At 62.8% G+C, this 57,671-nt stretch carries 48 protein-coding genes, 2 tRNA genes and 1 pseudogene (1 of these 51 running past the window's edge); 18 read left to right on the forward strand and 33 right to left on the reverse strand.

The window, feature by feature from the left end; translation table 11 throughout:
• Positions 1 to 543 (reverse strand): annotated as a pseudogene (locus FJ978_RS23135) (phosphomannomutase/phosphoglucomutase); the annotation flags it as partial.
• Positions 544 to 719: 176 nt separating this feature from the next.
• Positions 720 to 796: transfer RNA gene (locus FJ978_RS23140), tRNA-Pro, on the reverse strand.
• A 272-nt stretch (positions 797 to 1,068) separates the two neighbouring features.
• Between FJ978_RS23140 and FJ978_RS23145 the strand changes: the two genes are divergently transcribed.
• The 4 genes from FJ978_RS23145 to FJ978_RS23160 all read left to right on the forward strand — a co-directional run bounded on the left by FJ978_RS23145 (position 1,069) and on the right by FJ978_RS23160 (position 3,123).
• Positions 1,069 to 1,356 carry a hypothetical protein gene (locus FJ978_RS23145; protein ID WP_013896490.1) on the forward strand — a complete coding sequence of 96 codons (288 nt, stop codon included), beginning with the start codon at positions 1,069 to 1,071 and terminating at the stop codon, positions 1,354 to 1,356.
• 637 nt (positions 1,357 to 1,993) lie between these two features.
• Positions 1,994 to 2,209, forward strand: coding sequence for a hypothetical protein (locus tag FJ978_RS23150; protein ID WP_140574310.1), 216 nt, complete (start codon positions 1,994 to 1,996; stop codon positions 2,207 to 2,209).
• Between the two features lie 135 nt (positions 2,210 to 2,344).
• Positions 2,345 to 2,656 (forward strand): hypothetical protein, encoded by a 312-nt coding sequence (locus tag FJ978_RS23155; RefSeq protein ID WP_246678188.1) that lies wholly within the window; start codon positions 2,345 to 2,347, stop codon positions 2,654 to 2,656.
• Positions 2,657 to 2,763: 107 nt separating this feature from the next.
• The gene (locus tag FJ978_RS23160; protein WP_140574489.1) at positions 2,764 to 3,123 is read left to right on the forward strand and encodes a hypothetical protein; all 360 of its coding nucleotides are present in this window, start codon (positions 2,764 to 2,766) and stop codon (positions 3,121 to 3,123) included.
• A 46-nt stretch (positions 3,124 to 3,169) separates the two neighbouring features.
• Here FJ978_RS23160 and FJ978_RS23165 read toward each other — a convergent pair whose 3' ends face one another.
• From FJ978_RS23165 to FJ978_RS23180, 4 genes are all read right to left on the reverse strand, one after another.
• A complete protein-coding gene (locus FJ978_RS23165; RefSeq protein ID WP_140574312.1) occupies positions 3,170 to 4,789 on the reverse strand; it encodes an ABC transporter ATP-binding protein in 1,620 nt (539 codons plus the stop codon).
• 15 nt (positions 4,790 to 4,804) lie between these two features.
• Positions 4,805 to 5,926, reverse strand: coding sequence for an ABC transporter permease subunit (locus FJ978_RS23170; protein ID WP_140574314.1), 1,122 nt, complete (start codon positions 5,924 to 5,926; stop codon positions 4,805 to 4,807).
• The gene (locus FJ978_RS23175) at positions 5,919 to 6,842 is read right to left on the reverse strand and encodes an ABC transporter permease subunit (protein WP_013896497.1); all 924 of its coding nucleotides are present in this window, start codon (positions 6,840 to 6,842) and stop codon (positions 5,919 to 5,921) included. Before FJ978_RS23175 ends, FJ978_RS23170 begins: the two co-directional genes overlap by 8 nt.
• Before the next feature lie 163 nt (positions 6,843 to 7,005).
• Complete coding sequence (locus tag FJ978_RS23180) at positions 7,006 to 8,598, reverse strand: peptide ABC transporter substrate-binding protein (RefSeq protein ID WP_013896498.1); 1,593 nt, start codon at positions 8,596 to 8,598, stop codon at positions 7,006 to 7,008.
• A gap of 284 nt (positions 8,599 to 8,882) precedes the next feature.
• Between FJ978_RS23180 and FJ978_RS23185 the strand changes: the two genes are divergently transcribed.
• Positions 8,883 to 9,329, forward strand: a complete 447-nt coding sequence (locus FJ978_RS23185; protein WP_140574316.1) for a TadE/TadG family type IV pilus assembly protein — start codon at positions 8,883 to 8,885, stop codon at positions 9,327 to 9,329.
• Positions 9,330 to 9,331: 2 nt separating this feature from the next.
• Entirely contained in the window at positions 9,332 to 11,101 is a 1,770-nt protein-coding gene (locus FJ978_RS23190) for a TadG family pilus assembly protein (RefSeq protein WP_140574318.1), read from the forward strand.
• 31 nt (positions 11,102 to 11,132) lie between these two features.
• Here the strand turns inward: FJ978_RS23190 and FJ978_RS23195 are convergent, their stop codons facing one another.
• The 10 genes from FJ978_RS23195 to FJ978_RS23240 all read right to left on the reverse strand — a co-directional run bounded on the left by FJ978_RS23195 (position 11,133) and on the right by FJ978_RS23240 (position 27,218).
• The gene (locus FJ978_RS23195) at positions 11,133 to 12,767 is read right to left on the reverse strand and encodes an alpha-glucosidase family protein (protein WP_140574320.1); all 1,635 of its coding nucleotides are present in this window, start codon (positions 12,765 to 12,767) and stop codon (positions 11,133 to 11,135) included.
• A complete protein-coding gene (glgX, locus tag FJ978_RS23200) occupies positions 12,767 to 14,827 on the reverse strand; it encodes a glycogen debranching protein GlgX (protein ID WP_140574322.1) in 2,061 nt (686 codons plus the stop codon). Before glgX ends, FJ978_RS23195 begins: the two co-directional genes overlap by 1 nt.
• Positions 14,828 to 14,879: 52 nt before the next feature.
• Positions 14,880 to 16,508, reverse strand: coding sequence for an alpha-D-glucose phosphate-specific phosphoglucomutase (locus tag FJ978_RS23205; RefSeq protein ID WP_013896503.1), 1,629 nt, complete (start codon positions 16,506 to 16,508; stop codon positions 14,880 to 14,882).
• A 3-nt stretch (positions 16,509 to 16,511) separates the two neighbouring features.
• Positions 16,512 to 17,957, reverse strand: coding sequence for a glycogen synthase GlgA (gene glgA / locus FJ978_RS23210; protein WP_013896504.1), 1,446 nt, complete (start codon positions 17,955 to 17,957; stop codon positions 16,512 to 16,514).
• 23 nt (positions 17,958 to 17,980) lie between these two features.
• Entirely contained in the window at positions 17,981 to 19,246 is a 1,266-nt protein-coding gene (gene glgC / locus FJ978_RS23215) for a glucose-1-phosphate adenylyltransferase (RefSeq protein WP_013896505.1), read from the reverse strand.
• A 52-nt stretch (positions 19,247 to 19,298) separates the two neighbouring features.
• Positions 19,299 to 21,512: a 1,4-alpha-glucan branching protein GlgB gene (gene glgB / locus FJ978_RS23220; protein ID WP_013896506.1), complete on the reverse strand. Its 2,214-nt coding sequence runs from the start codon at positions 21,510 to 21,512 to the stop codon at positions 19,299 to 19,301.
• A 107-nt stretch (positions 21,513 to 21,619) separates the two neighbouring features.
• A complete protein-coding gene (locus tag FJ978_RS23225; protein WP_013896507.1) occupies positions 21,620 to 24,088 on the reverse strand; it encodes a glycogen/starch/alpha-glucan phosphorylase in 2,469 nt (822 codons plus the stop codon).
• 131 nt (positions 24,089 to 24,219) lie between these two features.
• Positions 24,220 to 25,017 carry an ATP-binding cassette domain-containing protein gene (locus tag FJ978_RS23230; RefSeq protein WP_013896508.1) on the reverse strand — a complete coding sequence of 266 codons (798 nt, stop codon included), beginning with the start codon at positions 25,015 to 25,017 and terminating at the stop codon, positions 24,220 to 24,222.
• Entirely contained in the window at positions 25,014 to 26,090 is a 1,077-nt protein-coding gene (locus tag FJ978_RS23235) for an ABC transporter permease (protein WP_013896509.1), read from the reverse strand. Before FJ978_RS23235 ends, FJ978_RS23230 begins: the two co-directional genes overlap by 4 nt.
• Before the next feature lie 99 nt (positions 26,091 to 26,189).
• Positions 26,190 to 27,218 (reverse strand): sugar ABC transporter substrate-binding protein, encoded by a 1,029-nt coding sequence (locus FJ978_RS23240; RefSeq protein ID WP_041165029.1) that lies wholly within the window; start codon positions 27,216 to 27,218, stop codon positions 26,190 to 26,192.
• Between the two features lie 211 nt (positions 27,219 to 27,429).
• Between FJ978_RS23240 and FJ978_RS23245 the strand changes: the two genes are divergently transcribed.
• The 4 genes from FJ978_RS23245 to FJ978_RS23260 all read left to right on the forward strand — a co-directional run bounded on the left by FJ978_RS23245 (position 27,430) and on the right by FJ978_RS23260 (position 31,421).
• The gene (locus FJ978_RS23245; protein ID WP_013896511.1) at positions 27,430 to 28,656 is read left to right on the forward strand and encodes an ROK family transcriptional regulator; all 1,227 of its coding nucleotides are present in this window, start codon (positions 27,430 to 27,432) and stop codon (positions 28,654 to 28,656) included.
• Positions 28,657 to 29,103 carry an RbsD/FucU domain-containing protein gene (locus FJ978_RS23250; RefSeq protein WP_013896512.1) on the forward strand — a complete coding sequence of 149 codons (447 nt, stop codon included), beginning with the start codon at positions 28,657 to 28,659 and terminating at the stop codon, positions 29,101 to 29,103. It abuts the gene before it with no gap.
• Positions 29,100 to 30,023: a carbohydrate kinase gene (locus FJ978_RS23255; protein WP_013896513.1), complete on the forward strand. Its 924-nt coding sequence runs from the start codon at positions 29,100 to 29,102 to the stop codon at positions 30,021 to 30,023. The genes FJ978_RS23250 and FJ978_RS23255 overlap by 4 nt, the downstream gene beginning before the upstream one ends.
• A gap of 255 nt (positions 30,024 to 30,278) precedes the next feature.
• Positions 30,279 to 31,421, forward strand: coding sequence for a DegT/DnrJ/EryC1/StrS aminotransferase family protein (locus FJ978_RS23260; protein ID WP_013896514.1), 1,143 nt, complete (start codon positions 30,279 to 30,281; stop codon positions 31,419 to 31,421).
• Between the two features lie 28 nt (positions 31,422 to 31,449).
• Here FJ978_RS23260 and cysQ read toward each other — a convergent pair whose 3' ends face one another.
• Genes cysQ through cysD form a run of 3 tightly spaced genes read right to left on the reverse strand, consistent with a single transcriptional unit; the run spans position 31,450 to position 35,097 of the window.
• On the reverse strand, positions 31,450 to 32,241 hold the full coding sequence (gene cysQ / locus FJ978_RS23265) for a 3'(2'),5'-bisphosphate nucleotidase CysQ (protein WP_041165030.1): 792 nt from the start codon (positions 32,239 to 32,241) through the stop codon (positions 31,450 to 31,452).
• 10 nt (positions 32,242 to 32,251) lie between these two features.
• A complete protein-coding gene (gene cysN / locus FJ978_RS23270) occupies positions 32,252 to 34,189 on the reverse strand; it encodes a sulfate adenylyltransferase subunit CysN (protein WP_013896516.1) in 1,938 nt (645 codons plus the stop codon).
• A gap of 2 nt (positions 34,190 to 34,191) precedes the next feature.
• Positions 34,192 to 35,097, reverse strand: a complete 906-nt coding sequence (gene cysD, locus FJ978_RS23275) for a sulfate adenylyltransferase subunit CysD (RefSeq protein ID WP_013896517.1) — start codon at positions 35,095 to 35,097, stop codon at positions 34,192 to 34,194.
• 584 nt (positions 35,098 to 35,681) lie between these two features.
• Here cysD and FJ978_RS23280 point away from each other — a divergent pair.
• Positions 35,682 to 36,962 (forward strand): O-antigen ligase, encoded by a 1,281-nt coding sequence (locus tag FJ978_RS23280; protein ID WP_245264985.1) that lies wholly within the window; start codon positions 35,682 to 35,684, stop codon positions 36,960 to 36,962.
• 18 nt (positions 36,963 to 36,980) lie between these two features.
• Entirely contained in the window at positions 36,981 to 37,934 is a 954-nt protein-coding gene (locus tag FJ978_RS23285) for an NAD-dependent epimerase/dehydratase family protein (protein ID WP_013896519.1), read from the forward strand.
• Here the strand turns inward: FJ978_RS23285 and FJ978_RS23290 are convergent.
• The 8 genes from FJ978_RS23290 to FJ978_RS23330 all read right to left on the reverse strand — a co-directional run bounded on the left by FJ978_RS23290 (position 37,913) and on the right by FJ978_RS23330 (position 46,481).
• Complete coding sequence (locus FJ978_RS23290; protein ID WP_013896520.1) at positions 37,913 to 38,461, reverse strand: sugar transferase; 549 nt, start codon at positions 38,459 to 38,461, stop codon at positions 37,913 to 37,915. The genes FJ978_RS23285 and FJ978_RS23290 overlap by 22 nt on opposite strands.
• A 256-nt stretch (positions 38,462 to 38,717) precedes the next feature.
• A complete protein-coding gene (locus FJ978_RS23300; RefSeq protein ID WP_049802398.1) occupies positions 38,718 to 40,700 on the reverse strand; it encodes a nucleoside-diphosphate sugar epimerase/dehydratase in 1,983 nt (660 codons plus the stop codon).
• A gap of 553 nt (positions 40,701 to 41,253) precedes the next feature.
• On the reverse strand, positions 41,254 to 42,177 hold the full coding sequence (gene rfbD, locus FJ978_RS23305; RefSeq protein WP_013896522.1) for a dTDP-4-dehydrorhamnose reductase: 924 nt from the start codon (positions 42,175 to 42,177) through the stop codon (positions 41,254 to 41,256).
• Complete coding sequence (gene rfbB, locus FJ978_RS23310; RefSeq protein ID WP_041165032.1) at positions 42,174 to 43,244, reverse strand: dTDP-glucose 4,6-dehydratase; 1,071 nt, start codon at positions 43,242 to 43,244, stop codon at positions 42,174 to 42,176. Before rfbB ends, rfbD begins: the two co-directional genes overlap by 4 nt.
• 29 nt (positions 43,245 to 43,273) lie before the next feature.
• Positions 43,274 to 43,828, reverse strand: coding sequence for a dTDP-4-dehydrorhamnose 3,5-epimerase (rfbC, locus tag FJ978_RS23315; protein ID WP_140574324.1), 555 nt, complete (start codon positions 43,826 to 43,828; stop codon positions 43,274 to 43,276).
• Positions 43,829 to 44,710 (reverse strand): glucose-1-phosphate thymidylyltransferase RfbA, encoded by an 882-nt coding sequence (gene rfbA, locus FJ978_RS23320; RefSeq protein WP_013896525.1) that lies wholly within the window; start codon positions 44,708 to 44,710, stop codon positions 43,829 to 43,831.
• A gap of 82 nt (positions 44,711 to 44,792) precedes the next feature.
• Positions 44,793 to 45,827 (reverse strand): NAD-dependent epimerase, encoded by a 1,035-nt coding sequence (locus tag FJ978_RS23325; RefSeq protein ID WP_013896526.1) that lies wholly within the window; start codon positions 45,825 to 45,827, stop codon positions 44,793 to 44,795.
• A gap of 63 nt (positions 45,828 to 45,890) precedes the next feature.
• Positions 45,891 to 46,481, reverse strand: coding sequence for a biotin transporter BioY (locus tag FJ978_RS23330; RefSeq protein WP_013896527.1), 591 nt, complete (start codon positions 46,479 to 46,481; stop codon positions 45,891 to 45,893).
• A 186-nt stretch (positions 46,482 to 46,667) separates the two neighbouring features.
• Here FJ978_RS23330 and FJ978_RS23335 point away from each other — a divergent pair, with 186 nt between their 5' ends.
• On the forward strand, positions 46,668 to 47,573 hold the full coding sequence (locus FJ978_RS23335; protein WP_013896528.1) for an MBL fold metallo-hydrolase: 906 nt from the start codon (positions 46,668 to 46,670) through the stop codon (positions 47,571 to 47,573).
• Between the two features lie 42 nt (positions 47,574 to 47,615).
• On the opposite strand, the gene FJ978_RS23340 is transcribed toward FJ978_RS23335, so the two are convergent.
• Complete coding sequence (locus FJ978_RS23340) at positions 47,616 to 48,401, reverse strand: DUF1499 domain-containing protein (protein ID WP_140574327.1); 786 nt, start codon at positions 48,399 to 48,401, stop codon at positions 47,616 to 47,618.
• A gap of 81 nt (positions 48,402 to 48,482) precedes the next feature.
• Positions 48,483 to 50,111, reverse strand: a complete 1,629-nt coding sequence (locus FJ978_RS23345) for a fatty-acid--CoA ligase (protein ID WP_013896530.1) — start codon at positions 50,109 to 50,111, stop codon at positions 48,483 to 48,485.
• Between the two features lie 322 nt (positions 50,112 to 50,433).
• On the opposite strand from FJ978_RS23345, the gene FJ978_RS23350 reads away from it, so the two are divergent.
• Together FJ978_RS23350 and FJ978_RS23355 are read left to right on the forward strand one after the other, a co-directional pair.
• Positions 50,434 to 50,790: a hypothetical protein gene (locus FJ978_RS23350; protein WP_013896531.1), complete on the forward strand. Its 357-nt coding sequence runs from the start codon at positions 50,434 to 50,436 to the stop codon at positions 50,788 to 50,790.
• Positions 50,791 to 50,921: 131 nt separating this feature from the next.
• Positions 50,922 to 51,311, forward strand: a complete 390-nt coding sequence (locus FJ978_RS23355; protein WP_013896532.1) for a DUF427 domain-containing protein — start codon at positions 50,922 to 50,924, stop codon at positions 51,309 to 51,311.
• Between the two features lie 76 nt (positions 51,312 to 51,387).
• On the opposite strand, the gene FJ978_RS23360 is transcribed toward FJ978_RS23355, so the two are convergent.
• The 4 genes from FJ978_RS23360 to ppdK all read right to left on the reverse strand — a co-directional run bounded on the left by FJ978_RS23360 (position 51,388) and on the right by ppdK (position 56,214).
• A complete protein-coding gene (locus tag FJ978_RS23360) occupies positions 51,388 to 52,128 on the reverse strand; it encodes a polysaccharide deacetylase family protein (RefSeq protein WP_013896533.1) in 741 nt (246 codons plus the stop codon).
• A gap of 32 nt (positions 52,129 to 52,160) precedes the next feature.
• Positions 52,161 to 52,304: a hypothetical protein gene (locus tag FJ978_RS32865; protein WP_013896534.1), complete on the reverse strand. Its 144-nt coding sequence runs from the start codon at positions 52,302 to 52,304 to the stop codon at positions 52,161 to 52,163.
• Complete coding sequence (locus FJ978_RS23365) at positions 52,304 to 53,407, reverse strand: glycosyltransferase family 9 protein (RefSeq protein WP_013896535.1); 1,104 nt, start codon at positions 53,405 to 53,407, stop codon at positions 52,304 to 52,306. The genes FJ978_RS32865 and FJ978_RS23365 overlap by 1 nt, the downstream gene beginning before the upstream one ends.
• A 128-nt stretch (positions 53,408 to 53,535) precedes the next feature.
• A complete protein-coding gene (gene ppdK, locus FJ978_RS23370; RefSeq protein ID WP_013896536.1) occupies positions 53,536 to 56,214 on the reverse strand; it encodes a pyruvate, phosphate dikinase in 2,679 nt (892 codons plus the stop codon).
• A gap of 225 nt (positions 56,215 to 56,439) precedes the next feature.
• On the opposite strand from ppdK, the gene FJ978_RS23375 reads away from it, so the two are divergent.
• The 3 genes from FJ978_RS23375 to FJ978_RS23385 all read left to right on the forward strand — a co-directional run.
• Positions 56,440 to 56,784: a VOC family protein gene (locus FJ978_RS23375; RefSeq protein ID WP_013896537.1), complete on the forward strand. Its 345-nt coding sequence runs from the start codon at positions 56,440 to 56,442 to the stop codon at positions 56,782 to 56,784.
• Between the two features lie 117 nt (positions 56,785 to 56,901).
• Positions 56,902 to 56,976: transfer RNA gene (locus FJ978_RS23380), tRNA-Gln, on the forward strand.
• 320 nt (positions 56,977 to 57,296) lie between these two features.
• Positions 57,297 to 57,671, forward strand: the 5' end (the start) of a protein-coding gene (locus FJ978_RS23385) for an O-antigen ligase family protein (RefSeq protein WP_013896629.1). The gene runs 1,716 nt beyond the window's last position; 375 of the gene's 2,091 nt are visible here — the first part of the coding sequence; it begins with the start codon at positions 57,297 to 57,299; its stop codon lies off the right edge, out of view.

Here is a 57,671-nt window from a genome sequence, read left to right on the forward strand (position 1 = left end):
GGCGCGAAAATCGCGGATGAAATCATAGGAACCACCGCCGACAAGGTCGAAATCTCCGGCCTGCACGATCGCCTTCAGCGCGCTCATCTCCTCGGGTCCGAAGGTCAGTGGCCGCGCCGCTCCCATCTTGACGCCGGTCCAGCCATTTTCGTTGTGCGAGGCGGTGACCATGGCCACCGATTGGGTTTCCAGCGCGAACTGGGCGAAATAGGCCATCGGCGACAGCGCCAGGCCGATATCCCTCACCCGTGCGCCAGCGGCCATCAATCCGGACACCAGCGCCAGCTTGATCGACAGCGAATAGGAACGGAAATCATGCCCGGTGACGATGTCGGGGCCGGCTCCGAGACGGCGGATCAGCGTGCCAAGCCCCATGCCGAGCGCCTGGACACCGATCAAGTTGAGCTCCGGCGGCACAGCCGAACCGGGGTGGCCAAACCACCAGCGCGCGTCATATTCGCGGAAGCCGGACGGCTTTATCAGCGCCGCGGTTTCGAATTCGAAGCTGTTGGGCAAGGCCTCGCCGACGATCCTGGGGGTCAAGACTGGAAAACTCCAAATGGCTGGAACACAAATTATCGAGGGTCGTGGCTACCATAGGCTTCAAGCCGTGTTTACCCCTAAAACGCGTGGCGTTTGAGGTGATACGTCTTGCCTTGTTTTCAGGTGGGGTATCAGGAGGGCGCCGAAATCGGGATGCGCCAATACGTTGTTTTTTCTGGTCGGAGTGGCAGGATTTGAACCTGCGACCCCCTCGTCCCGAACGAGGTGCGCTACCAGGCTGCGCTACACTCCGTGACCAGACCGCGGGCTTATAGCCGCCACGCCTCGTTCCTGCAAGCGGCAATGGCAGCACTTCTGTCGCATTTCATCTGCTTTGGCCGCGGACGGCGCGGACACCAGGGTTTCCCAAGTATCGTGGCCGAGACGCAGCCTCGTCCAGGCCATTGACGATGTGATCGCCCGTCCATCAACCCAGCCGTCCTCATCCAGCCCTGAAACCGGAACCAAAGCGGACCACCAGCGGTTATCCAAGGAAGGGCTAATCAAGGCAATGGAGAAATTGCAATGAAAACAATGGCCATGTGCGCTTTGGCGCTTTGCATCGGATTGCCGGCGGTGGCTTCGGCAGCCGAGGCCGACGTCGTTATCAGGACCCACCATCGACACCACAACAACGTCAAGATCATCAACGAGTACGGCCAGCGCCTGCATCATCGCCGCCACGGTACAGTTGCGTTCTACGACCACGGCCGCCGGCATCATCGTCGGGACACCGTGATTGTCACGGGCTCCGTCTCGACCTACCGTCACCATCACCGTCACCCCGTAGTGATCGACAACGGCGGATACTGATCACCGTCCGCCTGACCCGGCTCGCCGATCGAGCCGGGCCAGCCAGACGCCCTACAGCGACGTCCCGCGCACAAAGCTCGACCGACGGCTCTCATGCGGCGCCACGCCGCAAAAGCCGTCATTCAACTTTGAAACCTGCAGAATCCGACTTGCTGCCCCCAATGTACCGCGGGTTGCGGCGCCCACCAGAAATCGAGGGTTCGCTCGCCACATCACTCATCACATGAGAGCGGCGAGCGAACCCTATCGGCGCAGGAAGGGACGTGGCTGCGCCAATTGCAAAATCTGGCCGGTTCTCACCCGTGGCCGATTCTCCCCCTTGGCCGGTTCTCCTGGGTGTTCAGCCGAGGGCTATTCCGATAGCCATCAAGGTAATGGCCGCGGCGAAGACCGGTGCGAGCAACCAACGCGCCTGGCCAACACTCTTTTCCATCAGCTTCCTCCCACGATCTTGCAGCGGACAACGGCGGCAAACAGCTGCTGTTCCGCGCGGCGTCCCCGGCAAGACCATTGCCCTTTGCGATCAGACCTAGGTCCGGCACCCCATCCGACCGAAGCCCAACTTGGAACGGTTGTACACGATCCTAATTTGGTTGATTGGGCGGGAAGACAGTCGAATAAAGCGGAAATGAAGAGCATGTCGAATCGTGAGACCGCAAGATCCCATGCCTTAAGCACACGCGTGCATGACCTCAGGACCAAGATGCAGAAGGCTCGGATCACCGAGGACGAAATGAAGACCTTCCAAAGGGTCGCGGCCGTGATGGAGGACGGCCAGGGCCAAATCGATGGCGACGATCTGATCGCCGCATCCTTCGTTGCCGACACGGTGCTGGACAAAAACGCGCCCTGAGTGACCATGCCGACAATTAGCAGACTTTTTGATTCCCATGCCGAAGCAGCCAGGGTCACAGGCGCCTTGGTGGCAGCCGGAGTTCCCCGCGTACAGATTGCCGTCATCGGGCCTTACCATGACGAAGTCGGAGTCTTGAAGACACCCTCGGTCCTGCTTGGCGCCGTCGCTGGGGCGGCGGCCTGCCTGGGCGCTGTCGCAGTCCTAGGCATCAATCCTCTGCCTGCCGGACTGCCGGCAGCGGCGTTGATCGGCGCGACCTGCGGCGGCGGTGCCGGCGCACTGCTCAGGACGTTCGTTACGACCACCGTCGAGCCGGATGATCGGAGCGTCGCCGAGGGGATCGTTCTGGTGACGGCCCATGTCGATGAAAACGAGACCGACGTCGCCCAGGCAGTGCTCGGCGGTGGAGCCTCCGGAACCGGATACGTCGCCAAAGCAGCATGAACACGGACTGCGTGCTCGACAGCAGGCGCAAAACTTTGACGAAATGGGCATCGACCCTAGGTAGCCGATGGTATGAGGGGCCGGTAGACGGCGAGCCGGATGCGGACATGAATTTGATTTCAAAGGAAAAGCCGGCACCGGTTGTTTTGATTGCACTGCTTCTCGTGGCCGGCTTCCTCTTGGCCGGTTGCTCATCGATCGGCAGGACGGTGGACGCGGCGAAATACGACAAAATGAGCTGCCCCGAACTCAACAGCGCACTTGGCGAAAACGCCCGCGAAATCTCGCAGATCGCGATCACGCGCGGCAAGGTCGCCAACACCAGCGTGCCGCGCTGGCTGCTGGGTGGTTCGCGAGTGAAGACGGCGGTCGCAAACCGCGAGACGGCGAGGATCGACCAATTGAAGCAACGGCACGATGCCATTGTCGCCGCGCGGGCGCGCAGGTGCCAGAGGTCGGCGAGCTGAGCAAACAGGCGCCGCCCCGACGACTGTCTTCACCTGAAGCGACGTTTCAGGCGCTCAACCGGAACCGCGTGACATCGATTGCCGCATTCATCAGCGTTTGCGTGTAGGCAGCCTGCGGATTGCTGAAGATCGCCTCGGTCGGCCCTTCCTCGACGATCTTGCCCTGCTTCATGACGATGATGTAGTCGGCCATGGCGCGCACCACGGCAAGGTCGTGGCTGATGAACAGGTAGGACAGTTCGTGGTCGGCCTGCAGCTTGCGCAACAGTTCGACGATTTGTTTTTGCACCGAGCGGTCGAGCGCCGAGGTCGGCTCGTCGAGCACGACCATCTTGGGTTTCAGGATCATGGCGCGGGCAATGGCGATGCGCTGCCGTTGCCCACCGGAGAATTCATGCGGGTAGCGATTGCGCGCGTTTGGATCGAGGCCGACTTCGCGCAGGGCTTCGACCGCGCGCTGGTCGCGCTGCTTGCCCGAAAGATCAGGCTCATGCACCAGCAGCCCTTCGGTGATGACCTGGCCGACGGTCATGCGCGGCGACAGCGAGCCGAACGGATCCTGGAAGACCAGTTGCATCTGGCGTCGCAGCGGCCGCATCGCCTGCCGGTCGGCGGTGGAGATGTCGCGATCGCCGAAACGAATGAGCCCGTCGCTCGGCAACAGCCGCAGCAAAGCGCGGCCGAGTGTGGATTTTCCCGAGCCGGATTCGCCGACAATGCCGATTGTCTGGTTGCGCTGCAGCCGTATCGAAATGTCGTCGACGGCGCGCAGCATCAACGGTTCGCCGGCGAGGAAGCCGCCGCCGATCCTGAACGTGACTTCGACATTCCTGCCTTCGAGCACCACGGGCGCCTTGGCGGGCGGTGGCGCCTTGGTTCCGGTCGGCTCGGCCGCCAGCAGCATCTTGGTATAGGCATGCTGCGGGTCGACAAAGATCGCTTCCGCCTCCCCCTCTTCGACGACCTCGCCCCGGCGCATGACATAGACCCGGTCGGCGAAGCGCCGGACGATGCCGAGATCGTGAGTGATGAAGACGATCGCCATGCTGAGCTTGCGCTGCAATTCGGCCAGAAGCATCAGGATCTGCGCCTGGATGGTCACGTCGAGCGCCGTCGTCGGCTCGTCGGCGATCAGGATGTCGGGGTCGTTGGCGAGCGCCATGGCGATCATCACGCGCTGGCGCTGGCCGCCGGACATTTCGTGCGGATAGGATTTCATCCGCCGCTCCGGATCCGGAATATGCACCAGCCGCAGCAGCTTGAGCGCCTCCTCATGCGCCTCGGCGGCATTCAATCCGCGATGCCGGCGGATCGGTTCGATCAGCTGGTTGCCGATCGAATAAAGCGGATCGAGCGAGGTCATCGGCTCCTGGAAGATCATGCTGATCTTGCGGCCGCGGACCTTGTTCAGCTCGGACTTGCTCAGTGCCAGGAGGTTGCGGCCGCGATAGTCGACACTGCCCGATGCTTCGCCGTTGGAGGCCAGCAGGCTCATCGCCGCCATCATCGTCTGGCTCTTGCCGGAGCCGGATTCGCCGACCACGGCAACGGTTTCGCCCGCATTGACGTGGATGTTGATGCCCTTCACCGCTTCGACGGCGCCGTCGAGCGTGCGGAAGCGGACGCGCAGGTCCTTGACGCTGAGGATGGTTTCGGCAGCAGCCATGTCAACGGTCCCCATCTATCGATCTCTTGGGTCGAGCGCGTCGCGCAGGCCGTCGCCGACGAAATTCAGGGCGAACAGCGTCGAGACGAGGAAGAAGGCGGGAAACAAGAGCAGCCAGTTGGCCGTGCCGATGTTCTTGGCGCCGACCGAGATCAGCACGCCCCAGCTGGTCATCGGCTCCTGGATGCCAAGCCCCAGGAACGACAGGAAGCTCTCCAGGATGATGACCTGCGGCACCAGCAGCGTCATATAGATCACAACGGGGCCAAGCAGGTTGGGGATGACATGGCGCAGCAGGATGCCGCGCTGGCCGACGCCCATGGCTTCGGCCGCCTGGACATATTCCTGGCGACGGATCGACAGCGCCTGGCCACGCACGATGCGCGCCATGTCGAGCCACAGCACCGCGCCGACCGCCAGGAACATCAGCACGAAGTTGCGGCCGAAGAACACCACCAGCATGATGACGAAGAAGATGAACGGCAAGGAATAGAGCACGTCGACGATGCGCATCATCACTTCGTCCACCTTGCCGCCGGCGAAGCCGGCCGTGGCCCCGTAGATCACCCCGATCACCACCGCCACGACACCGGCAAGCAGGCCGATGGCTAGCGATATCCGCCCGGCCATCAGTGTGCGCGAGAGAAGATCGCGCCCGGTGTTGTCGGTGCCGAACAGGAAATACTGCTGCTTGACCGACGTGCTCATCGTCACTTCGAGGCCGTCGGGCGACTTGCTCTCGATCTTGGTGTTGTCGAAGGCGTCGGACCGGTCGAGGTAGCGGATGTTGCGATCGTCGATCGGCTTCGTCGAGGTGACGGTGACCGTGACCCGCTCGCCCTCCTGCTTCCATTCCTTGATGTCGACCCGCATGCGCTTGATCGCGTCATCGAGGGCCGTCTCGATCATATCGGCCTTGGGATAGGCGGTGAAGCTCGGCGGCGTGCGCACATAGTCGGCATAGATGGTCGTGTACTGGTGCGGCACGAACCAAGGGCCGAACACGCTGATGATCGCGACAAAGGCCAGGTAATAAAGGCTGAACATGGCGGCGCGATTGGCCTTGAGACGCGCCCAGGCGTCGCCCCAGAGCGAGCGGCCGACGATGACGGGGGCCGTGGCTGCGATATCAGTCATAGCGCACCCTCGGGTCGACGACCGCGTACATGACGTCGACGATCAGGTTGAAGACGATGGTGAAGATGGCAATCACCACCACCGTTCCCATCACCAGCGTGTAGTCGCGGTTGAGGGCGGCATCGACGAAATAGCGGCCGACGCCTGGAATGGAAAAGATCGTCTCGACGATGACCGAACCGGTCAACAGCGCCGCCGCCGCCGGGCCGGTGAACGAGACGATCGGCAAGATGGCGCCGCGCAGCGCGTGCTTGACCACCACCGACCAGTCGGAGAGGCCGAGGGCACGTGCGGTGCGGATATGATGGGAGCGCAGCGATTCGATCATCGAGCCGCGCATCAGGCGGGCAACGATGGCGATCTGCGGCAAGGCGAGGGTGAGCACCGGGCCGATCTTGTTGATGAAGGCGCCATCGCCCCACCCGCCGATCGGCAACAGCTTCCAGGTCAGCCCGAACAGAAGCTGGATCACTGGCGCGATGACGAAGGTCGGGATGGTGCTGCCGGCGGTCGCCAGCGCAATCACCGCGTAATCGCCAAGCTTGTTCTGGTTGAGCGCGGCGACGGTGCCGAGAACACTGCCGAGCAGCAGCGCCAGGATCAGCGCCGAGGCGCCGAGCTGGATGGAAATGGGCAGGCCCTTGGCAAACAGTTCGGTGACGGTAAAATCCGGCATGTTGTAGCTCGGGCCGAAATTGCCGCGCAGGAGATTGCCGAGATAGTGGACATATTGCAGCCAGAGCGGGTCGTTGAGGCCGAATTGGGCTTCAAGGTTGGCCTTGATCTCGGGGCTCAGCCCGCGCTCCTGGTTGAATGGGCCGCCCGGCGCGACGCGCATCAGGAAGAACGCCATCGTCACGATGACGAACAGCGTCGGAATGGCGGTCAAAAGCCGCCGGAATACGTATCGCAGCATCGGTGCCCCGCTTGATCCGGAACTCGCGCGTCCAGTCGGACGATTGCGCTCCAGCCTTCAATCTTCGCACCGGATTCCCCGAAAATCGATTCCGCTTTCCGGACCGATGCGATGGCAAACCAGCCCCGCCGCGCGCTCGAGTGCGCGGCGGGGCTCGCCAGGATCAGTCCTTGCTGACGAAGCGCGAGGGATGCACATCCATCACGTTGTCGACGAAGCCATGCAGCTTCGAGGAAACGATGTCGTGGTAGCTGTAGTAGAGAAGCGGAATCTGGCCGACATCGTCGACCAGGATGCGCTCGGCCTCGGAGAGCTCCTTCATGCGCTCTTCGGGCTTGCCGCCAGCAGCCGCGGCCTTGTCCATGGCCGCCTCGTAGGCTGGGCTGTCGTAGTTCGAGTAGTTGTTGCCGCTCGCCTTGCGCGAGATGCCGAGGAAGGTTTCGGGATCCTTGTAGTCGGCGATCCAGGCGGCACGGGCCACGTCATAGTCGCCCTTCTGCTCGAGGAAGGAATAGTGGGTCTTGGTGTCGGTGTTGAGCAAGGTGACGTCGACGCCGAGCGGCTTCAGCTGTTCCTGGATGGCGACCGCGGTGTTCTTGTGGTTCTCCGAGGTGTTGTAGCGGATTTCCATCTTCAGCGGATGTTCCGGCGTGTAGCCGAGCTTCTCGAGGATTTTCTTGGCTGCGTCCTCGCGGTCGATCTGCGGCATGTCGGCATATTTGGCCACTGCCGGCGTATAGCCCTCGATGCCCGGAGGCACCATCGAATAGCCAGGCAGCATCGAATTCTGCCAGACTTTTTCGGCCAGGAAGTCGCGGTCGATCGCCATCGAGATGGCGTTGCGCAGCTCGGGATTGTTCCAAGGCGCCTTGTCGGTCTTGATCGCATAATAGTAGGTGCCGAGATATGGCCCGACGTGGATCTGGTCGCCGAACTTGGTCTTGAGATCGGCGAGCTGTTCGGTCGGCAGGTCGTCATAGCTGTCGAGTTCGCCGGCCTCGAAGCGCTTCATCGCCGATGAGCGGTCTTCGGTCGGGATGTAGTTGACCACGTCGAACTTGACGGTCGCGGCGTCCCAGAATTTCGGATTCTTGACCAGTTTCATGTGGTCGTTGGGAACCCATTCGGCCAGCGTATAGGCGCCGTTCGAGACCAGATTGCCGGGCTTGATCCAATCGGCGCCGAGCTTTTCGATGGAGGCCTTGCTGACCGGATAGGTCGCCTGGTGGGTCAGCATCTCCAGGAAGTAAGGCGTCGGCGCCTTCAGCGTCACCTCCAGGGTGTTGGCGTCGATCGCCTTGACGCCCATGTCCTCAGGTTTGCCCTTCTTGGTATTGACGTCCTCCGCACCCTTTACCGGATAAAGCATCGAGGCGTATTCGGCGCCCGTCGCCGGGTCTTCCAGCCGATGGAACGCGTAGACGAAGTCGTCCGCCGTCACCGGGCTGCCGTCCGACCACATGCCGTCCTTGCGCAGCTTGAAGGTGTAGACGGTGCCGTCGTCCGATACCGTCCAGCTCTCGGCGGCGCCTGGAATGAGGTTCGCCTTCTCGTCCTGCATGACGAGGCCCTGGAACAGGTCGCGCAGGACATTGGCTTCGTAAACCGTCGAAGTCTTGTGCGGGTCGACGGATTCTGATTCTGCAGCAGTGCCTCGGTTGTAGACAATTTCGGCGAAGGCCGGCGTGTAGAAAGCGCCGGCGGTCACTGCCATGGTCGTGGCGAAAACCGTCGCCTTCAGCATGTTTTTCAGCATGAAGTTTCTCCCTGTCGGCGCTGCCGTCGGCGCGCCTCTAAGTGTTGACGCCCCGGAGCCGATGGCTGGCCCCTTCGAGCGCGCCGCCGGTTCCCCCCGGCAGCTGGTGGCAGGAGACTAGACAGGAGGTAAGCTCTTTTCAACCGAGTACTGATTGACCCTAAGTCAATCCCTAGGATCGAAGAAGCAACGGCTAATTTAGAGCGCCTTTTTCAATCGCATGCACCCCCTGATTGCACCGAGGGTTTTCGCTTTCTGCATGCGAACTTTGGCATGCTGGCACCATGGCTCAGAACCTCATTTCCAAAGTCCGAAGGCGTGCGTTCCGAGCGGACACTTCGGGAACTTCAGCGGTCGAGTTCGCTCTGTTGTCACCGCTGTTCATCCTCCTCTTGCTCGGAATGGTTGCATACGGCATCTATTTCGGAGCTGCCAGCTCTATTCAGCAGATTGCGGCCGACGCCGCCCGGACGGCCATCGCCGGATTGAACCAGACCGAGCGCCAGACGCTCGTGGCCGCATTCCTCACCAACAATGCCGGCGGATACCCCTTCGTGGACGCCAGCAAACTGTCCTACCAGGCCAATGACAGCGTGGCCGACGGCAGCCAGTTCGTGGTGTCCGTCTCGTACGATGCGCGCAACCTGCCGATCTGGAATCTCTTCCCGGGCATAGCGATGCCCGGGACCACGATCAAACGCCAGTCGACGATCAGGGTCGGGGGGATCTGAAAATGCCGATGCGGGCAGGCAAGGGCATCGGCCGGCTTGCACGGTCGATGGTGGGAGACAGCAAGGCGAACTTCGCCGTGATGACGGCACTGATCGCTCCGGTCGCGTTGGCGCTGGCGGCGGTGGCGATCGACGAGGCCTCGATCTACACCGAGCGCCGGGAAGCCCAGGCGATGGTCGACCTTGCGGCGATCACCGCGGCCTCGAACATCAACAATGTCAACACCGCAGTCGTCACCACGCTCACCGACAACGGCATGCCCGGCGTCGTCGTTCAAGCTTCCGGCCAGACCATTGCCCCGGCCATCGGCAAGACGGTGGTGACGGTCACGCAAGGCCGATATGCCTCATCGACCGCCACTGTCACCCAGCGCTTCCAGGCGGGGGTGACCCCCTACAATGCAGTGCGTGTCACGCTGGCGAAAATCCCCGCCCGCTATTTCGCGAGCTCGCTCATCCCCACACCGGTGATCGGCACCCAAGCCACGGCCAGCATGACGCCGCAGGCGACATTCTCGGTCGGGTCGAGGCTGCTCGGCGTCAATGGCGGCATCCTCAACGCGCTTCTGAGCGGACTTCTCGGCGGCAACATCTCGCTCAGCGTCATGGACTATAACGGGCTGATCTCGGCCGATGTCAGCGTGCTTTCCTTCATCAGTGCGCTCGCCACACAATTGAACGTGACCGGCGGTACCTATTCGAACGTCTTGGCCTCGAAGGCGACTGTGGGCCAGATCGCCACCGCAATGGCCAGTGTCCCCGGTCTCGGCAACACGGCAAAGATCGCCCTGCAGAGCATTGCATCCAAGTCGACGAGCACGGTCAAGATCCCGCTCAGCAGTCTTGTCGACCTTGGTTCCGTCGGCAGCCTGGGGCTCGGGCAACAGCCGTCCGGCCTTGGCGTGGACGCAAGCGCGATTGGAATGCTGACCGCCGCCGCAGTGCTCGCGAACGGCACCAACCAGGCTGACATCGATCTCGGCGCCACCATCCCGGGATTGCTCTCCACCAAGCTCAGCATCGCCATTGGCGAGCCGGCGCAATCCTCGCCATGGCTCGCGGTCGGCGGCATCGGTACTGTCGTTCGAACGGCCCAGACGCGCATCAAACTGACGGCGTCCGTCGGTGTCGGCACACCAGGTCTCGGCGGCGGCATCAGCCTGCTGGCCGTCAACCTGCCGCTCAATGTCGAAGTCGCCTATGCCGAAGCCAAGCTGACCGACATCACTTGTCCGACAGGACCGTCCAGCATCAATGTTTCCATTGCCGCACACCCCGGTATTGCCCAGCTTGACCTGGCCAACAGCAACAATCCCTCCGGCTTCGCGGATTTCAGCCAGCCACAGACCTTCACCGACGCCGAGATCGCGAATGTGAGCTTCAAGCTCCTGCTGATCAACATCCCGCTGATCAAGGTGATGGGTTCGGCCGCAACCGCGATCACCAACAACAGCCCGCAAACCTTGACGTTCAACGCGACCGACATCGCCAACAAGACGATCAAAACCGTTTCGACGCGAAATATCTCGCAGTCGCTGACCACGTCGCTGGTCAACAACCTGTCGCTTTCGGTCAATGCGCTTGGTCTCGGCATCGATCTGACCGCGCTGCTTGGAACGGTGAAGCCGGCGGTGGTGACCCTGCTTAACACTGTCACGGCGCCGGTCGACGACCTGCTTTACAATGTGCTGTCAGCGCTGGGTGTCGGCGTCGGCCAGGCCGACGTGCGTGTCACCGGCGCGATCTGCGGACGCGCGGTGCTCGTTCAGTAAGCGGATCGCTTGGCCCAAAAAAGACCGCCAATCAGTCGAGCCGACCGAGGAAGCGACCGAGAGATGGCAGCGAGAGCGCTTCTCCCTCGACTGCGGCAGTGCCATCCAAGACAGTGGCGACCGCACCAATGTCCGGCGGCAGCGGCCAATTTGTCGCCTCCCCGGCGAAGTTGAAGACACAGAGCAGCCTCTCCCCGCCTGCTTCGCGGATGAAGGCGAGCACGTCACCCTCGGCGTCGAGAAAGCGGATTGAACCGTTGACCAGCGCCGGATGCCGTTTGCGCAAGGCGAGCGCCGAGCGATAGGCTGACAGCACCGATTGCTCGTCGCTGTTCTGCACATCGACCGCGCGGGCGCGATGGCTCGCCGGCACCGGCAGCCAGGGCCTGCCGGTGGAGAAGCCGGCATTGTTGGCGCCAGCCTCCCAGACCATCGGCGTGCGGCAGCCATCCCTGCCCTTCACACCTGGCCAGAAACGGATGCCGACGGGATCGCGCAAATCCTCATAGGCAAGCACGGCCTCCTCCAGGCCGAGTTCCTCGCCCTGGTAGAGGCAGATCGAGCCGCGCAGGCAGGCGAGCAGCATGATCGAGAATCTGGCCACCGCATCGGGATCGCCGTCCGGCGGCGTCCAGCGGCTGACGTGGCGCACCACGTCATGGTTGGAGAAGGCCCAGCAGACCCAGCCATCGGCCACCGCATTTTCAAAGGCCGCGACGCAGCCGCGCACATGCGCCGCTGAAAACTGCGGACCGAGCAAATCGAACGTGTAGCACATCTGCAGCATGTCGCCGCCGGAGGTGTAGGCGGCGAGCGTCTGCAAGGAACGGCCTTCATCGCCGATCTCGCCGACCGCGGCGCGGTCCTCATACTCGTCCAGCAGCGCCCGGAAACGCCTGAGGAAGGCAAGGTTTTCCGGTTGCGTCTTGTCGAACAGATGCTCCTGGTAAAGATAGGTGTTGGTCTCGCCGTTGGTGCCGGCGACGCTCGACGCCAAAGGCGGATTGCTGCGCAGCCAGCGGTCGTGGACATAGTAATTGACCGTGTCGAGCCGGAAACCATCGACCCCACGCTCCAGCCAGAACCGCACGGTGTCCAGAAGCGCGTCCTGGACCTCCGGGTTATGGAAATTCAGGTCAGGCTGCGAGGCGAGGAAATTGTGCATGTAATATTGCCGGCGGGTCGAATCCCATTCCCAGGCCGGGCCACCGAAGACGGACAGCCAGTTGTTGGGTGCGTTGCCATCGGGTTTCGTGTCGGCCCAGACGTACCAGTCGGCCTTGGGATTGTCGCGGCTTGAACGGCTTTCGATGAACCATTCATGCTTGTCGGAAGAATGCGACAGCACCTGGTCGATGATGATCCTCAGACCCAGCCGATGCGCCTCGGCGACCAGCGCGTCAAAATCCTCCAGTGTGCCGAACATCGGATCGACGGCACGATAATCCGAGACGTCGTAGCCCATATCGGCCATCGGCGACTTGAAGAAGGGTGACAGCCAGACGGCGTCGACGCCAAGCGAGGCGATGTGCGCCAGCCTTGCCGTGATGCCCCTGAGATCGCCGCTGCCGTCGCCTGTCGTGTCCTGGAAGGAGCGGGGATAGACTTGATAGATGACGCAGCCGCGCCACCATTCTGCGCCCTGCCCGGAATTGTTGTCGGCCATCACGAACCCTTCCCGCTACGGGCCGCTCCGGCCCGGCGCGAACCAATTTTTTCCGCATCGGATTGCCCGAAAACCGGTTGCCACTTTTCGATCCGATGCTCTGTCATGAAACTGACGCTGCGGCCCGGCAGCGGGCGTGCAAGGTCGATCGCCTGCGTTTCGATCGCCGAGTGCCACCGGAACCCTTCCCGTACGGGAAGAGTGAAGACGCATTGGCGGCGATCGCCGTTGACCATGACGGCAAGGCGGCCGCCCCCGGCATCGCCCAGCAGCATGACGAGGCGATGCCGGGCGGGATCATTCCAGTCCGCCTCGGCAAGTGGCGCGCCGGTTTCGGCCAGCCAGGCGACGTCGGGGATGCCTGAAGATTCGGCCACCTCACCCGTCAGCAAATGCGTCTCCGACAAGGCAGGAACGGCGCGGCGAAGTACTGCAAGCGCCGAGGTGTATCGCTCCAGCGCCTGGTCGCGGCCTGCCCAGGCGAGCCAGGTGATCGCGTTGTCCTGCGCGTAGGCGTTGTTGTTGCCCTTCTGTGTGCGGCCGAATTCGTCGCCAGCGGTCAGCATGATCGTTCCGCGCGAGGCGAAAAGCGTCGCAAGCAGCGCGCACTGGTCGTCGAAGCGCGCCTTGGCGATCGCCGCGTCGTCCGTCTCGCCCTCGGCGCCGTTGTTCCAGGACAAATTGTCGTTGTGGCCATCGCGGTTCTGCTCGCCATTGGCCGCGTTATGCTTGCGCTCATAGGCAACGATATCGGCCAGCGTCATGCCGTCATGGGCGGCGATGAAATTGACGCTGCGGCTCGCCGGCTGGCCGCCCTTGCCGAAAATATCGGACGAGCCGGCAAGCCGCGTCGCCAGCGCACCGACCATGCCGGCATCGCCGCGCCAGAAGCGTCTGGCGTCGTCGCGGTAGCGATCGTTCCACTCAAGGAAAGGCGGCCGGAAATTGCCGAGCTGATAGCCGTCGGGGCCGATGTCCCAGGGTTCGGCGATCAACACGCGATCGGCAAGGACGAGATCGCCGGCGATCGCCCCGAGCAACGGCGCGGCCGCATCGAACGCGCCGTCGACGCGGCCCAGCACCGGCGCCAGATCGAAGCGGAAACCGTCGACGCCGGCATGGCGGACGAAATGGCGAAGCGTGTCGAGCACCATTTCCCGCACCACCGGACGGTCGCAGGCGACCGTGTTTCCGGTGCCGGTGTCGTTGACCAGCCTGCCATCCGGCTGGTGCCGGTAGTAGGCTTGATTGTCGAGGCCGCGCAGCGACAGGATCGGTCCCAGCCGATCGCTTTCACCCGTATGATTGAAGACGAGGTCGAGGATGGTGCCTATACCCGCATCACGCAGCACCGCGACCGCGTCGCGCAATTCCGCCAGGCCGCCGGGCGCGAGGCGCGGGTCGAGCGTCATGAAGGTGACGGGATTGTAGCCCCAGGCATTGCTCAACCCCAGCGGCGGCAGATGCCGCTCGTCGATCGACGCCGTCACTGGCATCAGTTCGATAGCGGAGACGCCGAGCTTTTTGAGATGCTCGATGATGACGGGATGAGCAAGTGCCGCGATCGTACCGCGCTGCTCTTCCGGAATGTCCGGATGCAGCTTGGTGAACGAGCGAACGTTCAGTTCATAGATCAAGCCACCGGGCGAGAAGACAGGCGCCCGGGCCGGCATCGGCTTGGGCAGCGCGAGCGCCACGGCCTTAGGCATCAATGACGCAGTGTCGGCACCTTCGTTGCGCCGCGCGGCAAGCCGCCAGTGATAGGCATAGGGGCGGTCGATTTCGACGGCATAGGGATCGGTCAACAGCTTGTCGGGGTCGAACCACCTCCCTTGCTCGGGCGCATAATCGCCGTCGGCGCGAAAGCCGTAGCGCGTGCCGGCGGCGAGGCCTGGCACGAAGAGTGCGTGGACGCCCTCGCCTTCCGGCTGGAGTTCAAGCCGGTCGGTCTCGTGGTAGCCGGCACGATCAAAGATCGACACCCAGAGGCGACGGGCCGACGACGACCAGACGGCGAAGCGGATGCCGTCGCTGGTGACGGCGGCGCCGAGCTGGGTCATGCAGGCTCCCCCTTCTCCCACAGAGGAGGAAGGAAAACGGGCAGCGCCACCCTCAAGTAATCACGCTCGGCTTGTTGCGGCCGGTGTGGCTCTTGATGCCGGCTATGTCGTCAGCCGCCGCGATCAGGTCGGCGAGCGCTTCCTGCGTGTCGAGATCGTGCCTCGCCTTGTCCGGCTCGTAGCGCTCGATATAGACGCGCAAGGTCGCGCCCGAGGTCCCGGTGCCGGAGAGCCGGAAGACGACGCGCGAGCCGCCTTCGAACAGCACCCTGATGCCCTGATGCTCGCTGGTAGAGCCGTCTACCGGATCGTGATAGGCGAAGTCGTCGGCATTGGCGATCTTCAGGCCACGCACGCTGGTGCCGGGCAGCGAACCGAGCTTTGCGCGCAATTCGTCGACCAACGCGTTGGCACGGTCGCTCTCGACTTCCTCATAGTCGTGGCGCGAATAGTAGTTGCGCCCATAGGCCGCCCAGTGTTCGGTGACCACCTGCTTGCAGCTTTCGCCGCGCGCGGCGAGGATGTTGAGCCACAACAGCACCGCCCACAGGCCGTCCTTTTCGCGGACGTGGTTAGAGCCGGTGCCGGCGCTCTCCTCGCCGCAGATCGTCGCCATGCCGGCATCCAGCAGATTGCCGAAGAACTTCCAGCCGGTCGGCGTCTCGTAGATGCCGATGCCGAGTTTTTCGGCGACGCGGTCGGCGGCACCGCTGGTCGGCATCGAGCGGGCGATGCCCTTGAGCCCGTCCTTGTATCCGGGCGCCAGGCGGGCATTGGCGGCGAGCATCGCCACCGAATCCGACGGGGTGACGAAAATGCCCTTGCCGATGATCAAATTGCGGTCGCCGTCGCCGTCGGAAGCGGCACCGAAATCCGGTGCGTCGGCACCCATCATCTCGTCATAGAGGTGCTTGGCATGGACCAGGTTCGGGTCCGGATGATGGCCGCCGAAATCGGGCAGCGGCTTGAAGTTGCGGCAGGTGCCGTTCGGAGCGCCGAGCCGGTTTTCAAGGATTTCCTTGGCGTACGGGCCGGTCACCGCGTGCATGGCGTCGAAGCGCATGCGGAAGCCTGATTTGAACAGTTTGCGCAACGCATCGAAGTCGAACAGGCTTTCCATGAGTTCGGCATAGTCGGCGACCGGATCGATGATCTCGACCGTCATGCCGTCGGCCTTGACCGTGCCTATCGTGTCGATGTCGATCGGGTCGATATCGGCGGTCTTGAAGCTCGAAATCGCCTTGGTCTTGGCGAAGATCGCATCGGTCAGTTTTTCAGGCGCCGGGCCGCCATTGCCGGCATTGTACTTGATGCCGAAATCCTCGTGCGGACCGCCGGGATTGTGGCTGGCCGACAGGATGATGCCGCCGAAAGTCTTGTATTTGCGGATGACATGCGAGGCGGCGGGCGTCGACAGGATACCGCCCTGCCCGACCATCACCTTGCCGAAGCCGTTGGCGGCTGCCATGGCGATGGCCTTCTGGATGACCTCGCGGTTGTAGAAGCGGCCGTCGCCGCCAATCACCAAGGTCTTGTCCTTGAACCCGTCGAGCGCATCGAAGATCGACTGGATGAAATTCTCGGCATAGTGCTCCTGCTGGAAGACGGGCACCTTCTTGCGCAGGCCCGACGTGCCGGGCTTCTGGTCTAGATAGGGTTTGGTGGGGACGGTACGGATCATGCTTCAGGCAACCCTTTTCGAAAGCAGCGAGCGATAGAGTTCAATGTATTTTTCCGCGCTCTTGTCCCACGACACATCGGCCTTCATGCCCTGGCGCTGCAGCGACTTCCAGATCGCCGGATCGGCATGTGCGTCGACGAGACGGCGCATGGCGTGCAGCAAGGCGCCGCCATTGTTGGGAGCGAACTGGAAGCCGGTGGCGACGCCGGCCGACACGGCGGCCTCGTTGGCATCGATGACCGTGTCCGCCAGGCCGCCGGTGCGGGCGACCACCGGCACGCAGCCATAGCGCAGGCCATAAAGCTGCGTCAGCCCGCAGGGTTCGAAGCGCGAGGGAATGACGATGGCGTCGCAGCCGCCCTGCATGATGTGGGACAGCGCCTCGTCATAGCCGACGACGACGCCGATACGGCCACGGTGGCGTGCGGCGGCGGCGAGCAGCGCACCTTCGAGGCCGGCATCGCCCGAGCCCAGTATGGCCAGGCGCGCCCCGGTCGCAACGATGCCGTCGACCGCCGTTGCCAAGATATCCATGCCCTTTTGCCAGGTCAGGCGGCTGACGACGCAGACGATCGGGCTGCCGTCGGGCTCCAGGCTGAAGCGCGCCTCGACCGCCGCCCGGTTGGGCGCACGCGCATCGAGTGTTCCGGCGGTGTAGTTCGACACAAGATGCTTGTCGGTTTCCGGATCCCAGATGCCGATGTCGATGCCGTTGACGATGCCATAGAGATCGCTGGAGCGCATGTTGATCAGGCCATCGAGGCCCATGCCGAATTCCGGCGAGCGGATTTCCTGCGCATAGGTCGGGCTGACCGTGGTGATCGCCCAGGCGGCCTGCAGGCCGGCCTTGAGGAAGCCGACGCCGCCATAATATTCGACGCCATCGAGCGCCATAGCCGCCGCCGGCAAGCCAAGCTCGCCGAAGATGCCGGCGCCGAACTGGCCCTGGAAGGCGAGGTTGTGGACGGTCATCATCGACGGCACGCCGACCGCCTTGCCGTAGCGCATATAGGCCAGCGTCATCGCCGACTGCCAGTCATGGGCGTGGACGATATCGGGTTGGTAGCCGGAGATGGCGCCACCAGCGATGTCGCCGCCAACCTGGCTCAATGCCGCGAAGCGCCGCCAATTGTCCGGCCAGTCGCCACCGCTGGCATCGCCATAGGGGCCGCCGGGGCGATCGAACAAATGCGGCGCGTCGAGCACGAACAGTTCGAGGCCGGCAAGCTGGACGGAATGGACGGAGGCCTTGCCGCCTTGCAACAAAGGGTATTGCAGGACAGCCTTCTTTTTCTTGAAGGCGGCCATCACGCTCGGAAAGCCCGGCATGAGCGTGCGCATGCTCACGCCCTTGGCCGCCAGCGCGATGGGAAGCGCCCCGGTCACGTCGGCAAGTCCGCCGGTCTTGATCAGCGGGAAGATCTCTGGCGTGACCGACAGAACCTGCATGCGTTTATGGTCCGATTTTGTGTCTACAGCTTCAGCTTGTCGATCATGTCCTGCGTGACCAGGCAGATGCCTTTTTCCGAGACCCGAAAACGCTTGGCGTCGAGAGCTGGGTCTTCGCCCACCACCAGCCCTTCCGGTATCCTAACACCATGGTCGATGACCACGCGCTTCAACTTTGCGTTCCGGCCGACATGAACGTCGGGCAGCATGACGACTTCCTCCAGCGTCGAATAGGAATTGATGCGCGCGCCGGTGAAGATCAGGCTTCTTTTCAGCGAGGCGCCGGAGACGATGCAGTCGCCCGAGACCAGCGAGGACACGGCCGAGCCGCGGCGGCCGTCCTCGTCATGCACGAACTTTGCCGGCGGCTTCAACTCGGCATAGGTCCAGATCGGCCAGTCGCGGTCGTAGAGGTCGAGTTCGGGCGTCACGTCGGTCAGATCGATATTGGCTTCCCAATAGGCATCCACCGTGCCGACATCGCGCCAGTAGGCCTCGTTCTCGGCGGTCGAGCGCACGCAGGACTTGGCGAAGCGGTGGGCGATCGCCTTGCCGTGCTGGACGATATAGGGGATGATGTCCTTGCCGAAGTCGCGGCTCGAGCCGGGCTCGGCGGCGTCGCGGCGCAGTTGTTCCATCAGGAACTTGGTCTTGAACACGTAGATGCCCATCGAGGCCAGGGCAAACTCGGGCTTGTCGGGAATGCCGGGCGGGTCGGCGGGCTTTTCGACGAAGGCGATGATGTTGTCCTTGGCATCGACATGCATGACGCCGAACCCGGTCGCTTCCATGCGCGGCACTTCAAGGCAGCCGACGGTGACATCGGCGCCGGCGTCGACATGCTGGCGCAGCATCAGCTCATAGTCCATCTTGTAGATGTGGTCGCCGGCGAGGATGACCATGTATTCGGGGCCATAGGCCTCGATGATGTCGATGTTTTGGTAGACGGCGTCGGCCGTGCCTTCATACCACTGCGTTTCCGACACGCGCTGGCTGGCCGGCAGGATGTCGAAGCTTTCGTTTCGTTCGGGCCGCAGGAAGTTCCAGCCGCGCTGCAAATGGCGGATCAGCGAATGCGCCTTGTACTGGGTGGCGACGCCAAGGCGACGGATGCCGGAATTGAGCGCGTTGGAGAGCGCGAAATCGATGATGCGCGTCTTGCCGCCGAAATAGACGGCCGGCTTGGCGCGCCGGTCGGTCAGTTCCTTGAGGCGGCTGCCGCGGCCGCCAGCCAATACGTAGGCCATGGCATCGCGCGCCAGCGGCTGGGTCCGTTTCAAGTCTGCCATTTCTACCCTCCCAAGTTACTCAGTCTCGCCCTGTTGCCCAGCCTTGACGGGCTCAGTCGGCTACGAGTTCAAGCATGATCGTCGACAGCGGCGGCAAGAGCATCGTTGCCGAGATGCTTTTGCCCTCCGCCCTCGCCTCGACAAGGCCGCCATTGCCCATGCCGGAGCCGCCATATTCGGACGCGTCGGTGTTGATGATCTCGCGCCACTTGCCGGCCTTCGGCAACGGCACGCGATAATTGTCGCGCGGCACCGGCGTGAAATTGGAGATGACGGCCACCGGGCTGCCGCCCGGCGCGTTGCGTACCCAGGCAAAAACCGAATTCTGGCTGTCATCGACGATCAGCCAGGAAAAGCCTTCCGGCTCGCAGTCACGGCCGTGCAGTGCCGGGCGCGAACGGTAGAGATAGTTGAGATCGCGCACCGTCTGCCAGACGCCGCGATGCGGCCGGAAATCGAGCAGGTTCCAGTCCAGAGCGCGCGCCTCGCTCCATTCGCGGCGCTGCGCGAATTCCTGTCCCATGAACAAGAGCTTCTTGCCGGGATAACCCCACATGAAGCCGTAATAGGCACGCAAGGTCGCGAATTTCTGCCAGTCGTCGCCGGCCATCTTGCCGAGCAGCGTGCCTTTGCCGTGCACAACCTCGTCATGCGAGAGCGGCAGCACGAAATTCTCCGAGAAGGCATAGGTCAAGCCGAAGGTCAGGTCGTTGTGATGATGCTTGCGGAAGATCGGCTCCTTGGCGAAATACTCCAGCGTGTCATGCATGAAGCCCATGTTCCACTTGAAGCCGAAGCCAAGCCCGCCTTCATGCACGGGCGCCGAGACCTTCGGCCATGAGGTCGATTCCTCGGCGATGGTCATGACGCCTGGATGGTGGCCGTAGACCTCCTTGTTCATCTTCTGCAGGAAGGAGACCGCTTCCAGGTTTTCGCGGCCACCCTTCTCGTTGGGGATCCACTCGCCCTGCTTGCGTGAATAGTCGAGGTAGAGCATCGAGGCGACCGCATCGACGCGCAGCCCGTCGACATGGTATTTTTCGGCCCAGAACAGCGCGTTGTTGACCAGAAACGACACCACCTCGCGGCGGCCGAAATTGTAGATCGCGGTGTTCCAGTCGGGGTGAAACCCCTTGCGCGGATCGGCATGCTCATAGAGCGCGGTGCCGTCAAAATGGACCAGACCGTGCTCGTCGACCGGGAAATGCGCCGGCACCCAGTCGAGGATGACGCCGATGCCGGCACGGTGGGCGCCGTCGACAAAGCGGGCAAAGCCGTCCGGGTCGCCAAAGCGGGCCGATGGCGCGTAGAGGCCGGTCGTCTGGTAGCCCCAGGACGGATCATAGGGATGTTCGGAGATCGGCAGGAACTCGATGTGGGTGAAGCCGGTCTCTACGGCATAGGGGATCAGCCGGTCGGCCAGTTCGTCCCATGACAGGAACGTGCCGTCGTCGCGAAGCTGCCAGGAGCCGGCATGGACTTCGTAGATCGAGATGGCCTCGCGCCGGGGATCAGCGTTGCGCCAGAACGTGCGATGCGCCTCGTCGCCCCAATGATGGGCGGGCGGCACGGCGACGACCGAAGCGGTGGCCGGGCGCAGTTCGGACTTGAAGGCGAAAGGATCGGCCTTCAGCGGCAGCCTGACGCCGTCGGGGCCGATGATCTCGTATTTGTAGGGCCGGCCAGCGCCGATATCGGGAATGAACACCTCCCAGATCCCGGTATCGCGGCGATCGCGCATCGAGTGGCGGCGGCCGTCCCAATCGTTGAAATCGCCGACCACCGAGACGCGCCGGGCATTTGGAGCCCAGACGGCGAAATGCACGCCGGTGGCGCCCTCATGCTCGATGACATGGGCGCCGAGCTTGTCGAACAGCCGGAGATGCGAACCCTCAGCGATATAGTAATCATCCATCGGGCCGAGCACCGGTCCGAACGAATAGGGGTCGGTCAGCCACCAGTCGCCGCCGGCATTGCGCGCGTGGTAGCGCAGCGGCTGGCGCTTCTTGATCGACAGCTTGCCTTCGAAGAAACCGGCATCGTCCCGCCTGGTCAGCTCACCGGCCTCGATGCCGGTCAGCGTGTAGGCGGTGACGAATTCAGCATTCGGAACGAAGCAACGGGCAAACAGACCCTTGCCAACCTCATGGACGCCGAGGACGGCGAACGGATCTCCGTGCGTGCCGGCAACAATCGCCGCAACATCGCTGGCTGGCGCCAGTCCGTCCGGCCCGCTTGTCGCAGCGGTCGCGCGCGGCTTCCTCATCAGGCAGTGTCCCTCCCAGGGCACCAGGTGTTTTGTTTCTGGTGATGCGAACCCACTTTCAACCCGCATCACCGGGACCACATTGCTCGTGGCCTCATGCAATCACATCAGGCAGGCACGTTCCAGATTTCTTTCGCGTATTGACGGATCGTGCGGTCGGACGAGAACCAGCCGACGCGCGCGACGTTGCGGATCGCCTTGGCATACCAGTCCGGGCTGTTGCGCCAGACGGCGTCGACCTCACGCTGGGTGGCGGCGTAGGCGTCGAAATCGGCGGCGACCATGAACCAGTCGCTGTCATAGAGGCCGTTGATGAGGTCGCGGTAGCGGTCGGGATCATCGGGCGAGAAGACGCCCGACGAGACAGCGGCCACGGCCTGCGCCAGTTCCGGCGATGCTTCGATGACGCCGCGTGGATTGTAGCCATTGTTGCGCCGCTCGGCGACTTCGGCGGTGGTGAGGCCGAAGATGAAGATGTTGTCGTCGCCGACGCACTCCTTGATCTCGACATTGGCACCATCGAGCGTGCCGATGGTCAATGCGCCGTTCAGCGCGAACTTCATGTTGCCGGTACCGGACGCTTCCATGCCGGCGGTCGAGATCTGCTCGGACAGGTCGGCGGCGGGCATCATGATTTCGGCCAGGCTGACATTGTAGTTCGGCACGAACACCACTTTCAGCAGGCCGCGAACGGCCGGATCGCGGTTGATGACCCTGGCGACGTCGTTGGCGAGTTTGATGATCAGCTTGGCGTTGTGATAGCTGGGCGCCGCCTTGCCGCCGAAGAATTTCACGCGCGGCATCCAGTCCCGCTCCGGATGCGAGCGGATCTGGTCGTAAAGCGCGACCGCCTCGAGGATGTTCAGGAGCTGGCGCTTGTATTCGTGGATGCGCTTGATCTGGATGTCGAACAGCGCCGACGGGTCGACCTTGATGCCGAGCCGATCGGCGACGAGATTGGCCAGCCGCGCTTTATTCTGTCGCTTGACGGCGGCGAACTTGTCGCGGAAGGCGGCATCGTCGGCGAAGGCATCGAGCCCCTTGATGGCGTCGATGTCATCGAGAAAACGGTCGCCGATCGCCTCGCGGGCGAGCGATGTCAGCCCGGGATTGCACTGGATCAGCCAGCGCCGCGGCGTGATGCCGTTGGTCTTGTTGTTGATGCGATCGGGATAGAGCCTGTGCAGATCGGCGAACACCGTTTCCTTCATCAGCTCGGTATGCAGCGCGGAGACGCCGTTGATCGAGTGCGAGCCGACAAAGGCAAGGTTGCCCATGCGCACGCGGCGGTCGCCATTTTCCTGGATCAGCGAAATACGGCTGATCTGCTCGTCCGAGAACTGGTCGGTCGCGCGGGCTTCGAGCAGAACCTGCGCGTTGATGGCGTAGACGATCTGCATGTGGCGCGGCAACAGCCGCTCGAACAGCGGCACCGACCAGCTTTCCAGCGCCTCGGGAAGAAGCGTGTGGTTGGTGTAGCCGAAGGTGCGCTTGGTGATGTCCCAGGCGAGGTCGAAGTCCATGCCGTGGACGTCCATCAACAGCCGCATCAGCTCGGGAACGGCGATTGCCGGATGGGTGTCGTTCAAGTGGATCGCCGCCTTGTCGGGCAGCGACTTCAGGTCGCCATACTGGCTGAGATGGCGCTGGACGATGTCTTGCAGCGAGGCGGTGGAGAAGAAATATTCCTGGCGCAGCCTGAGCTCCTGCCCGGCCATGTGGGAATCGGCCGGATAGAGCACGCGCGACAGCGCGTCTGCCTTGTTGCTTTCGGCCAGCGCGCCGATGTGATCGCCGGCATTGAACTTGTTGAGCAGGATCGGGTCGATCGGCATGCCCGACCAGAGCCGCAGCGTGTTGACACGGTTTGCCCGCCAGCCAACCACCGGCGTGTCGTAGGCGACCGCCAGGACATGTTCGGTCGGCTTCCAGACATGGCGCTCCAGCCGTCCGTCCTTCGAGGTGATGGATTCCACCGAGCCGCCGAAGCCGACCTCGAAGGCGCGTTCGCGGCGCTCGAATTCCCAAGGGTTGCCGTGATCGAGCCAGGTCTCGGGCAGTTCGACCTGCCAGCCGTCGTGGATCTCCTGGCGGAACATGCCGTTGGCATAGCGGATGCCGTAGCCGTGCGCCGGAATGTCGACTGTCGCCATGCTTTCCATGAAGCAGGCGGCGAGCCGGCCAAGGCCGCCATTGCCGAGCGCGGCATCGGGTTCGAGCGCCGCGATGAGATCGAGGTCGACGCCGAGCGACGACAGCGCTTCACGCATATTGTCCATCAGGCCGAGATTGGAAAAGGCGTCGCGCATCAGGCGGCCGATGAGGAACTCCAGTGACAGGTAATAGACACGCTTTTCCTGCTGGTCGTAGGCCTCTTTGGTGGCCTGCATCCAATGATCGACGATGCGGTCGCGCACGACCTTGATCGAGGCGGTCAGCCAATCATATTGCGTCGCGACGGTGGTGTCCTTGCCGACCCTGTATTTGAGGGCCATCAAGACTTCCCTTGCGAGCGTCTTCGGATCAGGATTTTCGAGCAGTGGCGGAAGGGGTTCGGATGTCATCGCGCGCGTCATGCTGCCTCTCGTGCGGTTGCCACGATCATACCGGCTTTCACCATTCATCCCAGCCCATGTTACCGCATTGCAACATACATTCAATCGATTTAGATGCGCCGCCGCCGGCTTACCCTGCGGCAATTTGACAGTCAGGCCGCCAGCGCGGCCTCTGGAGGTGCCTTCGCGCCGGTCATGAAAGCGACGGCATCCGACATAGTGTATTGCTTGGGATCGATGACGGCGAGGCGACGGCCGAGGCGATGGATGTGGATGCGGTCCGCCACCTCGAAGACATGCGGCATGTTGTGGGAGATCAGCACGATCGGCAGGCCGCGCTTCTTGACGTCGAGGATCAGTTCGAGCACGCGGCGGCTTTCCTTGACGCCAAGGGCTGCCGTCGGTTCGTCCATAATGATGACGCGGCTGCCGAAAGCGGCGGCGCGCGCCACGGCCACGCCCTGGCGCTGGCCGCCCGATAGGGTTTCGACCGACTGGTTGATGTTCTGGATGGTCATCAGCCCAAGGTCGGACAGTTTTTCACGGGCGATCCGCTGCATCGCCGAGCGGTCGAGCCTGCGCAGCCATTGCCCGACAAAGCCGGGTTTGCGGATCTCGCGGCCGAGGAACATGTTGTCGGCGATGGAGAGCGCCGGCGACAGCGCGAGGTTCTGGTAGACCGTTTCGATCCCGGCCATGCGGGCTTCGATCGGCGAGCGGAAATGGACCGGCTTGCCGTCAAGTTCGATCGTGCCTGAATCGGGTATCACCGCACCGCACAGCGCCTTGACCAGTGTCGATTTGCCGGCGCCATTGTCGCCGATGACGGCGAGGATTTCGGCCGGCATCAGGTCGAAATCGGCATTGTCGAGCGCCACCACCCTGCCGTAGCGCTTGTTGAGGGCTTTTGCCTGAAGGATGGGAGCCTGCGGAACGGGTTGGGTGCTCATGCCGAAATCTTCCTGATCCACTGGTCGATGGTGACGGCGAGGATGATGAGGATGCCGACGGTGAATTCCTGCCAGAGCGAGTCGACGCCCGCCAGCGCCAGGCCGTTGCGGAAGACGCCGACGATAAGCGCGCCGAACAGCGTGCCGACGATCGAGCCGCGGCCGCCGAACAGCGACGTGCCGCCGATCACCACCGCGGTGATCGCATCCAGATTTGCGGTCTGGTTGCCGAGCGGGCTTGCCGCGCCGATGCGGCCTATGAGCGCCCAACTGGCGATGGCGCAGATGAAGCCGGCAATCGTGTAGACGGCAATGTAGACGCCGCGCGTGTTGATGCCGGCAAGGCGGGCAGCCTCGTCATCGTCGCCGGTTGCATAGACATGGCGGCCGAATGCGGTGCGGTTGAGCACGTACCAGATGAGGGCGGCCGTGATGATCATGGCAATGGTGCCATAGGTCAGCACGGCTCCGCCGCCCAGCCTGATCGTATGGCCGAGCCATTGCAGCAGCGGCCCCATGGTCTCGATGTCCTGCGCCCTCACCGTCTCGGAGTGCGAAACATAGATGACCATGGCACCGTAGACGCTCCAGGTTCCGAGCGTGACGATAAAGGGCGGCAGCTTGATGATGGCAACCAGGACGCCGTTGATAAGACCGCAGAGCAGCCCTGTCAGCATTCCCAGGACAAAGGCGATTTCGACCGGGACGCCGAAAGTGACGGTCAACCGGCCCATGACGATGGACGACAGCACCATCATCGCGCCAACCGACAGATCGATGCCGGCGGTCAGGATGACCAGGGTCTGGGCAATGCCCAGGAAGGCAATGATGGTGACCTGCTGGAGAACGAGTGACAGATTGAACGGCGCAAAGAACCGCCCCCCGGCCGCGACCGAAAAAATCAGGACGCCGACGACGAGCACAATGAAGGGGATTGCTGTCGGATATTCGTGCAGGAACCTCTGCAGGCTCTTCAGGCTGGAGCGGCGATCCTCGTCGAAACTCGCCACCGACTGATCGCTGCCCTGGAGGCCGCGTTCGGCGACCGCCGAACCGGTTGTGTCGTCGCTCATCTACAATCCCCTCCCAAGGATCCCGTGTTTCGGGAAAGAGCGGCCACGGCCGCCCTTTCCGTTGGAGTTTAAACCCTTCTTGCGGGTCTTAGGAAGGCATCAGCCCCAGCAGAGTTCGAGGCCCTTCTTGGTATCGATCGATTCGACGCCGGTGACCGGTTTGTCGGTAATCAGGGTCGCGCCGGTGTCGAAGAATTCCTTGCCGGGCGTGGGCTTCGGCTTTTCGCCGGTCTTGGCGAATTTCTCGATCGCTTCCATGGCCATGGCCGCCATCTTCAGCGGGTATTGCTGCGAGGTCGCACCAATCACGCCAGCCGCGACGTTCTTGACGCCCGGGCAACCGCCGTCGATCGACACCACCAGCACGGAGCCGTCGTCCTTGCCGGCAGCCTTGAGCGCCTGATAGCCGCCCGCCGCCGCCGGTTCGTTGATCGTGTACATAACGCTCACGTCAGGGCATTTCTGCAGCAAGGTCTCCATGGCGGTGCGTCCGCCGTCCTCGGCGCCACCCGTCATTTCATGGCCGCAAATGCGCGCGTCGGCCTCGTCGCCGTATTTCTTCGGGTCCTTGATGTCGATGCCGAAGCCCTTCATGAAACCCTGGTCGCGCAGATAGTCGACGGTCGGCTGGTTGGTGGCAAGGTCGAGGAACGCGATCTTGGCGCTCGATGCCTTGTCGCCGAGCGTGCCCTTTGCCCACTGGCCGATCAGCTCGCCGGCCTTGAAATTGTCCGTGGCGAAGGTCGCGTCGGCGGCGTCGATCGGATCGAGCGGCGTGTCGAGCACGATGACCAGCAGGCCGGCGTCGCGCGCCTTCTTGATGGTCGGCACGATGGCGCTGGAATCGCTCGGCACGATGGCGAAGCCCTTGGCACCGGCCGAGATCAGGTTCTCGATGGCAGCGACCTGGCTGTCATTGTCGCCGTCGAACTTGCCGGCAAAGGTCTGCAGCGTCAGGCCGAGTTCCTTGGCCTTGGCCTGCGCGCCCTCGCGCATCTTGACGAAGAACGGATTGCCTTCGGTCTTGGTGATCAGGCCGACAATATCGGCCGCATGCGAGGCCGTGGCCATCGCGCTGTAAAAGGCAAGGCCGGCGACGGCCGCCTTCAGAATATTCCATTTACCCATGACTTCCTCCCAGTAGACCATATCGGAGCCGGCCAACCGGCATCCGCAGAGCATCCTGACAAGCTCTTCCCAGCGTGGACGCTCGACCCAAACAGATACCAGAGCGAAGCGTCTGTCAATAATTAAATCACTCTTATTTATTATTGACAGCCTTGCTTCACTCGCTCATTCTGGCCCAAAAGCATTGTGGGGAAACGACGGGAGGAACAGGGTGGAGACCGCCACTGCGAGGCATGGTTCGCCCGATGCGAATGACAGCCTTATTCACCGCGGCACCAACCAGAGCGGCATGCGCGACCACAACGAGCGGCTGGTGCTCTCGCTGGTGCGGCAGCATGGCAGCCTGGCGAAGTCCGACATCGCCCGCATGACCGGACTTTCGGCGCAGACGGTTTCGGTCATCATGCGCGAACTCGAGGAAGAAGGCCTGCTCGTCCGCCAGGCACCGTTGCGCGGCAAGATCGGCCAGCCCTCCATCCCCATGGCACTCAATCCCGAAGGTGCCTTCTTCATCGGCCTCAAGATCGGCCGCCGCAGCGCGGAACTCGTGCTGATCGATTTTCTTGGGCATGTGCGCTCGATGCTGCAGCACTCCTATCGCTATCCGGCACCGCGCGAGACGGTCGAGTTCGTCACATCAGGCATGAAGAAGATGCGCGGCGAATTGAAACCCGAGCAGGACAAGCGCATTGCCGGGCTCGGCATCGCCATGCCGTTCGAACTCTGGAACTGGGCCGACACCGCCGGCGCGCCGCGCGACGTCATGGACGAATGGCGCCACCGCGACATCAAGGCCGACATCCAGGCGCAGTGCGATTTTCCGGTCTATCTGCAGAACGACGCCACCTCGGCCTGCGGCGCCGAACTCGTTTTCGGCCAGGCGGGCGGAGCGCGTGATTTCGTCTATTTCTACATCGGCGCCTTCGCCGGCGGCGGCATCGTCCTCAACGGCCGGCTGTTCGGCGGCCCGACCGGCAACGCCGGCGCGCTCGGCTCCATGCCTGTGCCGGGCCCGGACGGAATGCCGACCCAGTTGATCGACGTGGCCTCGATCGCCATGCTGGAAAAGGCGCTCAATGATCGTGGCGTCGAGGCCTCGCATCTGTGGACCTCGCCCGAGGACTGGGGCGAGATCGGCGGCGAGCTCGACGACTGGATCGCCAGCGCCGCGCGGGCGCTTGCCTATGCTATCGTGGCTGCATCCTCTGTCATCGATTTCGAGGCGGCGGTGATCGACGGCTGGATGCCGAAGGCGGTGCGCCGCCGGCTGGTCGATGCCGTCGTCGACGCCGTTGCGGCAATCGATGGCGAAGGCCTGAAACTTCCCGCCGTTCGCGAAGGAACCGTCGGCATCCATGCCCGCGCGCTCGGCGGCGCCAGCCTGCCGCTTTCCGAACGTTTCCTGATCGGCTCGACGACGATTTCCAGGAGCGCCTGAATGCTGATCGGGATCCCGGCGCTGCTCGGTCCAGACCTTTTGTCGACATTGCGCGCCATGGGCCACGGCGACGAGATCGCCCTTGTCGACGGAAATTATCCGGCCGAAGAGCACGCACGACGCCTCATCCGGGCCGATGGCCATCCGCTCATCCCGGTGCTCGATGCCATCCTCAGTATCCTTCCGGTCGACAACGCAGTAGCTGAGGCGCTGTTTCGCGCCTCCGTGAAGGGCGATCCGTCGCTTGCCGACCCCGTCCATCACGAGATCGAGGCGATCTGTGCCAGGCGCGCGCCGGGCCGCAAGGTGGTTGCGCTGGCCGGCGCCGACTTCTATGCACGGGTCAAATCGGCGCATGCCATCGTCGCTACAAGCGAGCCGCGGCTTTACGCCAACATCATCATCCGCAAGGGCGTGATCTATCCGCCGGAGACCAGGAAGCCATGATCCTCTGCTGCGGCGAAGCCCTGATCGACATGCTGCCGCGCACCACGACGCAGGGTGAGCCGGCCTTTGCGCCCTATGTCGGCGGCGCCGTGTTCAATTCCGCGATCGCGCTTGGCCGCCTCGGCGCGCCGGCAGGCTTCTTTTCGGGCCTGTCGTCGGATCTTTTCGGCGGCCAGTTCCGCGACGCGCTGGGGGCGAGCAAGGTTAGTTCCACCTATGCGCACACCTCCCCTCGCCCGACCACGCTTGCGTTCGTGCGGCTGGACAATGGCCAGGCGACCTACACATTCTACGACGAGAACACCGCTGGGCGCATGCTGACCATCGACGACCTGCCGACGCTGGGCGGCGAGATCGAGGCCATGCTGTTCGGCGCCATCAGCCTGATTTCGGAGCCGGCCGGCAGCGCCTATGAGGCGTTCATGAAGCGCGAGCATGAGAGCCGCGTCATGATGCTCGATCCCAACATCCGGCCGAACTTCATTCCGGACAAGGCAAAGCATCTCCGGCGCATCCGCGCCATGATGGCGATGGCCGACATCGTGAAACTCTCGGACGAGGACCTGAACTGGTTTGGCGAAGCGGGTTCGCACGAGGATGTCGTGCGCAACTGGCTCGACCGCGGCCCGAAGCTGATCGTCGTCACCCATGGCAGCGAAGGCGCCGTCGGCTACACCAAGGACCACGCCGTCACCGTGATGCCGGAGAAGGTCGAGGTGGTCGATACGGTCGGTGCGGGCGACACGTTCAACGCCGGCATCCTCGCCTCCCTGCACGAACAGGGCCTGCTGACGAAGGCGGCAATCGCCGGACTGTCGCAGGACGCCATCCGTAAGGCGCTGGCGCTCGGCGCCAAGGCGGCGGCGGTGACCGTGTCGCGCGCCGGCGCCAACCCGCCCTGGCGGCATGAGATCGCCTGAGCACCGCTCGGATTGAACCGGTCGATCACTTTATGTTTCGCAAGATCGAACCATGGGGCTATAAAGGCGCAATAGCGCCCGACAAAGCCCGGATTCCCGGCATCTGGCTGACATAGGCCGGGAATACAGGTAACGGACTGCGACAACTCCGCAATTTACGGCTCCGCCTGCCCGGCTTTCTCGACAGGCGCAACTCTGGTACCAGCGGCCCGTTATCTGGCTAAATCGCCTGGCTAAACTGTTTTTGAGGCCGACATGCAGTTCATCGATCTTGGCGCGCAGCGCGAACGAATCCGCGACCGGCTGAGGGTCGCCATCGACCGTGTCGTCGACGAGGGCCGCTATATACTGGGGCCGCAGGTCACCGAATTCGAAAACAAGCTTGCCGCCTATGTCGGCACCAAGCATGTCGTGGCCTGCGCTAACGGCACCGACGCGCTGCTGCTGCCGCTGTTTGCCGCCGGCATCGGCCCGGGTGACGCGGTGTTCGTGCCGAGCTTCACTTTCGCCGCCACCGCCGAAGTGGTGGCGCTGGCCAAGGCGGAGCCCGTCTTCGTCGATGTCGATCCGGCAACCTACAATATCGATATCGCCAGCCTCGAGGCGGCGATCGCCATGGTCAAGAAGGAAGGTCGGCTGAAGCCGAAGGCGATCATCCCTGTCGACCTGTTCGGCCTTGCCGCCGATTACGATGCCATCATGGCGATCGCCAACCGCGAAGGGCTGTTGGTGATCGAGGACGCCGCCCAGTCCATGGGCGGATCGCTTGGCGACAAGATGTGCGGTGCCTTCGGCCATGTCGGCTCGACCAGCTTCTATCCGGCCAAGCCGCTTGGCTGCTACGGTGACGGCGGCGCCATGTTCACCAACGACGGTGCGCTGGCCGACAAGCTGCGTTCCTTCGCCTTCCACGGCAAGGGCGAGACGCAATATGACAACATCCGCGTCGGCATCAATTCGCGGCTCGACACGCTGCAGGCGGCGATCCTGATCGAAAAGCTCGCCATCCTGGAAGACGAGATGGTTGCCCGCCAGGCGGTGGCAAAGCGCTACGCCGAAGGGCTTGGCGATATCGTCACGGCCGCCCGCAACCTGGACGGCAGCCGTTCGGCCTGGGCGCAATACGCGATCGAGACGCCCAAGCGCGACGGCCTGAGGGCGCATCTGAGTGAAAAGGGCATTCCGTCGGTCATCTACTACGTCAAGCCGCTGCACGACCAGGTCGCCTATCGCGACTACCCGCGCACGCCAACCGGTCTTGCCGTCTCGGAGGACCTGCCAAAGCGAATCCTGTGCCTGCCGATGCACCCCTATCTCAGCGAAGCCGACCAGGACCGGATCATCGAGACGATCCGCAACTATATCGGCTCCAACTCGGCGCAGGCCGCAGCCGAGTAAGCTGCAAGTCTCGGCTAATCGGCAGTTCTCAGGCGGGGCTCGCCCCTGCCCTGCCGCTGGCGATGAAATGCGGATTGGCGAAATCCGCGTCATCGGCTTGATTGCGCTTGCCATAGGCCAAGTGCTTTCCGTCCAGCGTGCGCGTCGTGCCGCCGGCAGCCCGCAGCACCGCATCGCCGGCCGCGGTGTCCCATTCCATGGTGCGGCCGAAACGCGGATAGACATCCGCCTCGGCGCTGGCGAGAAGGCAGAATTTCAGGGACGATCCGACCGAGACGATCTCGGCGGCGCCGAGGTCGCGAATATAGGCCTCGGTTTCCGGCGTGTTGTGGGAGCGGCTGGCCACCACGGCCAGCGGTACCGCCGCCGTCCTCACCGAGATCGGCCGGCGCGCGACGATCTGGTAATCGCCGTCGACTTCGAGAGCTTCCGCCCTGCCCGGCAAGCCGGAAAAGAAGCGGCCGGTGCAAGGCGCGAAGACGACGCCGACTTCCGGCACGCCATGGCGCACAAGCGCGATGTTGACGGTGAAATCGGTGCGGCGGTTGACGAATTCCTTGGTGCCGTCGAGCGGATCGATAAGGAAGAAGGCATCGCCAAGTTCGGCCGGCATGACGCCAGCCGCTGCTTCCTCCTCGGCCACACAGGGAATGTCGGGAAATGCGCTGCGCAGGCCGGCGAGAATGATCTTCTCGCTCTCGCGGTCCGCCTCGGTTACCGGCGAGGCGTCGGATTTCTGGTCGACCGCACAGCCGGCGTGGAACACGCGCATGACCTCGCGCCCGGCCGCCAGGGCCAGCCGCTCGAAGGTCTCGAGCATCAGCCTGTCGTCAGATGCCGCCGCCGCTGTCATATTGGTCTTCGGCAATGTCACGCTCGTTCAGCCAGTGTTCCAGTGTATCTACCATCACTTCAGCCGATTTGCCGAGCGTCTTCAGATGGATTTCCGGTTTCTCCGGCGCTTCATAAGGCGAATCGACGCCGGTGAAGTTCTTGATCTCGCCATTCAGCGCGCGAGCATAGAGGCCCTTCGGATCACGCCGGGCGCATTCCTCGAAAGGTGTGTCGACAAATACCTCGATGAACTCACCGTCGGCCATCAGCTCCCTCGCCATGCGCCGCTCGGCGCTAAACGGCGAAATGAAGGACACGATGACGATCAAACCGGCGTCAGCCATGAGCTTGGCCACCTCGGCGACGCGCCGGATGTTCTCGACGCGGTCGGCGTCGGTGAAACCGAGATCGCGGTTGAGACCGTGACGGACATTGTCGCCGTCCAGGATATAAGTGTGGCGGCCGGTGGCGAACAGCTTCTTCTCGAACAGGTTGGCGATGGTCGACTTGCCGGAACCCGAAAGCCCGGTGAACCAGAACACAGCCGGCCGCTGGTTCTTCATGTCGGCGCGCACGCGCTTGCCGACATCGAGCGACTGCCAATGGATATTTTCGGCCCGGCGCAGCGAGTGCACGATCATGCCGGCGCCAACCGTCGCATTGCTGATCCGGTCGATCAGGATGAAGGCGCCGGTAGTGCGGTTCTCGGCAAAAGGGTCGAAGGCGATCGGCGCCCGCGTCGAGATGTTGCAGATACCGACTTCGTTCATTTCAAGCGACTTGGCAGCCTCATGGGCGAAGTCGTTGACGTTGATGCGGTATTTGAGATCGGTAACGGTGGCGCTGGTCTGGTCGGTTTCGGTGCGCAGGATATAGGAGCGGCCCGGCAGCAGGGCATGCTCGTCGAACCAGACGATGTTGGCGGCGAACTGATCGGCGACCTGCGGCCGGGTGGCCGGTGAAACCAGCATATTGCCTCTGGAGACCTCGACCTCGTCGTCGAGGACGAGCGTGACGGCCTGGCCGGCCACCGCCTGTTGGAGATCGCCACCGTAAGCGACGATGCGTTTGACATGCGACGACTTGCCGGATTTGGCGACGACGACTTCGTCGCCCTGCGCAATGGAGCCGGACGCGATCGTGCCGGCAAAGCCGCGAAAGTCGAGATTGGGGCGATTGACATACTGCACCGGAAAACGGAACGGCAATTCGACGGCCGCCTCTTCGACCGAGACGGTCTCAAGATGCTCGATCAGCGTCGGGCCGGAATACCATTGCATGTTCTCGGAGCGGCGGCTGACGTTGTCGCCATAGCGAGCCGACATCGGGATCGGCTCGATGGTCTGAAAGCCGAGATCGCGCGAGAATTGCCGGTAGTCTTCGACGATCCGGTCGAAGACCGCGTGGTCGAAATCGACAAGATCGATCTTGTTGACCGCCAGCACGATGTGGCGGATGCCGAGCAGCGAGGCGATGATCGAATGGCGCCTGGTCTGGCGCAGCACACCCTGCCGGGCATCGATCAGCACGATCGCCAGGTCGGCGGTCGAGGCGCCAGTCGCCATGTTGCGGGTATATTGTTCGTGGCCGGGCGTGTCGGCGACGATGAATTTGCGCTTCGGCGTGGCAAAGAAGCGGTAGGCGACGTCGATGGTGATGCCTTGCTCGCGCTCGGCCTCCAGCCCATCGACCAGCAGCGCGAAATCGATGTCGTCACCGGTCGTGCCATGCTTGCGCGAATCGCGTTCGAGCGCGGCGAGCTGGTCCTCGAAGATCTGCTTGGTGTCGGACAGCAGGCGGCCGATCAGCGTCGACTTGCCGTCATCGACCGAACCGCAGGTCAGGAAGCGCAGCAGCGACTTCTTCTCCTGCGCGGCCAGATAGTCGCGGACACCGTCGGTCGGGGCGAGGCTCTTTGCCATGATGTGGCGCATGGTCAGAAATACCCCTCGCGCTTCTTCTTTTCCATCGACCCGGCTTCATCACGGTCGATCAGGCGACCTTGCCGTTCGGAGGTGCGTGCCGTCAGCATCTCGCCGACGATGGCCTCGAGCGTGTCGGCATCCGACTCGATGGCGCCGGTCAGCGGATAGCAGCCAAGCGTGCGGAAGCGCACCAGCCGGTCCTCCACGACCTCGCCGGGGAGCAATTTCATGCGCTCGTCGTCCTTGAGGATCAGCATGCCGTCGCGTTCCACGACCGGCCGCTGCTTGGCGAAATAGAGCGGCACGATGGGGATATTCTCCTGCAGGATGTACTGCCAGATGTCGAGCTCGGTCCAGTTCGACAACGGAAAGACGCGGATCGATTCCCCCGAAGCGATGCGGGTGTTGAATATCTTCCACATTTCGGGCCGCTGGTTCTTCGGATCCCACACATGCTGGGCGTTGCGGAAGGAGAATATGCGCTCCTTGGCGCGTGACTTCTCCTCGTCGCGACGGGCGCCGCCGAAAGCGGCATCGAAACCGTATTTGTCGAGTGCCTGACGTAGCGCCACGGTCTTCATCACATGGGTGTGGGTGTTGGACCCATGATCGAACGGATTGATGTTGTCGCGCACGCCGTCTTCGTTGACATGGACCAGGAGATCGAAGCCGAGCTTCTGCGCCATCTGATCGCGAAAAGCGATCATCTCGCGGAACTTCCAGGTGGTGTCGACATGGAGAAACGGGAATGGTGGCTTGGCAGGATAAAAAGCCTTCATCGCCAGGTGCATCAGCACGGATGAATCCTTGCCGACCGAATAGAGCATGACCGGCTTGGTGAAGGCGGCCGCAACCTCGCGGAATATGTGAATGGACTCGGCTTCAAGCCGCTGCAGATGCGTAAGCGCTATTGTCATGGACTGTGAGCGTTCTCTCGTGCTTCCGACAGAAGACCTTGCGTCAAATCATCGGGTTTTTGCGCCCGGTTCAAGCTTCGCTTCTGGACAAAGTGTTTCGTGCGGGCGTTCTAGCAGATCGGCGCGGCCCAGAACAATGCAAGACGAGCCGGGCAGCTGTCGGTTCGAGAATGAATTTTCCATGGTTCCGCCAGAATTCGGAAATTTCTGCTTGCCATCTCCCCGGCTGAGGAAACGCAGGAAAAATATTGCCTGGAGAAAGCTGGCGGGTCGACGCTCCGGGACCCCCTCCCATCGATCGCGGCGGTTGCCTATTTTCAGTGGTAATCGACCAAGCATACTATCGAAAAAGGCGCCCAGCCGCTATACCACCACCGGAAGCGGCAAGATGCGTCTTGAAGCATGGGCAATTTCGAGGCGCGCACATTCGGTTCCACCAGACAAGATGTGCCGCATAAAGCTTCTCGAAAACAGCGAGCCCAAAATTGAACGCGCTTTCGTCCATAAAAAGGCAATTCACGCCTTCGCAGATCAATATCTACTTCTCCATTCTTTGTTTCTTTTTTCCACCCGTTCTGGGATCGGTGGTCAGCTTCGTGTTCAATGGTGGCGGCCTGTCGTCCGTCCTGTTGATCGCCCTGAAGAAAAGACGCTTCAATGTCGACCCGGCGATGATGGCGCTGACGGCTGCGTTCTATGCCTATTGCGCGGCCAATCTCGCGGCTTCCATCGTCAACAACGCGATCGCCAGGGATGCATCGCATCTGATCCCGCTCATCACCTTCCTGTTTTTTCCCGTTTCCTACTCGACCTGGAGCATCACGCAGAAAACAACGCTCGTCCGCATTATCGTGCTCTGCAGCATGGCGGCCTGCTTTGCCGCGCTGCTGCTGGCGGCCTTCCAGCAATATCGGCTTGGTATCCGCGCCGAGGGCGGGGCCGGGAATGCAATCGTGTTTGCAGAGGTCCTGTGCCTTGCGGTTATGGTCTGTGTGGCCGGCGCCCTGTCGGGGGTCGAGAGGCACAGGATCGCCCTCATTTGCGCGGCGCTTGGCGGAACGATCGCCATCGTCTACTCCGGCACCCGCATCATCTGGGTGGCGCTGCTGATCGCCGGCATCGCCGTTCTGCTGATCAACCAGCATAGGGTGAGAGGGCGCAATGTCGTTCGCCTGCTGCTGATGGTGGTGGCGGTCGGCATCGTCATCGCCGCTTTCGGCTTCCAGACAATATCCGGGCGCCTCGACTTCCTCCGCTCCGACTTGAGCGCGCTTGGCAGCCACGGCGACTACAACACTTCGGTGGGAATACGCGTCGCCCTTTGGCAGATCGGCCTCAAGGCATTCCGCGAGATGCCCTTGCTCGGGCATGGGGTGGGTGCGACGCAGCTCTTGATAAGCCATGGCTTCCAGAACCAATTCGCGTTGTCGCTGGGCTTCAATCATTTCCACAACGGCTTCCTGACCGCCCTGGTGCAGGCAGGCATCCTAGGCGCCGTGGCGCTGGCGGCGATCTTTGTGGTTGCCGCCAGGAATGCCGCCCTGGTGCTGCGGAACAGCAGCGATCCGATCGAGCGGTTCGGCGCCACCATGATTGTCATCGCGGTGATCACCTATCTCTGCGCCGGAATGACCGGCATCCTGATCGGCCATGATATTCTGGATTCGGTGCTGATGGTCTTCCTGGTGTCGGGAACATATCTCGCCTCAGGCAGCCAGGCGCCATTGCCGCAAGACCAGGCATTTGAGCCCATGGTGGAGAACCAAGGGCTTCCACCCGCGCCGGGAAAAACCCTTCAGCCAGTGGCGAAAGAAGTGCTTTCGCCAGGGATGGGAGATCCGGCGCTTCCATCCGCCAATCATTGATCGTTCCGGGCAAAGGCAATGAAAGTCCTGGTCACAGGCGCGACAGGCTTCATCGGCCGTCAGGTGGTCCATCGGCTTCGCGAGGCCGGCGTCGAGCTTCGCCTCGCCTCCCGCCACCCGGAGAGCCTTGATCCAGGGTCCGAAGCCGTGCCGATGCCCAGTTTCGATGCGCCGGCCGCGGCTTTTCTGGCGCTGACCAGGCATGTTACGGACGTCGTCCATTGCGCGGGCCTAAACAACGATCAGGGCAACGCCAGCGAGGCCGATTTCCTGGCGGCCAATGCGGAATTGAGCGCACGGCTGGCGCAAGCCTGCGCCGAACAGGCAAGCGGACGCTTCATCCACCTCTCCTCGATCCGGGCCGTGATCGGCGCCCGTGTCAGCGCAACGATCGACGAGGACACCATCCCCGACCCGCAATGCGCCTATGGGCGTTCGAAGCGCGAAGCCGAGATCAGGGTGCGCGACGCCTATGCGTTGCACGGCCGTTCCGATGCCGCCGCGTTGCGGCTGCCTCCGGTCTACGGCCCAGGCATGAAGGGAAACCTGGCGACGCTGATGCGGCTGGCGGATACCGCCCTGCCGCTGCCGACAGGCGCCCTGACGGGAAACCGCTCGCTGCTGTCATTGCCATCGGCGGCGGGAGCGGTGTGGCACCTGCTGAGCCATTCGCAACCGCTTCGCCCGATCTATGGTGCGAGCGATATGGCGCCGGTTTCGGTGGCGGCCATCGTCGGCGCCTTTCGCAGAGGGTTCGGAAGACCGGCGCGCCTGATGGCCGTGCCGGCTAGGCCGATTAGGGCGGCCGCGATCCTGCTGGGCAAGCGCATGTTTTGGGACAGCATGACCGCGACGCAGATATGCGATCCTTCGTTGCTCGCATCCGAAGGCTGGCTGCCGGAAACCGGCACGCTGGAGCAGTTGGCCGCGACAGCGCGGCTTGGAAACGCTCAATCGCCTGCGTTGCGATAGAGTGTTCCAAACAGGATCCGAAGGTCGAGCCAGAGCGACGCGGTCCTGAGATAGGCAGCGTCGGTTTCGGCCAGGAGGTGCGGGTTGGACATGTCGATGCCCCGGATTTGGGCAAGGCCGGTTATGCCTGGAAGCGCCTCCAAAACGCCCAGCCGCCTGCGGCACTCGATCAGTTCGGTCTGGGTCGGCAGACAGGGACGCGGCCCGACCAGGCTCATCTCGCCCTGCAGAACGTTCCAGAACTGCGGCAACTCATCGAGCTTGAATTTCCGCAGGACCCTGCCGACCGATGTTACGGCGCCCTCGGGCGCCTCGTGCGAGGGCAAGGACGGCGTTCCCTGGTACATCGTCCTCAATTTGTGGCAGCGGAACGGGACGCCGCCTCGACCGACGCGTGTCTGCGAGAAAATCGCCGGGCCGGGCGACGATAGCCGGACGGCAAGGACAGCGAGCAACAGCACAGGAAGGCTGACAATCGACAGCAAAGCCGCACCGGCGAGATCGAGGATTTTCTTGGCTGCCTTCATGAACGGCCGATCATACTCTCTGCCAAAGCTATCCTCGGCGTGCCCAAGCGCAGCCCGTCATCCGGCCGACGTAGCATGAGGTCGCCTCTCGACCAAGCGTACCACGCAGCCATTCGATGTTCAGATGCGACCCAGGACGAATGCGAGGTAGAGCCCGAGTGTCCCGGCGAAAATCTGTCGATAGACGCCGCTTTTGCGCAGAGCGCGCAGGCGCTGGAAAAGGGCTGCGACGCGATCGGCCACGACCGGGTCACAGCTAGCTCGCCTGCCCGGCCGCCTTCGGAATCATGTCCTGGGATACGTTCGTCCTTGCCTTCGTCGCACGGTCGAGATCCGCAAGCACGGCGAGCGAGGCTGCCTTGTCCTGGCTCTTCATCGATTGCTGCAGCGCGGCAAGCGCGGCGTGGACATCCGACCATTGCACGACGTCGGTGCTGAGGCCAAAAATCTTCGAAATGCTGAGTTCGACCAATTCCTCGTCTTCACCGTGCAGCGTTTCGTGGAGCTTTTCCCCCGGCCTGATGCCGGTGAAGCGGATTGGAATGTCGGTGTAGGGGCTCTTTCCGGACATGCGGATCATCGTTTCGGCAACTTCGAGGATGGGCACGGGTTTGCCCATGTCGAGCATGTAGACGGCGTAGTCCTGGCCGGCCGGCCGCGACGCGGCATCGGCCGCCGACATGATGACGAGATCGACGGCTTCGGCGACAGTCATGAAATAGCGCGTCATGCGCCGGTCCGTTATGGTGACCGGCCCGCCGGCCTCGATCTGGGCCTGGAATATGGTCGCCACCGAACCATTGCTGCCAAAGACGTTGCCGAACCGGACGGCTATGAACTTGGTGGCGGCGCGGCGCCCGCCGGCTTCGCCGGCCGGCATGCCATGCAAGCCGCTGACGATCTGTTCGGCGGCGCGCTTCGTCATGCCAAGCACGGATGTCGGATCGACGGCCTTGTCGCTCGACACCAGGACAAATTGCGCCACGCCGCATTTGGCGGCGACCTCGGCGCAGACAAGCGTCCCGAAGACGTTGGTCTGGATGGCGGATTCCCAGTTTTCCTCGAGCAGCGGGACGTGCTTCAGGGCCGCGGCATGGAAGATGATGTCCGGCTTGAATTCGGTGACGACGCGCGTCATCTGGCGCCGGTCCGCGACGTCGACGATGCGGACCTTGAGACGGTCATGGTCCTTCTCGTTGACGTACTGGCTCAACTGAAAGATGCCAAACTCGGAATTGTCGGCGACCAGAACCGCCTCGGCCCCCAGTTCCAGCGAGCGTTTGACCAACGTGCGGCCAATGGAGCCGGCGCCTCCGGTAACCAGGACGCGCTTGCCGCCGACGAAAGCGCCGATGCGTTCGATATCGGAGGGGACCGTGGGGCGGCGCAGGATCGTTTCCATCTCGACGGCATCGAGAACGAGCTTGCCTTCCTGGCCCAGTTGCGAAAGCCCCGAGAACTGGACGACCGCTATGTCACCCTGCCGGGCGATGCGAACAAGCTCGGAATACTCCTCGATCTCGTGCTCGGCGCCGCTGCCGAAGATCAGCAGATCGAGGCTCTGGGTGCCGCTCGTGTAATCCTCCAGCACATCGATGAGGCGGGGCCGGGTCGCCACCACGGGCACACCTTGAATGCGAGTGCCCAAGGGCGCGTCACGCTCGGTCGCCATGATACCGGCGATGGAATGGTCGGCGGGCTCGGCCGTGCGCGTGAAGCGGATGATCAGGTCGGCCTCTCCGAGCCGGCCGACGAACAACGCCTGCTTGGTCCGCGCCGTGTCGGTCTTGCGGTTCAATATCCCCCAGCTCGCGCCATCGCGCAGGAAGCGGTAGAACAGCCGGGGCGCCGAGATGATGGTGAAGGAGACCAGGAAGAAGACGATGAACTGGCGCTCATTGAGGCCCGCCACGGGCTCGAAGAAACGAACCACCAGCGAAACGGCATAAAGCGCGCAGGTCAGAATCGCGCAGCTCTTCAGGATGTTGAAGAAGTCAGGCGTCGAGGCGAAGCGCCACACGGTGGTGTAGAGGCCGCAGGACCTGAACAGCAGGTGGCTGATGAAAACGATGCTCACCCAGGTGACAAGGCCCTGAAGGGACAGCGCCTCGAACGAGAGATTCGACCGCGAAAGGACGAGGCTGAGCGCCACCGCGACCAGGACCATGACCACGTCCTGGGCCATGATGAAGCCACGCCGCATTTCGGGCCTGAGTCCGAATACCAGGGAAGAATTCATTGGACGGCACTAGACTCCAGGCTCTCGGGCATGGGCACCGCAGAGTGCGAACACGAAGATCACTCGTGGCCGACCACTCCTTCAAAGTGCCATCCCCGGCCCCCGCCGTCTTGTATCGCATACTGCGTGGCGGGAGGTATAGCCAGATGTTTTTTCGCCTGTCCGACCTCAATTCACGTGCGGCGCTGGATTGTGGTTGTGCGTTGCGAGGATCGAAACTTGCGCACAATCGGTGACAGTGCGAAACGTGGCAAAAAAGGGGAGGATCAAGAAAGAATGGCTGCCACATCCAACTACAGGGCTTCGATATACCCGTCGATCTTGCACCGTGTCACTGGTAGTGCCGAAGAACCTTTGACCATATTTCATAGCATGAGCACAGCGGATGACTGGCACGCACCTTGGACTGCATGATCTGGATGGAAGCGAGGGCGATTACATAATATGCCCATGCATACTACTTCAACGAGAACGCGACTCTGGTTTTCGCGATCTGCATGGGATTACATGCCGTATGGCAACCTCAAGAGCGTGAAGACGGCATCAACCTTCTTTACCTTGGGTTCGCATTGAAGCTCGGTGCCTGTTTCGTCTTGTCAACCAGAAGCCGGCGCACCACGGTTTCCGCCGATTGCCGCCAGTCCGGCGCCTTCCAACCGAAGGCGGAAGCGAACTTCGCGCTCGACAGCCGGGAATTGGCGGGGCGGCGCGCCTTGGTCGGATAGTCCATCGTTGCGATGTCCCGTACCCGCGCCCAATGACCACCAAACGCCAGGCTTGTGTCCAGTATATGACGGGCAAATTCGCTCCAGTTGGCCTCGCCCGTGCCGGCCAGATGATAGGTGCCGAACGCTGCGAGATCCTCGTTGCGGTGCAGCATGGCCGCCGCATGCAGGATCGCGTCGGCGATATCAAGCGCTGAGGTCGGGTTTCCCCATTGATCGGCCACCACCGAGATCTCGTCGCGGTCGGCGGCCAGCCGCAGCATGGTTTTCACGAAATTCCGGCCGAACGGGCTGTAGACCCAGGCGGTGCGCAGGATCAGGTGGCGCGGGCCGGCGGCGGCAACCGCCTGTTCGCCGGCGAGCTTGGAGGCGCCGTAAACGCCGAGCGGCGCCGTGGCATCGGTCTCGACATAGGCGCCGGGAGCGCTACCGTCGAAGACATAGTCGGTCGAAAGATGGATGACGGGAACGCCAAGCCGTGCTGCCGCTTCGGCCACCTTGCCGGCGCCGGTCGCGTTGACCGCAAAAGCCGGATCGGGCTCGTCCTCGGCCTGATCCACGGCGGTGTAGGCGGCAGCCGACACGACGATATCCGGCTTGGCCGCCGAGATGGCGTCAAAGACAGTCTCGGGTCTTGCCAGGTCGAGCTCCGGCCGGCCGATGGCGACGACTTCCACATCGGCGCGGCTCTGGCCAGCCTCCAGCAAACTCGCCGCGACCTGGCCGTCGCGTCCGGTGACGACGATCCTCACGCGCTCACCTTGCGTGCTTCGCCCAGCCTTTCGCCGGCATAGCGCTGCTCGCGGATCGGCCCCCACCACCATTTGTTGTCCAGGAACCAGTCCACCGTCCGTGCCAGGCCGCTGTCGAAATTCTCGCTTGGCGTCCAGCCGAGCTCGCGGCCGATCTTGGAGGCGTCGATGGCATAGCGGCGGTCGTGCCCGGGCCGGTCGGTGACGAAGGCGATCAGGTCGCGATAGCGCTTGCCATCGGCGCGGGGACGCCTGATGTCGAGCAGGTCGCAGATCGTCTCGACAACGGCGAGGTTCGTGCGTTCCGAATTGCCGCCGACATTGTAGCTCTCGCCCGGCGTGCCCTTGGTGGCAACGAGCTCCAGGGCCCGCGCGTGATCCTCGACGAACAGCCAGTCGCGCACATTGGCGCCGGCGCCGTAGACAGGCAGCGGCTTTTCATCGAGCGCGTTGAGGATGACGAGCGGGATCAGCTTCTCGGGGAAATGATAGGGGCCGTAATTGTTCGAACAGTTGGAAAGAACCACCGGCAGGCCATAGGTCTCGTGCCAGGCACGCACGAGATGGTCCGAGGCCGCCTTCGAGGCCGAATAGGGCGACGACGGCGCGTAGGGGGTCTCCTCGACGAACATGCCGCCATCGAAAGGCAGGTCACCGAACACTTCGTCGGTCGAGACGTGATGGAAGCGGAAGCGGCCTTTCCTTTCGTCGGAAAGGCCACGCCAGTATTCCAGCGCGGCATTGAGTATCTTGTAGGTGCCGACGATGTTGGTCTCGATGAAGGCGCCAGGTCCGTCGATCGAGCGGTCGACATGGCTCTCGGCGGCGAGGTTCATGACGATGTCGATATCGTTGCGGCGCAATATGTCCAGCACCGCCCGCTCGTCACAGATATCGGCATGGGCGAAGCTGTAATTGTGGGCATTCTCGATCGGCCGCAGCGAGGCCAGATTGCCCGCGTAGGTCAGCTTGTCGAGATTGGTCACCCGGTAGGCCGGATTGGCGCACAGATGCCGGCACACCGCCGAACCGATGAAGCCGGCTCCGCCCGTCACCAGAAAATTCATGCTGCTGTCCTCACGCACCTTTGGCAACATCAGGCAAACACCTCGGCGGCGGCGAGCAGCGGCGCCTTGAGATCCTTGTCCGAAAGCTGGAACCCGCTGGCCAGCGACGGCCATTCTATGCCGATGGCCGGGTCATCGAAACAGATCGAGCGGTCATGCTCGGGCGAATAGGTGTCGGTCACCTTATACAGGACCTCGGTGTCGGGCACGAGCGTCACGAAGCCATGCGCAAAGCCCTTTGGCACCAGGATCTGGTTGCCCTTCTCAGCCGACACTTCGAGAGCGACCCATTTTCCAAAGGTCTTCGAACCGCGGCGAATATCGACCGCTACGTCTAAGACGCTGCCACGGATGACGCGCAGCAGCTTGTCCTGGGCGCGCGGCGCAAGCTGGTAGTGCAATCCGCGCAGCACGCCCGCCGCGGCGGAATAGGAATGGTTGTCCTGCACGAAAACGAGGTCGATGCCGGCCTGCGCAAAGCGCTCGGCATTGTAGGTTTCCACGAAGAAGCCGCGCGCATCGCCATGCCGCTTTGGAACTATTTCCAGCACCCCGTCGATGCCAAGCGGTCTCACCTCCAGCATCTACCCCTCCGAAAGATCGGCGACACGCCGGCGCAGATAGGCCGCGTATTCGTTCTTTCCCAGGCGGGTCGCGCGCTCCAGCACCTTGTCCGCCGTCAGCCAGCCCTGTTCGAAAGCGATTTCCTCGGGACAGGCGACTTTGATGCCTTGTCGATGTTCAATCGTCCGCACGAAGGAAGAGGCATCGTTCAGACTGTCATGAGTCCCAGTGTCGAGCCAGGCATAGCCACGGCCCAATCGGTGCACATGCAGCAGGCCGCGATCGAGGTAGGCATTGTTGACTGCCGTGATTTCCAACTCGCCTCGGGCCGAAGGGCGGATGGTCGAAGCGATATCGACGACAGTGTTGTCGTAAAAATATAGCCCGGTAACGGCCCAATTGGATTTCGGCTTTTGCGGTTTTTCCTCGATCGTGAGCGCGGTTCCGGTGGTCTTGTCGAAAGAAACAACGCCATACCGTTCAGGATCCTCGACATGATAGGCGAAGACCGAGGCGCCCTTGTCGCGCGAAGCGGCGGCGCGGCAAAGCTGCGACAGCCCGTCGCCAAAATAGATGTTGTCGCCCAGGATCATCGAGACGCTGTCCTTGCCAATGAACTCGCGACCGATGATGAAAGCTTCCGCAAGCCCATTGGGTTGCGGCTGCTCCGCATAGGAGATATCCAGCCCAAACTCCGATCCGTCACCGAGCAATTCCCGGAAAACAGGGAGGTCCCGTGGCGTTGAAATAACCAAGATTTCCCGAATTCCCGCGAGCATCAGCACGCTCAGCGGATAGTAGATCATCGGTTTGTCGTATACCGGAAGAATTTGTTTGGAGATTGCCAAAGTCAGCGGATAAAGGCGCGTTCCACTACCTCCCGCAAGGATAATTCCTTTCAAGAAGCTCTCCCTGACATAGCCTACTCCCCTCGGCAGCAGCGGTAGCCACACTACACCTTGAGAAAGCTGCCTCCTGCGCGGCTTATATCCTGGACTCGTTACCAAAATACGCCAGATACCATTCCACGAACCGCCCTACGCCTTCCGATACGGACGTTCCAGGGCGGTAGCCGACGGCCTGTTGCAGCGCCGAGGTGTCGGCAAAAGTGTCGGGCACGTCGCCTGCCTGCAGCGGCAAGAATTCGACGATGGCCTTGCGGCCAAGCGCGTTTTCCAGCGCTTCGACATAGGCGGCCAGCTTCACCGGGTTGTTGTTGCCGATGTTGAAGATGCGCCAGGGCGCGCTGCTCGTCGCCGGGTCCGGATGGCCGGAATCCCAGGCAGGGTTGGCCGCGGCGGGGCTGTCGCTGGCGCGGACCACGCCTTCGGCAATGTCCTCGACATAGGTGAAGTCGCGCGTGTGATTGCCGTTGTTGAACAGCTTGACCGGCTCGCCCGCCAGGATGCTCCTGGTGAACAGGAACAGCGCCATGTCGGGACGGCCCCAGGGACCGTATACGGTGAAAAAGCGCAAACCAGTGGTCGGCAGCCCGAACAGGTGGCTGTAGCTGTGCGCCATCAGCTCGTTGGCGCGCTTGGTCGCGGCGTAGAACTGCAGCGGGTGGTCGGCCGGGCGATGCTCGGAAAACGGCATGTCGGTGTTGGCGCCGTAAACGCTCGAGGTGCTGGCATAGGTCAGGTGCCCGACACGGCTGTGGCGGCAGGCCTCGAGCATGTTGGTGAAAGCGACGATGTTGCTTTCGACGTAGGCGCGCGGATTTTCCAGGCTGTAGCGCACCCCGGCCTGGGCGGCGAGATGGATTACCCGGTCGAAGGCGTGTTCGGCAAAGCAGCCGTCAACCACGGTCCTGTCGGCGAGATTGCCGTGGATGAAATGATAGCCGGCATTGGTGCTTCGGCTCGCCTCGGCCAGAAGCCGCAGCCGCGCCTGCTTGAGGCGCGGATCGTAATAGTCGTTGATGCTGTCGACGCCGACGACCTCGTCGCCGCGCTCCAGGAGCCGCCTGGCGACATGATAGCCTATGAAGCCGGCGGCGCCGGTGACCAGAACCTTCATCAGAAGCGACCGTCTCCGGGAGTGGACCCCTGACGTCTATGGCATACCGGCTTGCTGCGGGGCTCAGGAGCGCTTCAGCAGCGACCAGACGGCCGGCACCAGGCTCGCCGCGAGCGCAACCTTGATCAGGTCGCCGACGATAAACGGCACGACGCCGAACTGCCAGGACTTCTCCGGACCGATGAGCATCGCCAGCCAGGCGAAGCCCATTGCCATCATCACGACTTCGGCAACCAACATCGCATTGACAAGCTTGATCGGATGGCGATCCCAGCCGCGATCGGCGGCCCAGCCGACAATAGCGGCCATGACGACGAAGCCAGCGAGATAGCCGCCGGTCGGCCCGACCATATAGGCAATGCCGATACCCTTCTCCGGCGTGCCCTGGAAGACCGGGAAGCCCATCGCGCCCTCCGCCATATAGAGCAGCAGGGTGGCAACGCCGAGACGCATGCCGAAGGCGGCGGCGATCAGGAAGACGGCAAGCGTCTGCATCGAGATATCGACAGGACCCAGGACCACCCTGGTCTTGGCGGACAGCGTCAGCAGCAGCGTTCCGGCAATCGCCAGGAGAAGCTGCGTTGCCAGTCGCGCCGCGCCTTCTTGCGGCAGAGCCAGAGAAACAAGCGGGCGCATCGTCGTTGCAGTTGCCATGGTCTTCCCCAATCCGATTTGTCGCGATCCAGCAATCGCGGTCTCAGCGTTTTCCTATATTGGCTTGCGTGCTATGCGGCAATCGGTTTTGCCGTTCCTGGAACAAAGTGCCTACATTGTTCCAGGAAACAATGTGCCCGACATGGTCGAAAAGGCTTGCTTCGAAAAGACATGGTTCGAAAAGACATGGCTCTCAAATTCGATACCAGTTTCGATCCCGGCTACGGTCACGGGATAGACGTGGCAGCCGACGTGCGGCGCATCACGGCCCGAAATCCGAGCCCGTTTACCTTTCACGGCACAAACTCCTACATCGTCGGGCGCGAGACGCTGGCGGTCATCGACCCCGGGCCGGATGACGAGGCGCATCTGCAGACCTTGCTCGACGTGATCGCCGGCAGGCCGGTCAGCCATATCTTCGTCAGCCATACGCATCGTGACCATTCACCGCTGGCGACGCGGCTGAAAGAGCGCACCGGCGCCGCCGTGCTGGCGGAGGGCCCGCATCGGCCGGCAAGGCCGTTGCACACCGGCGAAACCAATGCGCTCGATGCCAGCGCCGACACTGCTTTCGTTCCCGACATCGCGCTGCCTGACGGGGCGTTGGTCGCCGGCGACGGCTGGGCGATCCGGACGGTTCTGACCCCCGGCCACACCGCCAATCACGCGGCATTCGCGCTGGAGGGAACTGGCATCCTGTTCTCGGCCGATCATGTCATGGCATGGGCGACGTCCATCGTCGCGCCGCCGGACGGGGCAATGGCCGATTACATGGCGTCGCTGGACCGGCTGATCGAGCGCGGCGATCGCCTGCTGCTGCCTGGCCATGGCGGACCAGTGACGGCGCCGCGCAATTTCATGCGCGGGCTGAAGACGCATCGCAAGATGCGCGAACGAGCCATACTGGAGCGGGTCAGGGCCGGTGACCGGACGATCCCCGACATGGTCAAGGCAATCTACAGGGATACCGATCCACGGCTGCACGGCGCTGCCGGGCTATCGGTGCTTGCCCATCTCGAGGACTTGGTGGCACGCGGCATGGTGTCGACCGACGCAGCCCCCGCCATCGACGGTATTTTCGCGCCTGCCTGATAGGCTTCCCCGGACGCAAACGCACTATCCGCGGGAAACCGACTATTCGGCCGGAGCCGCGCCGACCTGGCCGGCGACTTCCTGATCGAGTTCCGCCAGGAAATCGGTGACGCGCGCGGCATTGTCGCCAAGGTCGTAGCGGCCGTAACGCGACGCCGACCGCATGTCGACGATGATCGTGTCCCCATCATCCGTCACGCGGATCGCCACGTCGGCCGGAAGGCCGAGCACGAAGCTCGAGGCAACGGCTGTGATGGTAACCTCGCTCTGCCCGGCGAGGTCGGGGTATGGCTGGGAAAGGTCCCAGCCGCGCCTGTCGAGCACGGTTTCGACGGCGTTGACGATGGTCTCGAAGGGCAGGTCGTAGCTGCGCGCGGTGACAAGCGGATAGCTGTCGGTCTGCAGCCGCTGTTCGCCCGGCGTCGGCGGGGAGAGCACGTTCATGTCCTTCGTTCGGTCGCTGATGTCGAGCGCCGGCGGTTCCTCGAAATCGGTCGAGATATCCCTGAGCGGCGGATAGATCGTGGCCCAGTACACGGCAACGCCGTAGGGGACCAGCACCAACAGGGCCAGCACGACGCCGACGGTCAGGTCGCGGCCGCCGCGGTCACCGAAATTCCACAGCCTCGAAAAGGCAAAGGCGGCGAACAATAGCGCCAGCGCCGCCAGCAGCGCGACAATGCCCAGCACCCACAGGAACACCGGCGTTTCGACAAGGCCGAAGCGATGGCCGACATAGTCGGTCAGCAAAAGCACCGCCGAAAATGCGGCCGTGCGCCGCGACCAGCCGGCCGCCTTCGACGTTTGCCGTTCGGGAATACTAACCATTGTCTTCTGCGACGCCCCAACCCGGACCGAGGTCTAGTGCCTTTTCGCGGCGGCTTGAAGCCGAAACATGCAACATCCCCGTCAATCCGTCGGCAAGCGGTAGTCCTTGAACTGCTGGCGCAAGGTGATCTTCTGGATCTTGCCGGTGGCGGTATGCGGTATCTCGCCGACGAAAGCGACATCGTCGGGCATCCACCACTTGGCCACCTTGCCGTCCATGAAGTCGAGAATACCAGCCTTGGTCGGCTCCTTGCCGGGCTTGGCGACGACGACCAGCAACGGCCGCTCGCCCCATTTCGAATGGTGGACGCCGATGGCCGCCGCTTCCGCCACATCCGGGTGACCGACAGCCAGATTCTCGAGGTCAATGGTCGAAATCCACTCGCCGCCGGACTTGATGACGTCCTTGGCGCGATCGGTGATCTGCATGTAGCCGCCGGCATCGATGTGGGCGACGTCTCCGGTATCGAACCAGCCGTCCTCGTCGAACTGCTCGGCGCCCACACCGCCATAGTAAGCGCGGGCAACCGCGGGGCCGCGCACCTTCAGCCGGCCAAATGTCCTGCCGTCCCACGGTTGCGCCTTGTTGTCGTCATCGGTCACCTTCATCTCGACGCCGAAGGGCGGGTAGCCCTGTTTGCCCTGGACGTCGAGCCGGGCCTCGCCCTCGAGGCCGGCATATTCGGGCTTCAGGGTGCATAGGGTTCCTAGCGGCGACATTTCGGTCATGCCCCAAGCATGGATGACCTGGACACCGTAATTGTCCTGGAATTTCGTCATGATCGCACGCGGGCAGGACGAGCCGCCGATGACGACCTTGTTCAGATGGGGAAGCGTCTTGCCGGTCTCCTCCAGATATTGCAGCAGCATCATCCAGACGGTCGGCACTGCGGCGCTGAAGGTCACCTTCTCGGTGTCGAGCAACTCGTAGATCGAGGCGCCGTCCATCTTGCAGCCGGGCATGACCAGCTTGGCGCCGATCATCGGTGCGCTCTGGCCAAGGCCCCAAGCATTGGCGTGGAACATCGGCACCACCGGCAGGATCGTGTCGCGCGCCGACAGACCCATCGCATCGGGCATGGCGGCAATCATGGCGTGCAGCACGTTCGAGCGGTGGCTGTAGACGACGCCTTTGGGATCGCCCGTCGTGCCCGACGTATAGCACATGCCGGCGGCAGTGCCTTCGTCGAAGGTCTTCCAGCCGAAATCGCCATCGACCCCGTCAAGCCAGTCCTCGTAGGCGACGGCATTGGGCAAGGTGGTTTGCGGCATGTGCGCCTTGTCGGTCAGCACGATCACCTGTTTCAGCGATTTGACGGCACTTGCGATCTTTTCGAGCAACGGCACGAAGGTGAGATCGACGAAGACAGCCTTGTCCTCGGCATGGTTCATGATCCAGACGATCTGCTCGGGAAACAGGCGCGGATTGAGTGTATGATAGATCGCGCCAACGCCCATGATGCCATACCAGGCCTCGATGTGGCGCGCGGTGTTCCAGGCCAGCGTGGCGATGCGGTCGCCCATCCCGTACCCGTCGCGTTCCAGCCGCTGGGCAACCTTGAGGGAACGACGGTGGATATCGGCATAGGTGGTGCGCACGATCGGTCCCTCGATCGAGCGCGACACGATCTCGCGCACCCCATGTTGCCGTTCGGCGTTGTCGATCAGCTTGTGGCACAGCAGCGGCCATTCCTGCATCAGCCCCAGCATCCGTTCCTCCTCCCTCGCGCATTTTGCGTCGTAGCTTTGGCGCATTGTGAAGCGAACCGGCGGATTGTCCAGTCACCCGCTTGCGCGGCTAACGAATTTCGGTGTCCGTGCCGTAACGGCAAGCGGTTGAATTCCGGCATGTTTTGGATTTCGGCCTGCTGACCCCTCATGCCACCGAGATGGCAGGAGGGTCCAAATCACCGCCGTGACGGCAGTCTCCTACCTCCGAAATCACCGGGAAATCCGCCACAATCCGGCCATCGTCGGCGTTAAGTTTCGTTAACGGGCAAAGGGGTGCGATTGGCGACTGAAAGAGGTTCGCATGGACGCGCAACTCGAGGACAAGGCTCTGGAGAGCACACTTGCCGAAAGCCTGGCCGATTTGGTGCCGGACGAGAAGACTGTTTCCGAGGACGAATTTGTTGAAGTTGTCGGCGGCGCGCTCGAAGCGGTCGGCGGCACGCTGCTGTTCAAGATGTGTGTCGAAAGCGGAGGCGAAGGCCAGCATGTCGCGGCGGCATCCGTCGGCGACGGCGGCAATCGCCAGTTCCTGCTGCTCACCCTGCCGACCGGCGGCGGCTCGCTGAAGGTCGAGACCGTTTCGAGAAGCAGCAACCCGGTGGCGGGCATCGCAGCCGCCTATGCCGGACTGATGGACGCATTCAGAACCGCCGCCTGAATCCTCGGCTGACACTCGAAAGCGCTATAGCGCCACGCCTCGGCGATTGGCGCCGGTTTTCGTGATGCGAACGGACCTTGCGCAATGGCTGTGCCCGCCACATTTTAGGGAGCCAGGTAAGGAGAACCAGCATGGACAAGATCGCCAACCCTGCCCCCGGCTTCCAGCGCAATCCCGACAAGATCATCACCATCGAGCCCTATGCCGGCACCGTTACCGTCCGCGCCGGCGATACGGTCATCGCATCGTCCACGAGGGCCAAGGTGCTGACCGAGGCCCCCTACCCCGCAGCCTTCTACATTCCGTTCGCCGACATCGATTTCGACAAGCTCACCGGCACGGAGCACTCCACCCATTGTCCCTACAAGGGCGATGCCAGTTATTGGAGCGTGCTGCCGGCCGGCGAGGCGGGCAAGGACGCGATGTGGGCCTATCGGCATCCGTTCGACGAAATGACCGACATCCGCGATCACGGGGCGTTCTACGCCAGCAAGGTCACCATCGAAGCCAAGCCTAGCTGAGTTCTTCGACTTGAAGGCACTCAGGGTGGGTTGAGATTTGAGGGCGGGCCGATCACCACCCAATATCGACGCACCCTCAGTCGGTGGTGCCGTTGTTGCCCATGCCATCGGCATCGTCGAGACGTACGAAGGTCATGCCTTTGCCCTTGAGCGCCAACAGGCCCTGCACCACGCCTTCGCCGGCGGCATGGGTCGGCTGATTGATGTGCGAGATGATGACGTCGCCATCTTTGGCCGCGGCGATGCGCCTGGCGGTTTCCTTGGCACCCAGCAATGAGCCGCCATCGCCATTGATCGAGAAGCCGGCGATCTTGAAGCCAAGCTTGCGGATCATCGCGATGGCCGAGGGACTGTACTCGGCCGTTGCGCCCCGGAACCATTTCGGAGCCGGTTCACCCGTCTTGGCCAATGCGGCGGCACCCGATTCGACCTCGGCCAGCACCGCTTCGGGGCTGCCGGCGCTGCGTATGCCATAAATCTTCTGCGGCGTGTCGACCGCCGGAATATGGTGGCCGCCGTGATTTTCCAGTTCGAACAGGTCGGGATGCGCGTGCATGATCGCGACGGCCGCGGCATTGCGCTTCAGCCAGATGCCGGTGACGAAAATGGTGGCGGGGATCTTGTTTTCCACCAGCGCCGAAAGGATCCGTGTGTCGGTTTGTCCGCCGCAGGCATCGAGCGTCAGCGCGACCCGGCCGGCCCCGCTTTCGGCAGGCTTTATATGCAGCGTGGGCTCGACCAGCGGCACGGCGTGAGCGCTGGACACTACCGCCAGCGACATGGCGATCATGCAGAGATGTTTTTGCGGCAGATGCATCAAACCAATTCCTGATAGGCGATTTCAAGCCGCTATCCCAAGGCCCGCATCAAGGCGGAAATCGGGACGATGAATAGCAGAAAGATGCCTGACGCGGCAATTTGACCGACCAGTTGGTGAACGAACCCTTCGACGGCGGCCTTGCCGCCGTTAAAGCCCGTCAGCCCGACATGCATCAGACAGCGCGCTCGCGCTTCATCTCGGTGCGCGCGAGCACCTCGCGCACCGCATCGACGACGGGTTTCACCTCCAGGCGCCACACGCAGCACGCCTTGCTGGGGTCGGGCCAGCGGCACAGATCCTTGGCCACGCAGTCGCATGGCATCGGCGGCCGAAGCGCGATGCTGGGCACGCCAACAGGCCCCCAGCGCGACGGATGCGTCAGGCCGAACAGCCCGACAACCGGCGTACCCGCGGCGGCGGCCATGTGCATCGGGCCGCTCTCGTTGCCGAGAAACAGCCGGGCCTGTTTCAGGACAGCCAGCAAGGTCTCGAGCGACAGCCTACCGACTAGGTCGACGACCGGCGTCGCCGTCCTGGCGAGGATCGGTGCGGTCGCCTGGCGTTCGCTCGGCCCTCCCACCAGGACGACGCCCAGTCTGGTACCCATTGCAATTTCGTCGATCGCCTCGGCAAACCGTTCCGGCTGCCATTGCCGGCCCTTGAAACTCGCGCCCGCATGCACGGCGACGAAGGCGTTCGGTCGCAGACGATGCTTGCCCAGAAGCGCCAGGGCTTTCGCCGTCTCGAACAGCGACGGCTGAAAGCTTGGCACGGTGACGCGCAGATCGACGCCAAGCGCTTCAAGGGGCGAGAGATAGCGATAGACGAAATGATGGCCGCCAAACCCGTACGGCTTGGCATACAGATTGGCGGGCTGCCGCTCCAGCAGCTTCAGGGGCCTTTCGGGAGGATTGTAGCCGACGCGCGTCTTTGCGTTGACGAACCCGCTCACGATGCGCGAGGTCTTTGAATCGGTCAGGTCGATCGTCAGGTCGAAGCGGAACCGACGCAGCGCCCGCACCATCGCATAGAGCTCTTTTCCACGCTCCAGCGGGGTGCCCCGCATGCGGGCCCGCCTGAACGTGACCACCTCGGCGGCGATGCCATGCCCAATCACGAAGCTCTCGAACTGAGCCTCGCAGAGGAACACGATCCTGGCGCCGGGAAATTCGAGTTGCAGGTTCCTGGCGAGCGTCGAGGCGAGAACGATGTCGCCGATGAACTTCGTCTGAATGACCAGGATCGAGCGGAACGGCGCGGGTGATATCTGCAACATTTGATTCCGGAGACAATTGGCGGGCCATCCGCAAATTGGGCAGGAACAATGTCGAGATTACGCAATGCCATCAGCACGTTCGCGTGAGCTTTCATACAAAACCGTAAGCTTCGATCCGGGCTGGCGTCCTATCCGCGCCCGATCTTTGCCACCTGTACCGCCGCCTGCGCGGCCGCCAGCCTGGCGATCGGCACGCGATAGGGCGAGCACGACACATAGTCGAGCCCGACCTCCTCGCAAAACCGGATCGATGCCGGGTCGCCGCCATGTTCGCCGCAGATGCCGAGCTTGATGTCGGGCCGCGTCGCCCTGCCTTTTTGCGCAGCCATGCGCACCAGTTCGCCGACACCATCGATGTCGAGCGAGACGAACGGATCCTGCTCGATGATGCCCTTCTGGCGATAGGTCTCCAGGAAAGAGGCAGCATCGTCACGCGAAATGCCGAAAGTGGTCTGGGTAAGGTCGTTGGTGCCGAAGGAGAAGAACTCGGCTGTAGCGGCGATGACATGGGCCCGGATCGCCGCGCGGGGGAGCTCAATCATGGTCCCAGTCAGATAGTCGATCTTGACGCCGGTCTCGTCCATGACGCTCTTGGCGACCGCATCGATGCGCGCCTTCACGTAATCGAGTTCCTTCACCAGGCCGACCAGCGGCACCATGATCTCGGGAACCACCAGCGCGCCGGCCTTCTTGCCGGCCTCGACGGCGGCCTCGAAGATGGCCCGCGCCTGCATCTCGGCGATCTCGGGATAGGAGACGGCCAGCCGGCAGCCGCGATGGCCGAGCATCGGGTTGAATTCATGCAGGGCGTCGGTGCGCTGCCGGAGCTTGTCCGGCGACACGTTCATGGCGGCGGCGACTTCGGCCACCTCCTCCTCGGTCTTGGGCAGGAATTCGTGCAGCGGCGGGTCGAGCAGGCGGATCGTCACCGGCAGGCCGGCCATGATCTCGAAGAGTTCCAGAAAATCCGAGCGCTGCATCGGCAGAAGCTTGGCAAGCGCGGTGCGGCGGTCCTTCTCGGTGTCGGCCAGGATCATCTCGCGCATGGCGACGATGCGAGCGCCGTCGAAGAACATGTGCTCGGTGCGGCAAAGTCCGATGCCCTCCGCGCCGAAGGAGCGCGCCATGCGGGCATCGAGCGGCGTTTCGGCATTGGTGCGCACCTTCATGCGCCGCACCGCGTCCGCCCATTCCATGATGGCGGCGAAATCGCCTGAGAGTTCGGGCTGCAGCATCGCCACGGCGCCCTTCAGCACATGGCCGTTGCCGCCATCGATGGTGATGATGTCGCCCTTGCGGAAGGTCTGCCCCATCGAGAGCAGCGTGCCGGCCTTGTAGTCGACGCGCAGCGAGCCGGCGCCGGAGACGCAGGGCTTGCCCATGCCGCGCGCGACGACGGCGGCATGGCTGGTCATGCCGCCGCGCGTGGTCAGGATGCCTTCCGCCGCATGCATGCCATGGATGTCCTCGGGGCTGGTCTCGATGCGCACAAGGATCGCCTTGCGCCCTTGCGCCTTCAGATCCTCGGCATCGCCGGAGGAAAAGACGATCTCGCCGGTGGCGGCGCCGGGAGATGCCGGCAGGCCGACGCCGATGACGTCTCGCGCGGCCTTCGGGTCGATGGTCGGGTGCAGCAACTGATCGAGCGAGGCCGGATCGATGCGGGCGACTGCTTCCTCCTTCGTGATCAGGCCGTCCCTGGCCATTTCGACGGCAATCTTCAGCGCCGCCTTGGCGGTGCGCTTGCCGGACCGGGTCTGCAGCATCCACAACTTGCCGCGCTCTATGGTGAATTCGAGGTCCTGCATGTCGCGGTAGTGCTTTTCCAGGCTGTCGGAGATCGTCACGAAGGACTGGAAGGCGTCGGGCATCAGCTTCTGCAAGGACGGCTTGTCGGAGCCGGCGGCGATGCGCGCCGCCTCGGTGATGTTCTGCGGCGTGCGGATGCCGGCGACGACATCCTCGCCCTGCGCATTGACCAGGAACTCGCCATAGAGCTGCTTTTCGCCGGTCGACGGATTGCGGGTGAAGGCGACGCCGGTGGCCGAGGTCTCGCCCATGTTGCCGAACACCATGGCCTGGACATTGACCGCCGTACCCCAGCTTTCGGGGATGTCGTGCAGGCGCCGGTAGGTGATGGCGCGGTTGTTCATCCAGCTCGAAAACACGGCGCCAATGGCTCCCCAGAGCTGCTCATGCGGATCCTGCGGGAAGGGTTTGCCGAGCTCCTCCTCGACCTTGGCCTTGTAGAGTGCGATCACGCCTTGCCATTCGATGGCCGTCAGTTCGGTGTCGAGTTCGTGGCCGAGGCTCGCCTTCTGGTCTTCCAGGATTTCCTCGAACACTTCGTGATCGAGACCCATGACCACATCGGAATACATCTGGATGAAGCGGCGATAGCTGTCATAGGCAAAGCGCGCATCGCCGGAATCGCCGGCCAGCGCCTCGACGGTCTCGTCGTTCAAGCCGAGATTGAGCACGGTATCCATCATGCCAGGCATCGAGGCGCGCGCCCCGGAGCGCACCGACACCAAGAGCAGCTTCGACGGATCGCCGAACCGGCGGCCGGTCAGCTGGCCAATGTGGTCGAGCGCGACCGCGACATCGGCTTCCAGGCCCGCCGGGTAGGCGCGGGCGTTCGCATAGTAGGCGTTGCAGACCTCGGTGGTGATGGTGAAGCCCGGCGGCACCGGCAAGCCAAGGCTGCACATTTCGGCCAGATTGGCGCCCTTGCCGCCCAGCAGATTCTTGTCGGCGGCACGGCCTTCCGCCGCACCATCGCCAAAGGTGAAAACCCATTTGGTCATGCTTGCTCTCCGGTTGCGGGAGATTGGAAAGATTGACGAAACCAATGGTTCCGCCGCGTCCGACCTTGGAGCGATATGATGCTGCAGTGCGAAAGGCAAGGTGCCGGCAAAGTCGTCCGGCCCCTACAATCGATTAAGAAAAAGCGATGTCCAAGGGTGCGGCAAAAAAGACTTGCCACCTCACTACGCCCCCACTAGAACATAAAGGGAACAAAGGGGTATCCCATGAAACAGGATGGAAAACTCGACTATCTGGAAATGCCGGCGACCGGCGGGACGCTGGACCGGCTGAAGGGTTTCTACAGTTCCGCCTTCGCCTGGTCGTTCACCGACTACGGGCCGACCTATTCGGCCTTTGCTGAAGGGTGGGACGGAGGTTTTCAGGCCGAGGCCGAGGAAGCACCGGCCAAGCCCCTGCCCGTGCTCTACAGCAGGGATCTGGAGAAAACCCTGCGCGCCGTGGAAAGTGCCGGCGGCACGATCGTCAAGCCGATCTTCTCATTCCCCGGCGGCCGGCGTTTCCACTTTGTCGATCCGGCCGGCAACGAGTTGGCAGTGTGGAGCGAATAGCGCTTCACATGGTCGGCAGCACCATGCCGTGCAGGGCGTTCTCGGCATCGCTTATAAGCATTGTGCTTTTCGGCTGCTCTGCTAATAACGCGCCGCACAAGCGACTCTGACGGCTATTGGGGCGTCGCCAAGTGGTAAGGCATCGGTTTTTGGTACCGACATTCCCAGGTTCGAATCCTGGCGCCCCAGCCATTCTCTTAGAGAGTGCTGAAAAAGCCGAGTGTTACAAAACACGCTGATGATCTGCATGGCGTCAGGCCTTCAGAATCAATTTTGCCTGATCCAAGGACTCAAAATCCAAGGCTTCAAGACCGATCCGAATTCCGGCATGAGCGGTTGAAGGGTTGGTAGACGATACGCTGCGGCGGGGAGCTCCGATCAGTCACTTGCCGTCCGCTATTTCTTGGGTCTCTTGCAGAATGTCGCAGTGAGACACAAAAGAGAAGTTGGCCGTCCACACTAGGTCGTCAGGGATTCGACCAAGTGGGATGACGATCCGAAACGGAACTTCAATGAACCTTCCTATCTTCGCCATCAACCTCGATCGGGAGACCTGCCGCTGGAGCGGATTGCTGGCCAGCGCCGAGGCGGCCGGCCTGACCTTGCAGCGCATTGCCGCCGTCGACGGCCGCACACTGCCCAAGGAGGACTGGACGGAGATCGATCTTCCAACCGCGAAAAAGCTGAGCGGGCGCGACATCCTGCCCGGCGAATATGCCTGTTACCGCAGCCATATCCAGGCGCTGGAAACGTTCCTAGCCGGTGGCAGCGCCCATGGCCTAATAGTCGAGGACGACGTCCTGTTCGGCGAAGATACCATACGACGCGTCGAGGCCATCATCGCCGCGGTGCCGGATTTCGACGTTATCAAGCTGACTAACCATCGC

It is taken from the genome of Mesorhizobium sp. B1-1-7, from assembly GCF_006442705.1.
GTDB classification, from domain to species: domain Bacteria; phylum Pseudomonadota; class Alphaproteobacteria; order Rhizobiales; family Rhizobiaceae; genus Mesorhizobium; species Mesorhizobium opportunistum.

Bases quoted from the DNA above. Each gene is read 5' to 3' on its own strand.
- FJ978_RS23145 (WP_013896490.1), top strand. From the start codon at position 1,069: ATGAAAACAATGGCCATGTGCGCTTTGGCGCTTTGCATCGGATTGCCG.
- FJ978_RS23150 (WP_140574310.1), top strand. From the start codon at position 1,994: ATGTCGAATCGTGAGACCGCAAGATCCCATGCCTTAAGCACACGCGTG.
- FJ978_RS23160 (WP_140574489.1), top strand. From the start codon at position 2,764: ATGAATTTGATTTCAAAGGAAAAGCCGGCACCGGTTGTTTTGATTGCA.
- FJ978_RS23165 (WP_140574312.1), bottom strand. From the start codon at position 4,789: ATGGCTGCTGCCGAAACCATCCTCAGCGTCAAGGACCTGCGCGTCCGC.
- FJ978_RS23170 (WP_140574314.1), bottom strand. From the start codon at position 5,926: ATGACTGATATCGCAGCCACGGCCCCCGTCATCGTCGGCCGCTCGCTC.
- FJ978_RS23175 (WP_013896497.1), bottom strand. From the start codon at position 6,842: ATGCTGCGATACGTATTCCGGCGGCTTTTGACCGCCATTCCGACGCTG.
- FJ978_RS23180 (WP_013896498.1), bottom strand. From the start codon at position 8,598: ATGCTGAAAAACATGCTGAAGGCGACGGTTTTCGCCACGACCATGGCA.
- FJ978_RS23185 (WP_140574316.1), top strand. From the start codon at position 8,883: ATGGCTCAGAACCTCATTTCCAAAGTCCGAAGGCGTGCGTTCCGAGCG.
- FJ978_RS23190 (WP_140574318.1), top strand. From the start codon at position 9,332: ATGCCGATGCGGGCAGGCAAGGGCATCGGCCGGCTTGCACGGTCGATG.
- FJ978_RS23195 (WP_140574320.1), bottom strand. From the start codon at position 12,767: ATGGCCGACAACAATTCCGGGCAGGGCGCAGAATGGTGGCGCGGCTGC.
- glgX (WP_140574322.1), bottom strand. From the start codon at position 14,827: ATGACCCAGCTCGGCGCCGCCGTCACCAGCGACGGCATCCGCTTCGCC.
- FJ978_RS23205 (WP_013896503.1), bottom strand. From the start codon at position 16,508: ATGATCCGTACCGTCCCCACCAAACCCTATCTAGACCAGAAGCCCGGC.
- glgA (WP_013896504.1), bottom strand. From the start codon at position 17,957: ATGCAGGTTCTGTCGGTCACGCCAGAGATCTTCCCGCTGATCAAGACC.
- glgC (WP_013896505.1), bottom strand. From the start codon at position 19,246: ATGGCAGACTTGAAACGGACCCAGCCGCTGGCGCGCGATGCCATGGCC.
- glgB (WP_013896506.1), bottom strand. From the start codon at position 21,512: ATGAGGAAGCCGCGCGCGACCGCTGCGACAAGCGGGCCGGACGGACTG.
- FJ978_RS23225 (WP_013896507.1), bottom strand. From the start codon at position 24,088: ATGACGCGCGCGATGACATCCGAACCCCTTCCGCCACTGCTCGAAAAT.
- FJ978_RS23230 (WP_013896508.1), bottom strand. From the start codon at position 25,017: ATGAGCACCCAACCCGTTCCGCAGGCTCCCATCCTTCAGGCAAAAGCC.
- FJ978_RS23235 (WP_013896509.1), bottom strand. From the start codon at position 26,090: ATGAGCGACGACACAACCGGTTCGGCGGTCGCCGAACGCGGCCTCCAG.
- FJ978_RS23240 (WP_041165029.1), bottom strand. From the start codon at position 27,218: ATGGGTAAATGGAATATTCTGAAGGCGGCCGTCGCCGGCCTTGCCTTT.
- FJ978_RS23250 (WP_013896512.1), top strand. From the start codon at position 28,657: ATGCTGATCGGGATCCCGGCGCTGCTCGGTCCAGACCTTTTGTCGACA.
- FJ978_RS23255 (WP_013896513.1), top strand. From the start codon at position 29,100: ATGATCCTCTGCTGCGGCGAAGCCCTGATCGACATGCTGCCGCGCACC.
- FJ978_RS23260 (WP_013896514.1), top strand. From the start codon at position 30,279: ATGCAGTTCATCGATCTTGGCGCGCAGCGCGAACGAATCCGCGACCGG.
- cysQ (WP_041165030.1), bottom strand. From the start codon at position 32,241: ATGCTCGAGACCTTCGAGCGGCTGGCCCTGGCGGCCGGGCGCGAGGTC.
- cysN (WP_013896516.1), bottom strand. From the start codon at position 34,189: ATGCGCCACATCATGGCAAAGAGCCTCGCCCCGACCGACGGTGTCCGC.
- cysD (WP_013896517.1), bottom strand. From the start codon at position 35,097: ATGACAATAGCGCTTACGCATCTGCAGCGGCTTGAAGCCGAGTCCATT.
- FJ978_RS23285 (WP_013896519.1), top strand. From the start codon at position 36,981: ATGAAAGTCCTGGTCACAGGCGCGACAGGCTTCATCGGCCGTCAGGTG.
- FJ978_RS23290 (WP_013896520.1), bottom strand. From the start codon at position 38,461: ATGAAGGCAGCCAAGAAAATCCTCGATCTCGCCGGTGCGGCTTTGCTG.
- FJ978_RS23300 (WP_049802398.1), bottom strand. From the start codon at position 40,700: ATGAATTCTTCCCTGGTATTCGGACTCAGGCCCGAAATGCGGCGTGGC.
- rfbB (WP_041165032.1), bottom strand. From the start codon at position 43,244: ATGAATTTTCTGGTGACGGGCGGAGCCGGCTTCATCGGTTCGGCGGTG.
- rfbC (WP_140574324.1), bottom strand. From the start codon at position 43,828: ATGCTGGAGGTGAGACCGCTTGGCATCGACGGGGTGCTGGAAATAGTT.
- FJ978_RS23325 (WP_013896526.1), bottom strand. From the start codon at position 45,827: ATGAAGGTTCTGGTCACCGGCGCCGCCGGCTTCATAGGCTATCATGTC.
- FJ978_RS23330 (WP_013896527.1), bottom strand. From the start codon at position 46,481: ATGGCAACTGCAACGACGATGCGCCCGCTTGTTTCTCTGGCTCTGCCG.
- FJ978_RS23335 (WP_013896528.1), top strand. From the start codon at position 46,668: ATGGCTCTCAAATTCGATACCAGTTTCGATCCCGGCTACGGTCACGGG.
- FJ978_RS23340 (WP_140574327.1), bottom strand. From the start codon at position 48,401: ATGGTTAGTATTCCCGAACGGCAAACGTCGAAGGCGGCCGGCTGGTCG.
- FJ978_RS23345 (WP_013896530.1), bottom strand. From the start codon at position 50,111: ATGCTGGGGCTGATGCAGGAATGGCCGCTGCTGTGCCACAAGCTGATC.
- FJ978_RS23350 (WP_013896531.1), top strand. From the start codon at position 50,434: ATGGACGCGCAACTCGAGGACAAGGCTCTGGAGAGCACACTTGCCGAA.
- FJ978_RS23355 (WP_013896532.1), top strand. From the start codon at position 50,922: ATGGACAAGATCGCCAACCCTGCCCCCGGCTTCCAGCGCAATCCCGAC.
- FJ978_RS23360 (WP_013896533.1), bottom strand. From the start codon at position 52,128: ATGCATCTGCCGCAAAAACATCTCTGCATGATCGCCATGTCGCTGGCG.
- FJ978_RS32865 (WP_013896534.1), bottom strand. From the start codon at position 52,304: ATGCATGTCGGGCTGACGGGCTTTAACGGCGGCAAGGCCGCCGTCGAA.
- FJ978_RS23365 (WP_013896535.1), bottom strand. From the start codon at position 53,407: ATGTTGCAGATATCACCCGCGCCGTTCCGCTCGATCCTGGTCATTCAG.
- ppdK (WP_013896536.1), bottom strand. From the start codon at position 56,214: ATGACCAAATGGGTTTTCACCTTTGGCGATGGTGCGGCGGAAGGCCGT.
- FJ978_RS23375 (WP_013896537.1), top strand. From the start codon at position 56,440: ATGAAACAGGATGGAAAACTCGACTATCTGGAAATGCCGGCGACCGGC.